Origin of the sequence: Thiocystis minor, assembly GCF_016653465.1 — a bacterium.
Lineage (GTDB): Bacteria > Pseudomonadota > Gammaproteobacteria > Chromatiales > Chromatiaceae > Chromatium > Chromatium minus.
Genome location: NZ_NHSQ01000107.1, coordinates 1 through 57,671 on the forward strand (window position 1 = coordinate 1; position 57,671 = coordinate 57,671).

Below are 57,671 nucleotides of genomic sequence, written 5' to 3' on the forward strand. Positions count from 1 at the left end.
AATTAAATCAGCTCGAAGGCGAATAAAACGTGACGCAGGCGGCATTCGCCGCGGCCCTGAAAACGGGGAATGAAAAGCGTGATGCGCATCGCGAAAGCGAGCGGGGAAACGGGCAAACGCGAACGGCCAGGGACCGTGGAGAGGCGTGCGAACAGGGGGAGAGCGGGCGCGGCGGCGGCGCCGGGGGAGACGGAACGCGGGTCAAGACCGCGGGCGACGCGGGAATGAGAACGCAACGGCCATCGGAAAATTAAAGGATGAAATCCAATTTCACGCCCCCAGAATACTTTGCTCTTGAAAAGGCTCTCCCGAGCGAAGCCGAAGTGCTTAAGACGAACAGCGAAGCGGTGACGTCTTTCCCAGAACGTGCCTTAAAGCCCGCACCGCCAATGACTAGGTTGGCGGCAACCGAACGATTGGCGGAGAGAACGCTGGTTCAGAATCCATGTATCAACGACTGACGCTTGCAAATCCCCTGCGAATCGGCAGCCGGTTCGCGCTGTTCGCCGGTCTCTGGATGGTGCTGGTCGGATGGGATCCGGCCTCCTGGATCATCGGGTTGCCGGCGGCGATCCTCGCGACCTGGGCCTCGCTCCGGTTGTCGACGCTGTCGCTGCAAACCCTCGATTTCCGCCAGTTTCTACTGTTCGTTCCCTATTTCGTGGTTGGATCGTTGCGTGGCGGGGCCGATGTCGCGGCTCGCGTGCTCCGGCCGCGCATGCGCATCGATCCTGGGGTTCAATACTACCGGACCGGACTGGCAAGCCCGGCATCGCGGGTGCTGTTTCTCAATGGCATCAGTCTGCTGCCGGGCACGTTGAGCGCGGATCTGCATCAAGGTCTGATCAGTGTCCATGCGCTCGATGCGTCGCAGGATCTGGCGCCTGAACTGGCCGCGCTGGAACGACGGGTCGCGGCGCTGTTTGGCGAGACATTGCCAGGGGATGCCGATGACTGAGGTATTCATGGCCGCGGCCCTGGTCCTGCTGCTCGCGATGGCGGCCGGTTTGGTGCGCGTCATTGTCGGCCCCTCCGCCGCCGATCGCATGATGGGCGCGCAACTGCTCGGGACCATGGGGATCGGCGTGCTGCTGCTACTGGCATTCGCCTTCGAACGCGATGCCTTGACGGATGTCGCATTGATCTTCGGATTGCTGGCATCCGTTGCCGCGGTCGCCTTGACCCGCAGGCGTATCGGGCAGGATCAGGACTGAATTCGTTCCCCGAACAGGATATCCCGCCATGGACCACTTGCTCATGTTCAGTCCGCTTCAGTGGATGTCAGTCTCGCTGATTCTGCTCGGTGTCTTTTTCTTTATCGCCGGTACCGTCGGTCTACTGCGGCTCCCCGATCTCTTCAGTCGACTCCATGCCCTGACCAAGGCGGACAACCTCGGGCTTGGTCTGGTTATCCTGGGCCTGCTGCCCTGGGCGCCGGATGTCTTCCAGGCGCTGAAACTGCTGTTGATCTGGCTGCTGGTGCTCATGGCCGGCGCGACCGGCGCCCATCTGATCGCCAAGCGCGCCCTGCGCGGCGATGGCGAGGATCTCCATTCGTCATGACGGTGCTTCTGCTGCTGTTCGATCTGGTGCTCGTGAGCACCCTGCTGGTACTGGCCATCGCCGCGCTCACCAGCCCGGAGCCGCGCCGGGCCGTGATGTTTTTCATCGCCTTCGGACTCTGGCTCGCCCTGGTCTGGGCGCGCCTCGGGGCACCCGATGTCGCCTTGGCCGAGGCGGCGATCGGTGCCGGACTCGGCGGCGCGCTGATGCTGGCAGCGGCCCGGCGGGCCGCGCGCCGGCAGCGGGAGGGCAAGGTCGATCGGGATGGTGAAGCGACATGAACCGCCCCGCGAAGCTGATGATCGGACTCCTGCTGTGTCTGTTCGCCCTAGTGCTCCTCTGGGTGTTTCACGCCGCCCTGATGCAGTCGCCGGGCGCCCGGCTGGCGGATCTCGCCATGGACTCGCTGCCGCTCAGCGGGGTCAAGAATCCGGTGACTGCGGTGCTCTTGAGCTACCGCGCCTACGACACCCTGCTGGAACTGGCGGTGCTGCTTGCGGCGCTGCTGGGCATCTGGTCGCTGGGCGCGGCGACGCCCGGCTTCCAGCCGGCCGGCGCGGCATTGGCCGCGATGGTGAGCTGGGTCGTTCCCCTGCTGATCCTGACCGGCGGTTATCTGCTCTGGGTCGGCGGCTATGCCCCCGGCGGCGCCTTTCAGGCGGGCGCCCTGCTGGGCTCCGCGGGGGTGCTCTTGCGGCTCGCCGGCGACGAACGCGCCGGCCTGCCATCGGAACGCGCGCAGCGCCGACTCGTCGTGGCGGGCATCGCCGTGTTCGCGCTGGTCGGGCTGGGGACCATGGTCGCCGGGATCGGCTTTCTGACCTATCCGCCAGGGTGGTCGAAATGGCTGATCCTGCTCATCGAGACCGCCGCGACGGTCTCCATCGGCGTGACACTGGCCGCGGCCTATGCCGGCGGCAAACCAAGGTCGCGCGCGTCGGATGGCGCGACGCCATGACCGCGCATCTGCTCTACGGCGGTGCTGGCATCCTGCTCTTCGTCCTGGGGGTCTGGTCCTTTCTCGTGCATGAGGCACTGCTGCGCAAGGTCATTGCGCTAAATGTCATGGGCAGCGGCGTCTTTCATCTGCTGATCGCCATCGCCGAACGTGGCAGCCTGCCGCCAGATCCGGTACCGCATGCCCTGGTCCTGACCGGCATCGTGGTGGCCGTCAGCGCGACCGCGCTGGCGCTGGCGATGGGGCGCCGCCTGGAAGACGAAGACGATGCTCGATAGTCTCGCGCTCGCGGTCACGGTCCCCCTGCTGGCCGCCCTGTTGGTGACGGCCCTGCCGGGTCGCGTCCAGACGCTCGGAGTCATCGGGGCCATCGCGACCGCGCTCGTGTCGCTGCAGGTCACGGTGCAGGTCTGGCAGCACGGCAGTCTGCGCTCCGATCCGGGCGGATGGGGCGCGCCGCTGGGTCTGGCATTAGAGGCCGACGGACTCTCGGCCGCGCTGCTGGCGATGGCGGCCCTGGTCGCACTGGCGATCAGCATCTACGCCACCGGCTACTTTCGCGAGGGCGAGCGGCGTCTGCATTTCTGGCCACTGTGGTTCCTGCTGTGGTCAGCCCTGAACGCCCTGCTGCTGGCCGCGGATCTCTTCAACCTCTATGTCACGCTGGAATTATTGGGACTGACGGCCGTCGCGCTCGGCGCGCTGACCGGTCAGCGGGAGGCGGTGGCCGCCAATCTGCGCTATCTGCTGGTGGGTCTGCTCGGCTCCATGACCTATCTGCTCGGCGTGGTCCTGCTCTATGCCGCTTATGGCACGCTCGACATCGCCCTGACCGGCGCGGCCATCCGTCCCGGCCCCGTCGCCAGCGCCGCGCTGGTGCTGATGACCGGCGGACTGGCATTGAAGGCGGCGATCTTCCCGCTGCATTTCTGGTTGCCGCCCGCCCATGCCAACGCGCCGGCACCGGTCAGCGCGGTGCTGTCGGCCCTGGTGGTCAAGGCAGCCTTTTATCTCATCCTGAGACTCTGGCTGGATGTCTTCGGCACGATCGTGACGCCGGCCGCGGCGGGTCTGCTCGGGCTGCTTGGCGCCGCAGCGGTGATCTGGGGCTCCTGGCGCGCCTTGCGCGCCGAACGACTCAAACTGCTCGCGGCCTATTCGACCCTGGCCCAGATCGGCTATCTCTGTCTCTTCTTTCCCCTGTTGCAGGCAACGCCCGAGGGTCCGGCGCGCGATGATCTGCTCGCGGCCCTGGTGTTGATGGCGATCAGTCATGGCTTTGCCAAGGCGGGTCTGTTCCTGGCCGCCGGGCTGGTGCAGCACAGCGCGGGACATGACCGGATCGACGAACTCGGCGGCACCGCGCAGCATCTGCCCGCGGCCACCTTCAGCATCGCGCTGGCCGGGACCGCCCTGATCGGCTTGCCGCCGAGCGGCAGCTTCATCGGCAAATGGATCCTGATGACCGGCGCCATCGAGACCGGACAATGGTGGTGGATCCTGGTGATCCTGATCGGCACCCTGCTGGCGGCGGCCTATATGTTCCGGGTACTCAGCCGCGCCTTCAATGAGGCGCCGACACCACGCCGCTTCGTCACCCAGGCGAGCACGGAAGTGCCGGCCCTGCTGCTGGCGCTGACCTCCGCTGTCGTGCTCGGTCTGGGCGCGCAACTGCTCTGGCGACTCATGGGTTTCGGAGTGGTCGCATGAACTTCGATACGCTACTGCCGGTCGGTATCGTCCTCACGTCACTCCTGGCGGGCGGCTTCATCTTCCTGGTCAAGGAAGAAAGCCATGTGCTGCGGGGCGTGCTCAACCTGAGCGGGGCCATCGTCAAACTGCTGCTGGTGGGGGTCATGATCTGGGGCGTCTATCATGGCCATGTCTACGAGGCCCGCTGGATGCTGGCACCCGGACTGGAACTGGTGCTGCACGCCGACGCGCTCTCGGTGCTCTTCGTGACCCTGTCGAGCGTGCTCTGGCTGGTCACGACCATTTACGCCATCGGGTATCTGGAGGAATCACCCAACCGCAGCCGCTTCTTCGGCTTTTTCAGTCTCTGCGTCTCGGCCACGGTGGGGATCGCCCTGGCCGGGAATCTGCTGAGCTTCGTCATCTTCTATGAACTGCTGACGCTGGCGACCTATCCGCTGGTGGCCCATCGCGGAACCGCGGAGGCCACGCGCGGGGCCAAGATCTATCTGGCCTATACCATGGGCGGCGGGGTGCTGCTGCTGACCGGGGCCATCTGGCTGCAAGTGCTGACGGGGCCGGTGGATTTCGTCCAGGGGGGCGTGCTGTCGGGATCGGCGCCCGCGCTCGAAGGTCAGTTGATCGCCATCTTCGTTCTGCTGCTCGCCGGTCTTGGGGTCAAGTCGGCGCTGATCCCCCTGCATGGCTGGCTGCCGCAATCCATGGTCGCGCCGGCACCGGTGAGCGCGCTGCTGCACGCCGTGGCCGTGGTCAAGGCGGGTGCGTTCGGCATCCTGCGGGTGGTCTACGATGTCTATGGCGTCGCCTATGCGAGTTCGCTCGGGCTCTTGACCCTGCTCGGCATCCTCGCCTCGATGACCATCCTTTACGGGTCCATCAAGGCGCTCTCGCAGGACGGGCTCAAGAAGCGGTTGGCCTACTCGACCGTGAGTCAGGTGTCCTATATCGCGCTCGGGGCCTCGATTCTTGGCCCCATCGCCACGGTTGGCGGCATGGTGCATCTGGTGCATCAGGGGATCATGAAGATCACGCTCTTCTTTTGCGCCGGCAACTATGCCGAGACGCTCGGCATCCATCATGTCAGCCAGATGGACGGCGTCGGCCGGCGCATGCCCTGGACGACCCTGGCCTTCAGCGTGGGCGCGCTGGGGATGATCGGCATCCCGCCGATCGCCGGTTTCGTGACCAAATGGTATCTGGGCCTGGGCGCGGTCGAGGCCAACGCGCACTGGGTGCTGCTGATCCTGGCGGCGAGCAGTCTGCTCAATGCCGGCTATTTCCTGCCGATCCTCTATCGTGCCTGGTTCCGGCCGCCCCCGGAGGTCTGGCCTGCCGAGCACATTCACGCCGGCCGCTTTGAGACCATCGGTGCGCTCCTCTGGCCGCCCGTGATCACCGCAGCCTTCTGCTTGATCGCGGGACTCTTTGCCGCGGCGCCCTTCAGTCCGCTCGAATGGGTCGAGTTGATCGCGCGCCGGGAGCACGGCCTGTGAACCCCTGGCTGCTGCTTCTGGTCTGGGTGTGGCCGCTGGCGCTGGCGGCGCTGGTGGGCGCGCGGACGCTGTCCGGGATCTCGCGGCGACCCTTGGACGCAATCGCCGCGCCGCTCTGGTGGCTACCCGCCATCGGCGCACTGCCGGGACTGGCCGCCGCGCTGCTGGTCCCGCTGGACAGCCGGCTGGAACTGCCCTGGCTGTTTCTCGGCACCACCCTGGGGCTCGATGCCACCGGCCGCGTCTATCTGCTCTTCACCGCCATCCTCTGGCTGGCGGCGGGCGTCTATGCCGCCTTCAGTCTACGCGGGCAGGCGCACGGCGGGCGGTTCGGCACCTTTTTCCTGCTGGCGATGTCCGGCAATCTCTGGCTCATCGTGGGCCAGGATCTGCTGAGTTTCTATGCCGGCTTTGCCATGATGGGACTCGCGTCCTATGGTCTGGTCATTCACAACGGCGACCCTGGCGCCTTGCGCGCCGGCAAGGTCTATCTGGTCATGGCCCTGTTCGGCGAGGTGACCCTCTTTGCCGCGCTGGTCATGATCGCGAGTCACGCGGGCACCCTCGTGCCGACCGCCGCGCAACTGGTCGGCCTCGATGGCCTGGCGATCGGGTTCCTGCTGGTCGGACTGGGCGTCAAGGCGGGGATGGTCCCGCTGCATCTCTGGCTGCCGCTCGCGCACCCGGCCGCGCCGATTGCCGCGAGCGCCGTGCTCAGCGGCACCATGATCAAAGTCGCCATCCTGGGCTGGCTGCGCTTCCTGCCGGTCGGCGCGGTGGCGCTCGCCGATTGGGGCGCATGGCTGAGCGCGGCCGGTCTGCTGACCCTGTTCTTCGCTCTGCCGATCGGCATGACGCAGTCGGATCCGAAGGTCATCCTGGCCTATTCGAGTATCAGTAAGATGGGTCTGCTGATGCTGCTGCTGGGTTTGATCCTGAGCGACCCGGCATTGGCCCCGGTTGGCGTTGTCGCCATCACCCTCTATGCGGCGCATCATGCACTGGTCAAGGGCGGTCTATTTCTCGGCGTGGGGTTGCGCAAGTCCGCCGCGATCGCGCAACCGCTGGTGCTTGGCGGACTGGTCATCCTCGCGCTGTCACTCGCCGGAGCGCCGCTGACCAGTGGCGCCGTGACCAAGTATGGCATCAAGCCGCTGCTCGATGCCGCCAACTGGACATGGCTGGCGGCGGCGGTCGCCCTGTCCGCGGTCGCAACCACCCTGTTGATGACGCGCTTCCTCTGGGTCAGTGTCCGCACCGAACCGCATCCGCAGCCGGGCTATGCCTGGCCCAGCGCCGCCTGGGCGGTGCTGATCACGCTGGTTCTGCTCTTTCCCTTCCTGCTGGGCAACCCGGCGGCCTGGCTCACCAATGCGGCAACCCTTGGGGCCGGGATCGGCATCGCCGTCGTCATCGGCGCACTGGTACTGCGCTATCCGGTCGGATTCAAGCGACTGGTCGGTCGGATTCCCCCCGGCGATCTGCTGGTGCTGGCCGCACCGCTGCTGCGCGTCCTGGTGTGGCTCGGGCGGATGCTCTGGCGTCCCTGGCACCGGCTCTATGGCAGGCTAGAGGGCGCTGCGATCGATGTCTACAGTCTGATTTTCGACCAGCCGGTGGGCGACGCCGAGCAGCGTCTGCGCGAGTGGCCGGTGGCGGGCACGCTCTGGTTGGGGCTGACGGCGATGCTCTTCCTGTTCGTGATCACGGGGACACCCGGTCCATCGGGAACCGTCAGCCCACCGAGTCTGGCGGCGGAAACGGCCGCTCAAACCGAGTCCGCGGCGCCAGTCGATCCGCTTGTCATGCCGGGTGAGTCGAGCGCCGACAGTGCGGAGCAACCGGACTCAGCGCCCGCGCGAGAAACGGACGGCGCGGACATGGCGTCCGCGACCGATGCCAGCGAGGTCGAACGCATGGGCGCGGTGAGTGACGGCGGCGAATCCCTCGACAGGCCCGATGCGGCCGTGACCAAGTTAGATCCAGCGCGCTCCGGCGACATCCCGCTAAGCGACGCGGATGCCGGAGAGTCGGGCAGGATAGCCGCCGTGGCCCCGCTCTGCGATCCGGCGGTTCCCTTCGTCTTTGCCAGTCACACCAACCCCGCCGATGCCATCGCCCTGGATCGCTGCATCAAAGACACCGAGACCGGAGCACTGAGTCTGCTGGAGTCGCCGCCGCTCACCAATCGGCTGGTCCAACTGGTGCAGCGGAATCTCAAATGGCTGGGCTTCGACCCAGGCCCCATCGATGGCATGATTGGCCCCAACACCCGCCGCGCCATTCGCGCCTTCCAGCAGGCCGAAGGCATGCGACCGACAGGAGGGATCGGCTTCGAGCTGCTCGAACGCCTTAAACCGCGTCCGGACTGAACCGCGCATCATACAAGGGGCGAATTCATTCGCCCCTTGGCGCTGCGCGCCGGAGATATTTGTTGAGCTTGTCGTCGAAGGTGAAAACCGATTCGCTTTCCACGAGGTGATAGGCCAAAAGCAAGGCATCCACGAAATCAAGTCCGCTTTCGCTGTAGCATTCCAGCCCTTTCAAGAACACCGCCGGCTTCTCCATGCTGACCTGGGTTTCATCCAGCAAGCTCCCGAGTTGACGCTGAATTTCCTTTCGCTCGACCGCATAGACCTTCTGCAACACGTACACCACTTCGCAGGCGACCTCCATGGGCAAGGTTGCTGACTGCCGCTCGATCATCTCCGCCGCCTTGGCGGAGAGATCCGCGTGGTCGTCCAGCAGATAACGCAGTACCACATTGGCATCAACGAGGCTCATGTTTTTCGCTCGCTGCCTCTTGCCAGGCGTCTTGCTCTTGGGCAATCAGGTCAGGCTTGGCATAGTGCTTCAGGCAGCCACGCAAGCTTCTTTGGGTCGCGACCTGTTGCGAGCCTTCTTGCGACGCGCCCAGCACGATGATTTCCACCGCTTGGCCCCAGAACTGCTCGGGCAACCGGAGATGGACCTCGCCATTCTCCACGGTTTGAATAGTGCGCATGGCTTCCATCGCTTACACCTCTCATTACCCTTAATTCAGTATCAATCATCAAACGCTGACATAGGCGGCGCGGACCTGCCCGCCCTGCTCGTACTCGACGAGATGCTGCCGATCCGCCAATAGGTTTGCACCTGAATGGTATCGACACGGCGTCATTGATCATGCTCGGCGATACAGAGAGTTGGCTTGACGGACGTCAGTCCTTGGCTAGACACCTGTAGAGTATCCCAAATTCACGATAGTCTCATGCACGGATACGCGCCTTGGCGCGGTCGCTGTGAAGTGGTCTGGCCACATGACGCCTGCTGTTACCCGATGCGGAAAGCGGTTTAAATAACGGACCCTCCGCCGTTCTCGCGCCGACGCGACAGCCGGCTATAAGTCTTATCCAACTGTTTGCGCAACTGGGCGCTTTCTTCGTCGAGAAAGGTCAGAAAGGCGTTGGCGACAACCGAGAGTTCCTTGCCCTTGGCATAGGCGACAGACCATTGGCGCTCCAGCGGAAACCCCTGGACATCAAGGATCGTCAACTGCGAGTGCGCGGTTTCCTGGATCAGGGTGTGGAGCGAGAGAATGGAGATTCCGAGCTGGCCATAGATCGCATGCTTGATGGCCTCGTTGCTGCCGAGTTCCATGCGCACCCGCGGTCTGAGTCCGGCCTCATTGAAGGTCTTTAGGACATAGTCGCGGATGCCGGAGCCCGGCTCGCGCATGATGAAATATTCCTCCGCCAGGCGTTCCAGGGGGATCTGTCGTTCCCGCGCGAGCGGATGGTCGCGATTGGCGATGACATAGAGCGGATTCGGTGCGAATGGTCTGGTGACCAGGTCGATGTCGCGATCTGGGTTCTGGCCCAGAATATAGAGATCGTCCTTGTTGCCGATCAGCCGCTCGATGACACTGTCCCGATTGGTAACCTTGAGCGAGACATCGACGCCGGCGTAACGCTGGCAGAAGCGTCCGAGCACCTCTGGGGCGAAATACTTGGCGGTGGTGATGACGCACAACCGCAGATAGCCCTGTTTCAGACCCTTGATGTCCGCGACCTTCATCTCGAAGCGGTCGAGAACGCCAAAGACGTCCTTGACCGCGGTTTCCAGTTCGCGGCCGGTATCCGTGAGATGCACCTGGCGGCCAATCTGCTCGAACAGTGGTAGGCCGATGACGTCGGTCAGCCGTTTGATCTGGGTCGAGACCGTGGGTTGTGTCAGATACAGCTCGTCAGCCGCCTTCGTGAAGCTCTTGAGGCGCGCGATGGCCTCGAAGACCTGGAGCTGACGAAGGCTGACATGACGGGTGAGATTCATCATTCGGTCAAACATCGTTGGCTCACAGAGGTCGCGATCATAGCAAACCTCAGTCCGGCCAGACCCGCTGCCCGGACTGATAACCTTGATCATAGGGCACGAATGCCGCCGGCTTGGGCGCCGGTCGACGCTTGGTCGGGCGTTTCGGACTGCTCTGAGTGAGTGCCGGCCGGGTCTCCGCCGTCGCGGGCGGCGGCGCGGCGGACTGGGCAGGCGCTGTCGGCTGCTCGGTTTCGGTATTCATGCGGGTTTCCTCGTCTCTGCGCTTAGGGCTGGCCCGGTGTTGGGCGCGCGCTCATCAGTTCTTCGATCCGCTCGGCAAGCGCAAGGCGTTCGGGGGCGATGTCGGCGGCATCCTGCTCGGCATGGATGGAGATGTTCGCATAGGTCCGCCCGAAGCTGATGTCGGGGTAATAGCCTCCCGGCTCGCAGATCACGGCCACCGCGTCTAAAAAATCCCGCGTCTGTTCGTAGTCGTCGAACTCCAGTCGGCGTTCAAGACGTGGCGGGCGCTCGCGTCGTTTCCAGCCTTGCTGAGTGGCAGTCATCCGTTTATCGCTCCGGTGCGCAGTTGTTCGATCCAGGCTTCGAGTTCGCGGACGTGCCCGAACTCCTCGTCATGCAGGGTGCCGAAGAGCGCCCGGTTTTCCATGTCATTGATCAGGGCGCAGTAGTCAGCGGCCTCGCGATAGAGCGTCACCGCACGCCGTTCCAGTTCCAGATCGGCAGCGAGCAGATCGATGAGCGAGGGACCGGCCCTGACCGGCGTGATCTGAGACGCGTTCGGCATGGCGCCCAAGCGTAGCATCCGCGCCGTCAGGCGTTCCGCATGCTCCTGTTCCTCCAGCGCTTCCTTGCGAAAATGGTCGGCGACCTCCGCCAGTCCCCACAAATGGGCGAGCCCGGCGTGGGTGAGATACTGTTGAACGGCGCTGAACTCGTGGCTCAGGGCGCGGCCCAGATAGCCCAGCACTCTCGGGTTTGCCATCATGTTTCTTGACCCTTGGTTCCAGGCGCGGAGAGACCATGGCGGTCGCTGTGGCGACGCATCGTCTCAACCGCGCGAGCCTGCACCATCCGTCAGGACCGACCGTGTCCGCCGTCCGTGTCGCCGGGCTTCTCCGGCAGGACCGGCTCCACCTCGCGGTGCGGGCGGGCGATGATGTGGGCGGCGACCAAGCCGTCGCCCACTCGTTCGCAGGCGTCGGCGCCGGCCCGCACGGCGGCGTTGACCGCGCCGGTCTCGCCGCGTACCAGCACCGTGACGTAGCCGCCGCCCACGAATTCACGTCCGATCAGCCGCACTTCGGCGGCCTTGGTCATGGCATCCGCTGCCTCGATGGCGGGCACCAGGCCGCGCGTCTCAATCATTCCTAATGCGATTCCGTAGCTGTCAGAGGCCATGGTGAAATACTCCGAGTGTCGATCTGAAAACAATGTCGATTGCGTTCTTTGCGGTTCATCTGTGCTTGTTAAGTCAACCTGCCTGCTTGTCGCCGAGGCCGCCGAGCGGCAGAATCGGCTCCACCTCGCGGTGCGGGCGGGCGATGATGTGGGCGGCGACCAGACCGTCGCCCACTCGCTCGCAGGCATCGGCGCCGGCCCGCACGGCGGCGTTGACCGCGCCGGTCTCGCCGCGCACCAGGACCGTGACGTAGCCGCCGCCCACGAACTCGCGTCCCACCAGACGCACTTCGGCGGCTTTGGTCATGGCGTCGGCCGCTTCGATGGCGGGCACCAGGCCGCGGGTCTCGATCATCCCCAGGGCAATTCCGTAATGTTCGTCGGCCATTTCATGTACTCCTCTGTTTCAAAAAAGCAGGTTGTGTTTAAAACCAGGTTGCGTATTAAACGCGGATTATTTTGCCAATCATCAGGTTAGGGGGGCGCGCCATGTCTAGCTGCGCCGCGATGTCTCAGCCCCGAGTCGGTGCCGCGGTGCCCTCTCCTTGATCAATGATCCAGTGATCGATGATTCCTCCAATGCTCAGGTCGGTGAGCACCGCTTTGCCGACCGCCAGCCGCGCCGCCGAACCACTGATGGTGAACACCCAGTTCCCGGGCCGGCTGCCGACCGTGTCGACCGCCACCGCCCGCCCGCCCTTGGCGTCTCGCAGAACCCGCAAGGAGACGGATTGGAGCCCCGCAACTCGGCGCGTGCAGACCAGCGCGTCTTCGACCTGCATGATGTCCACACTCAGTTCTCCTTCCAGTGGTCGATGATGCCGACAATGGTTAGATCGCTCGGATAATCCTTATGGCCGGCGGCCTCGCGAGCCGCTGAACTGCCCACGCAGATGACCCAGTCGCCCGGCGTGCAGCCGACCGCGTCGACCGCCACCACCCGGCTGCTACCGTCTCTCACGACCTGCAGATGGCGGTGCTCCAGCCCCGGAATGCGGTTGGTCGCCACCAGTGGTTTTTCCACCTGACAGATCTTCATGCCGCTTTCTCCAGTGCCGTGAGCGAGCCGCCGACCGGCTCCGCCGGCGCGGCGCGGCTGCTGTCGCGCACCGTCCAAAAGGTCTGGATCAACCCGCGCTCGGCCAGGTCCGGATAGCGCTGGCCGATGGCCTCGGCGATACGCGCGCAGCGCTGGATCGCCCGTTCGCGCGCCCCCGGCACCTGTCCCGAATAGTCGAAGCGCAGCACGATGGGGATCGGCAGACCATGGGCGACGTTGAGACGCCGAAAGATCTTGATCCCAACGTCCAGGTTCGGCGCGCCTTCCTCCAGGGTGCGCATGAAGGCGAAATAGGTCAGGTTCCGAAGCTGGATCTCTTCGAAATCGCTGCCCACGCCGATGAAGCGTTCCTCATGTCCGATATCCGCATAGTGTCCGCCCTCGTAATGCCGCACATAGTCGATCTGCGCGATGTTGTTCTCGATCAGCCGCGCCATCAGGCGCTGCATCCCCGGCTCGGGCGGTCGGCCGCCATCGCGCGGTGCCGCGATCCGCTCGCGGATCAGGTTGCGCGCCGATGCCGCATCCAGCCGGGCGGTGGCGCCGTAGAGTTCGCCCGCGTCGATGAAACGATCCAGATCGGCATCCCCGGTCGCGCCGGGAAGGTGGATCCGCACCCGATCGGTGTCCGTATCGATGCCGAGCAGCAGCACCTCGATCGACGCCCCGCAGCAGTAACTGTTCTCCACTGCTTCGCGGAAGGCCCGCAACTGTTCCAGGCCGGCCATCGCGGCGCGACGGGTGTCACTGCCATGCGCCGCGCATCCGTGGTGCGTCGGGTCGCGGCTGCTGTAGTGATAGCTCACGACCTTGAGATAACGTGTCGGAGCGTCCGCAAGGTTTGGCACGCCCTCGCGGAAGCGGCTGAGTTCCACGCTGGCCCAACGCTCGACCGCTTCCTCGACATCGAAGAGCGTCCCGGCGTAGGACTTGCGACGCACGGCGCCCATCGGCAGGCGCAGCACATAACTGATGGCGTGCGCCAGACGCCCGTCCGCGCAGGGCGTCACATTCATGGCATGAAACCCGCAATCGAGCAGGAACGCCTGAAAGGCCTCGGACCGGTCGCGAGTCGCCAGCGGATCCTGCCCGACGTAGTCGCCGCTCATGATGCGCAGGGTCTCGAAGGTGGCATGCGCGAAGAGTTGGCGCATATCCAGATCATTGACCCAGGCATCCTCAAGCACCGTGCCTGGAAGCTCGAATCCAAGCTGCCGCCGGGATTCCTCTTGCGCCCAGGTCACAAAATCCGCCTCGTGCTGGCGGGCCGCCAGCGATTTGAGTGTCGGCACGATCCGCGCGAAGGCGCCCTTCACTCGCTGTTCATAGGCGCGCAACCGTTCGTTGTCCGCCCGCGGCGTGAGCGGATGTCCCGCGCTGGCGCCGAATCCCACGGCAACCGGGGCGCCGACCAGATCATCCACCGGCGTTCGGGTGCCGGCGGCCTCGGTTGAGGCGACTATCCGGCCGGCCGGCGTGCCGCTCCATAGCGGGGTGCGGGTGCGTCGGCGCGGTTGGGGTCTGATTCTCATCTCAGGTACTCCATGATTCCGGTCGCGGCCGTCAACGCACAGTCATCAGCCCACGGCGATCCACAAGCTGTTCCGCACAGCCCCCGATGGGGTGCTGGCTCGGCCCCGACCGGACGGCGGTCGCCGCCGAAGGTCGTGCCCGCTTGGCAACAGCCCCCGGAACTGGTTTGCCGATGACTGGCGTTGAACGTCTCCATCGTGCCGCCCCCTAGCCCCGCGCGCCGCCGGACAGCGTCACCAGCGCACCGCGTTCGGTGCTGCCGCTGCTGCCGCTGACCCGGATCTCGGGCACCTGACGCTCTTGCGCCTCGCGAAAGGTACGCGCGCCGGCAAATGGCCCCATCGGCGCGCCCCGTCGGGTCGGATTGCGCCCGACCGCGGATTTCCCCTCGGTCCCGGTGACCCGCTCGTTGCGCCCCCAGTCGTTCCCGGTGATCCGCGTGCCACCTTCCCGGCCTTCACCGGTGATGCGTGGGCGCGCGTCCGCCACTGGCCCAGCAGGCTCGCGTGGCGTGGGCGGTGCGAGCGGCACGGGATTGATGCTGACCCCGCGCGGTTGGGCACGACCGGGGCGGCGCTGCCGAAAGTCCTCGGTCCCCGTCACGACGCCGCTGGCCATGTTGAAAGGGCCGGTCACGCGGTCCTGCGGCTGGTCGTAACGGATGCCGGTGATCATCCGACTGGCCGGTTCCGACTGGGCCGCCTGAGCCGGTGACTCGACGCTGAAGGCACCCCAGTTGCCGCCGCTCAGCGGTTGCGGAAAATCCGCGCTCCCCGGCGTCGCCTCGACACCCTGGCCGCAGGTCGAAAAGAACTGGTCCTCCCCGATGTAGGGTGTGCCAGTGACCTCCTGGCAGACGCCCTTGGCGGCACCCGTCATACCCCCATCGATTCCGGGCTGAATGCCGGTGAGTCCAGCGCCCGGCGTACCGCGCGGGGATGGTGTGCGCTGGGCCATGGCCTGTAGCGTCTCGGGCGCGCAGTGCGACCGGAACTGCTCCTGTCCCAGATAGGCGGTTCCGGTGACGATCTCGCAGGTTCCAGGCTCGTTGCCGGTGACCTGACGCGAGCGCCCGACCAGACTGCCGGTGACCTGCTGACCGTGCCAGGTGGCATCGGCACCCACCTTCTTGATGCCCTGCGGTTCCGGTTCGGACCCGCTCCGGCAGTAGCCCTGATAGTGCTCGAAGCCCAGGTACTCGTTGCCGGTCACGCGCTGACAGCTTCCCGGCTCGTTGCCGGTCATGCGCTCGCTGCGTCCGATCATGGAGCCGGTCACCGAACCCCCGCCATAGGTCTGGGTCGACCGCACCTTGGGTGGCGCGCCTTCCGGGCCGGGGGAGGTATAGGGGGTGCCGGTCAGGGTGCGGCCCGCCCCCGTCTCGTCGCCCGTCACCCTGGGACTACGACCCACCTGGGCGCCGGTGACGGTCTGTCCTCGGTCGGTCATGATCGCCTCCTTGATGCGGTTCGGCGCGGGCATTGATTCGACTCCGCAGAACTCCTGGAAAAGTTCCGCGCCCATGTACTCGGTCCCCGTCACCTGACGGCAGCTGCCCGGTTCGTCGCCGGTCGTGCGCGCGCTGCGTCCGACCCGCGTGCCCGTGACCGTCTGACCCAGGGCGGTCGCGCTCACGCCGACCTTGGGCGGTCCCTCGGCGGGGCGGGGCGAGGCTGAGTGGCGTATCCGTCCACTCGGACGCGGACCGACGTCACCGCATTTGCCGTGCTCGCAGCGTTCCTCGCGCACCCGCCGTGCGATGTCGCGCGAGCTGACACCCGCGTTCCTGAGCAACGCCGTGGTCGCGGCGCTGCGCGACCGGCCGCTGACCGAGTCCGCGCCGGCCTTGCCGCGGTCGGACGTGGCCGCGCGGCGCGCCATCGACAGCATGCGACCGCGCGGCGGCTTTGGCGCCTTGCTGGCGGCGCTCCGGGAGCGGGTGGGACGCGCGCGGTTCTTGCCCGTGTCCTCGCTGACCCGCGGTTTAACCTCGACCTGCTCGGCAGACCGCCGGGCCCGGCGCGCGGCCACGTCCGGCCGCGTTTCCGCTTGTGGTGCGGGCCTGATCCGCGCGGTACTCGACGCGATCGCACGCCGGCGCGCGATCGCGGCATCGCGTCCCACCAAACCCTGTGTACTGGAACGCAGGGTCTCGGTCGGTGAGGTCCGAGTCAGGTGCCGCCGCCCATGGGTGATCTGCTCGCGCCGTTTGATCGAGCGCTGACGACCGTCGGCCACCTTGGGTGGCTGGCGCTTGCGCCTGGGCTCGTTCCGAACGGGTTCGATCTGAATCGAGCGCGGTGCCGGGCTCAATTCCTGGGGGGTCAGGGTGTGACCTGGTGTCTCGCGTGTAGCCGCCGGATCGCGGGCCGCCCGTGCGGGCGGCTCCGGGCTTGGCAGGCATGCCTTGCCGCCGGCGGCCATGGCGCGGCGTTTGGCGATGGACGCATCGCGCCCAGTCAGCCGTCGTTCGCTTCCAGCCTTGTCCATGATTGCCTCTCTTTAAACCGCTGCAACTCAGAGCGCCCGGTACACCAGGAAGGAATGTCCCTTGCTCTGGGCGTAGTTGTCATAGCCCACCAGGCGGACATGGTGGTCAGGGTAGGCGCGTCGGCAGGCCTCGATCTCGGCCAGGATGACGTTGGGATCCTGCTCGCCGAAGAAGGGCAGCTTCCACATCGGCCAGTAATAATCGAACGCGGTGCTCGGATGTTCGTGCTCAAGCGAGGCGTTCCAGCCGTTGTCCAGGATGTAGAGGATCTGCTCCAGGATCTCCTCCCGGTTGAGCGGAGGCAGGTAGGAAAAGGTCTCGTAGCGGCCGATGGTGGCGTGATCGCCAATGCTGCTTGCAATGCTCATTTGCGTGCTCTCTCAAGTCGTTCGTTAAGGAGTCCGGGGATGCCCGAGGCGTCTCGTGTCAGCCGACGTCCAGCTTGTCCACCACATCGAACTCGAACTTGATTTCTTTCCAGGTTTCCATCGCCGAGGCGAGTTCCGGACTGTGGCGCGCGGCTTCGGTGAGGATCTCGCGGGCATTCTTCTCGATCTCGACACCCTCGTTGCGCGCCTTGACGCAAGCCTCGGTCGCGACCCGGTTGGCCGCCGCGCCCGCCGCGTTGCCCCAGGGATGACCTTGAGTCCCGCCGCCGAACTGGAGCACCGAGTCGTCGCCGAAGATGGTCACCAGCGCCGGGATGTGCCACACATGGATACCGCCGGAGGCCACCGCCATCACGCCCGGCATGCCGCCCCAGTCCTGATCGAAGAAGAGTCCGCGTGCGCGGTCTTCCGGGATGAAGGACTCACGGATGGCGTCCACGAAGCCCAGGGTCGACTGACGGTCGCCTTCGAGCTTGCCCACCACGGTCCCGGTATGCAGATGGTCGCCGCCCGAGAGACGCAGACACTTGGCCAGCACCCGGAAGTGGATGCCGTGCTTGGGATGCCGGTCGATGACCGCGTGCATGGCGCGGTGAATATGCAGCAGCATGCCGTTGTCGCGGCACCAGTTGGCCAGACTGGTATTGGCCGTGAAGCCACCGGTCAGGAAGTCGTGCATGATGATGGGCGCGCCGCACGCCTTGGCGAACTCGGCCCGCTTGAACATCTCCTCGCAGGTCGGCGCGGTCACGTTCAGATAGTGTCCCTTGCGCTCGCCGGTCTCGCGCTGGGCCTTACTGACGGCCTCCGACACGAACTCGAAGCGGTTCTGCCAGCGCATGAAGGGCTGGGAGTTGACGTTCTCGTCGTCCTTGGTGAAATCCAGACCGCCGCGCAGCATCTCGTAGACGGCACGGCCATAATTCTTGGCGGACAGACCCAGTTTGGGCTTGACCGTGGCGCCCAGGAAGGGTCGGCCATATTTGTCCATGCGGTCGCGTTCGACCTGGATACCGCTGGGCGGGCCGCCGCAGGTCTTGACGTAGTGCAGCGGGAAGCGGATGTCTTCCAGGCGCAGATGGCGCACCGCCTTGAAGCCGAAGACGTTCCCGACCAGCGAGGTCAGCACGTTCACGATCGAGCCTTCCTCGAACAGATCGATGGGATAGGCGATGAAGGCGTAGAAACTCTCCTTGTCGCCGGGCACATCCTCGATGCGATAGGCGCGACCCTTGTAATAATCCAGGTCGGTGAGCAGGTCGGACCAGACATTGGTCCAGGTTCCGGTCGAGGACTCCGCCGCCACGGCGGCCGCGGCCTCCTCACGCGGAACATTGGCTTGCGCCGTGATCTTGAAACAGGCCAGCAGATCGGAATCCAATGGCACATAGTCCGGGGTCCAATAGGTCAGGGCATAGTCTTTCACGCCCGCGTCGTACGTTTTGATGCTCATGATTTACTCCGTTCAATGGGTGCGGCCTGAATTGAAGCGAAAGATAAATATGTCGAGCAGCGAGATCCAATCAATATAAGGAATATGTTTCATCGACGATTGTCGATGATTGATGCGTGGGAGGTGACGAGCGGGCGAGGCATGGCGATCAGAGCAGTCAGCCGCCAGCGATCAGCTTCCAGCCATTGTGTTGCGGAGGTTTGCGCTTCTTGCGTCACCCGGCGGGTGAGCCTCGGCAGACCTCGCTCAGTCGCCAAGTCGCTGATTCCCAAAAGCTGGCGACTGGAGGCTGGAGGCTGGAGGCTGGAGGCTGACCGCTCTTTTTGATGAAAGCGACGAGGGTCAGGCGACGTTGGCGGGATTGCGCAGCCGGCGGGTCTTCTCGACCATCCGATGGGTAGACAGATTGTTGTTGAAGCGCGAGACCTGGGTCAGCGGCACCCAGAGGATCTCATGGGATTCGTCGTTGCCGGGAATCTCCAGGTCGTCGTCCATCTCCACCAGGAAGCGGATATCGACGTGTTCGTGCCGCGGGCCGCGTTCGCTGACTGGAATGACGTGGATATCCACATCAAACACCGCGCTGTTCACGAGTCGCACATGCGAGGGATCCAGGCCGGTCTCCTCCGACGTCTCGCGCAGTGCCACCCGCAGGATGTCCGCGTCGCCGTCGGCATGGCCGCCAGGCTGAAACCACTGGTCGTGTTTGCGGTGGTGCAGCAGCAGGATCCGCTCCCGATCCGGGCTGACGACCCAGGCCGAGCCGGTGACATGACCGGGCCAGAGGTCACAATCGAAGCAGTTCTCGTGGCGCTCGATGAAGTCCAGCGCACGGTTCACATGGGCCGCCTCCTCCATGAACGGAGTTCGGTGGCGGTGCAGCAGGCTCAACAAATCGCGGCGATGCATGGGCTGTTGGTCGGTGATGATTGGGATGAGGGTAGTACAGCGGCGCTTCAGTTTTGGCAACCTCGTGCTTCGCTGCTCAAGTTCCGAGACCGAAGCCTCCTCGTTGTCGTTGTCGTAATCGAATATTCGCCATATCGAGACCGCGATCACGACAACGACAACGACCTGAGACGGTTACGATGAATGTCTTAACTGAAGATGGCGCCGGACGCAGGCAAATCAAAGCCGATGCACTCAGGCCGCCAGGCATCAGACGCCGGACAGGCTCTCGACGGCGGCAACGGCGGCCGCTGCGGCCTCGTTCACATCGCCCTCGGTGCCCGAGAGCGTGAGCCGCCCGAAGGCGCCGACGGCGCGCACGTCGATGATGGTGATATTCGCGGCCTTCTCGGCCTGATTGGCGGCATAGATGACATAGCCCGCCGGCTCGGTTTCCAGGATGAACATGCTCTGACCGGGCAGGATCATGGAGCCGCGGCGGCTCTGGCGATTGATCAGGACCGTGTGGTCCGGCGTGATGGCGCGAATGATCTCCTTCCAGGCGACCTGGCACTTCTGGCGGTCCTCCACGCGGGCGTTCATGTGCGACAGCAGGATGCGGCCCGCTTCCAGCACATTGCTCTGGTCGCGCTGATGGATCACCATCGACCCGAAATTGCGCTCGACCACCTGCTGCGCCAGATGCACGCGCGCCGCTTTCAGCGCCGTGTCCGTGAGGCGGTGCACCGCCATGCCGGGGGCGACTTCCACCCAGAGGCAGGCATCGCCCGGAATCGGCAGGAAGCCCTGGGAGACCGTGGCCATGTACTCGGCCAGTTGCGGCTGAAGCGAGTCAATGAAGACGTAAGTCCTGAGTTTGATCATAAAGTGACAGCGCCGAGACGGGTGGCTCCGCGGTGCGGGCGGAGGACGGGGATGACCAAGCGATTGTACAGGGAGGAAATCGCGGTTGTCGCAAGCTGGCTTCCCGATTCCGAGACCACCGTCCAGGATCCCTCCCGGACGGACACGGCCTGGCGGCGCTGTGCCTGTCATCAACTGGTCAAGATTCGACCGGCATGCGCGGATGTCAGCGATGGCGGGGCGAGCAGGCTACTCTACAGAGGTTATCCACAGATCTGATCACAGAAATTGTGCATATTTCAACCGCCTCGGCAGCGTGACTTCGTTGATCCCAAAGAGCACAGTCAGCCGTCAGCGACCAGCCTCCAGCCTCCAGCCGTTGTTTTGCAAAGGTTTTCGCTGATCGAAGCCTTCCCCCGCTGTGCGGATCCCAGCAAGCGAGGCACGATGGCCAAGTGTTTGATTCAAAAAGCTGGCCGCTGAAGGCTGGAAGCTGACAGCTCTTTCATTAATGCGGGCGGTGCACGGTCACGGAGAGCTTACTGTGCCAACCGACATTCTCGACATTGAGACGGATGTGATGATCGGCATGCGCGCGTCGGCAGCTTTCGATCGAGTCGTAGACCGCGTCCAGGTTACCGTTGTAGCAACTGGGTTGTTCCCAGAGCCTCCAGGCACTAAATCTGGGCGCGATCGCGGCGGCGTGCTCGATACAGATGAAACATCCCTGATGGAGACACTGGCCGAGTTGCATGAGGATCCGCTCTTCCGCCGGAAAGGGGCGGTTGGCGAGCGTCCGTTTCGTGGTCTGAGCTAAAGCCTGCATTTGGTTGCCTCACGGGTTTGGTGATTAGGGCCAGGAAGCCAGATCGAATCGAGCGCAACTGCTCGTGGGCTCCCGTCGTCGAGGCCAGAATAGTTCTTGAGCCTTTAACTGGGAAATTGGGATTGACCGCAGGCGGCATCGATCAGGGTCGATAGGGGGAGATCGGCGGCATGACGCTCGCGGAGTTCCCCGCCGAATCACGGGACGATGGCGAGGCCAATCAGGCCTCCGCAACGTGCGCCACGAGAGAATCACGCCCGTCGTCTCTCAACAGGGCTTCCGCCTGATCGAGCGCCTCCTGCTTGGTCGCGACCAACCGCCCGGCGGGGAGCGCGGCCGTGATCCCGAGCCGCTCCAGCCGCTTGAGAACATCCCCCTCCGCGCCCGCGATCCACACCTCCCGGCCGGCGGCGAGGTCTTCCAGGATGATCTTTTCCAGCGCCAGCGAGGACGAGACGCCCAAAACCGGCACATCCGTAAAGTCCATGATCAGCACCGCGTGGTCTGCCAGGACCGCATGCTGGCGCGAGATCGCCTTGGCGAGCCCGAAGATGAGCGGCCCGCCCAGCGAAAACAGCAGAATCCGTCCGTTGGAACGCTCCAATACCGACTGCTCGTCGAGCGTCAGGCCATCCGCCGTACCAGGTTCCCGAATCGCCCGCACCGCTTGACTCTGGAGCTTGCAGAGACGATCGATGGTGAGGACGTTGGCCACGAAGACCCCGAGTGCCACGGCCCAGATGAGATCCACGAAGACCGTGAGTCCGATCACCCCGTACATGATCATGGCGGCACGCAGCGAGACCCGATGCGCCCGCTTGAGGAACGACCAGTCGACGATATCCAGACCGACCTTGAGCGCGATGCCCGCCAGGACCGCGAGCGGGATCTGGGCCGTGAGACCGGCCGCCCAGAGCACCACGACCAGCAGGATCGATGCACGCACCAGCCCCGACAGCGCGCTGCGCGCGCCCGATTGAATATTGACCACGGTCCCCATGGTGGCGCCAGCGCCCGGAATCCCGCCGAAGAGTCCCGAGGCGATGTTGCCGATACCTTGCCCGACCAGCTCCTTGTTGGAGTCGATCTCCTTGCGCGTGAGGCTCTCCGCGATCACCGCGGTGAGCAGGGCGTCGATGCTGCCCACCACCGCAAGGACCAGAGCCTCGGTCACCATGAGACGCCACTGATCCAGGCTGAAAACCGGAATCTGCAGCGAAGGCAGGCCGGCGGCAATCTCTCCGATACGCCGGATCTCCAGGTGGCTGAAGAAGAAAATAGATACCAGGGTTCCCAGGATCAGGGCGAGCAACTGAGGCGGAAAATAGTGTTTGAGACGGCTCGGAAAAAACAGGATCAGCGCCATGGTCATGACCGCGAGTCCCACCTCGGCCGGGGCGATCGCGGCGAGCAACTCGGGCAGGGATTGGAGCGTGCCCAAGACCCCACCGGGCGGGGTGGCATGCCCGAGGAAGGGGCCGATCTGGAGGATCACGAGGATGAGACCGATACCGGTCATGAAGCCCGAGATGACCGTATAGGGCATGAGCGTCACGTATTTTCCCAGTTTCAGCGCGCCGAGCAGAATCTGGAAGACGCCCGCCAGCATGACGACGGTGAAGGCCATCGCCATGCCATTCTCAGGGTTCGCCGCGATCAGGTGTGCGATGATGGCCGTCATCACCACCGTCATGGGACCGGTGGGCTCGGAGATCAGGGTTGGCGTTCCGCCGAACAGGGCGGCGAACAGACCGACCAGCACGGCCCCGTAGAGACCGGCCGCGGGCCCCGCGCCGGAGGCGACACCGAAGGCCAGGGCCATCGGCAGGGCGACGACGGCGGCGGTCACGCCGCCGAAGACGTCGCCTCGCAGATTGTCGAAGCGGATTTCGTTGAGTATGCGCATGGCCATGGCCCTTTTGGCGAATTGACGACGCCTTATTTAAGGGACTCCAGTCCATCGATACAAAATGATATTTATGATCGATTCAATCGATCAGAGTCGATGGATGGGACTTCGAGCGGGCAGCGCTGCGAGCGGCATTGACCCGAGCCCGGCGCCAATGGCAGGGTGTGTGGAACGATGGCCCGCTCAAACATCCAGCACCCTCGTCGCGACCTACGTCAGCCCAGGGCAACGCCCTGGGATGGGATCACATTCCCCATCCATTTCACGCCATGAAGGGGTGATTCAAACCAGGATTCTGGAAACCTTGACCAAGCCTTCGCCCGCCATCCTTCACTTCACCCGCTTCACCCACCCGCTTCCAGCGCCTCACCCAGCGTCCGCGCCGCCACGATCTCCAGCCCCTCCACCCCTTCCTTCGGAGCATTGCCCTTGGGGACGATGGCGCGGCGGATGCCGTGCTTGACCGCCTCGCGCAGCCGGTCCGGACCATTGGGCACGGGCCGCACCTCGCCCGAGAGACCGACCTCGCCGAATACCGCCAGATCCAGCGGCAGCGGACGGTCGCGATAGCTCGACAGCACCGCCATGATCACCGGCAGGTCGGCGGCGGTTTCGGCGATGCGCACGCCGCCCACCACGTTGACGTAGACATCCTGATTGAACAGCCCCACCCCGCCGTGACGGTGCAGCACCGCCAGCAGCATCGACAGGCGATTCTGATCCAGACCCAGCGCGACCCGGCGCGGATTGGCCAGCGGGCTTTCGTCGACCAGCGCCTGGACCTCGACTAAGAGCGGGCGGGTGCCCTCGCGGGTGACCATCACCAGACTGCCGGAGACGGGCTGATCGTGGCGCGAGAGGAAAATCGCCGAGGGGTTCTTGACCTCGCGCAGACCGTGATCGCCCATCGCAAAGACGCCCAGTTCGTTGACCGCGCCGAAGCGGTTCTTGATCGAGCGCACGATCCGGAAGGGACCGCCATGCTCGCCCTCAAAATAGAGCACGGTGTCGACCATGTGCTCCAGCACGCGCGGGCCGGCGAGCGAGCCGTCTTTGGTCACATGCCCGACCAGAAACACCACCGTGTCCTGCTGCTTGGCGAAGCGCACCAGTTGCGCCGCCGCGTCGCGCACCTGTGAGACCGAGCCCGTCGCCGATTGCAGGGGTGATGGATTGTTCCTGATCAAGAAGGTACCTTTCCGCGTCGCTTGTACGGATCAATCAGTGCATCCAAAAGGAACGTGCCATGAAAGGCTTCAATGTCTCCATCCTGAACGAGATCGCCAACAACCTGCGGGAGCGGTACGAGTACGACAACGGCTTTCCCATTCTCAAGGAATTGATTCAGAACGCGGATGACGCAGTCGCCAGCGCCCTGGTCTTCGGTCGGCACGCGGGTTTTGCGGACGCCGGTCATCCCCTGCTGATCGGGGCGGGGCTGTGGGTGTGGAACGATGGCCCGCTCAAACCGGGCGACCTGGATAATCTGGCCTCGTTCGGCATCAACAGCAAAGCCGGTGACGCCACGACCATCGGCAAGTTCGGCCTCGGCATGAAGAGCGTCTTCCATCTGTGCGAGGCGTTTTTCTATCTGGCCTGGGACGGCGAAATCCTGAATCGCGACAGTCTGTCGCCCTGGACGCTGGAGTTTCACCCGGATTGGGATGTCGTCGATGCCGCCGACTGGCAACGACTGCAAGATCTGGCGCAGCAGATTGCCACCGGTCGCGCGAGCGGCGAGCGCCACTGGTTTCTGCTCTGGCTGCCGCTGCGCCGTCAAGCCCATCTGCAAAACGAGCGAGGCGCCACGGGCGCCATCATGCAACGCTTTCCGGGCGATCCGCCACATCCCGATCTGGACTTTCTGGAACAGGGCGATCTGCCGTTACAGTGCGCCGACATCCTGCCCCTGTTGCGGCATCTGGAACGGATCGAATACTGCCAGCAGACACCGACGCAACCGACGTTTACGGTCGTGCTCGACGCGGGTGACCGTCTGGCGCATGACCAGCCAGCCGGCAAGACCGGCGAGACACAGGGCCGCGTCACTGTGTCGCCTGACCGTGCCTTGACCTTTACGGGTTTCCAGCAGCAGCGGACAGATTCTGAATTCGGTCAACTCAAGGAGCATAGAATCTGGCCGCGCAGCTTTTATCGGGATGAATCATGCCACGAACGACCCACCGAGGATAAAGCTCGCCCCGAAGCCGCCGTGTTATTCGCCCGAGCAACGGACGACAGCCGGTTCAGTCTGCGCTGGGCGGTCTTTCTGCCGCTCTACAAGGGCGAGGAACAGAGTCGCATCGATGGCGGTTGGCATTACCGCATCACGTTGCATGGTCAATTCTTCGTGGATTCAGGCCGACGCGGCGTTCATGGCTTCGATTCGCTGCACAAAACTCCGCCCCCGATTGACGCGGAGCTTGATGACGCCACCCTGCGCCTTGCCTGGAATGCGCATCTGGCGCAACAGGTGCTGGCGCCGCTGGTATTGCCCGCGCTGGCGCGGTTTGTCCAAGCCGAACCACTCGACGATGCCGCTTGCCGACACCTGACCGCCGCGCTGCAAGCCACGCAGTTTTTTCAGCGTTTCCAGAAATTCCTTTGTAAAAACGAAGCCTGGTGCCGGATTCTGAGGCCGGATGGTCCGGCATGGGAGTTGGTCAGTGGAGCGGATCGAGCGCATCTGCGGCCATTTCCTGCGCCGTCAAAAGCCGATCCTCAATGGCCCTGGCAGGTCTTTCCCCGGTTGTCGGGTCACCGCTGGCTGCTGTTCGATCAAGCCGCTCCCGCTTTGCTCGACCAGACCCGGCAATGGCTGGCACCTGAACTGGAACAACTGCTCGCCGAGGTCCCCGGGATTTTTTCCGATGGCCCCCGGATGGAGTATCTGGCCGAGTTTCTGGAGTCCAGCGCACGGCCGTTTCTGAACATGGAGTCGTTGCAACGGCGTCTGGTCGAACTGTTACGCGCTGGTTTCATAGCCGCTGATGCATCAGTCAGAACGACGCCAGAATTGGCCGATAAAGTGCGTCGGCTAATCGCTCTCCTTGAGCCTCGGCACCGCCTCGATCTCACGACGGAATTGCCAGAAACCACTTGGCACGCCCTTTGGTTCATCGGCGCGCCCATTCTCTTGGTACCGAAGCTCGTCTCCAAGAAAGGATCGGCACGATCACTCGACTCTGGGGTTGCTGTCCCCACGGATGACACCCTTCGGGAATGGTTGAGCGTCATCGATCAGCATTTATCGGACTTTCCTGATCAGACCCAGGATAAGTTGCTCGGCGCATCAAAAATCTTATTGAAAACGCTAGATCCTTCACGTCGCGGACAATTCTTTCAGAAGAATCTGACACTTCGGGTCATCGCCATGCGGGATGCTCGCACCAAGCGCACTCGTCCGGCGTCACCCGTCGAGATCTTCAAGATTCACGATGCGGGATGTCTTTTTGGCTTGTTGATGGATTCCGCAACCGCACAACTGGGACTCACGCCCTTGCTGGCCGCTGTCCTACCGGAACATTCGATTGGGTTGGTGGACGCCGAGACCTATAAGGAGCTTTTCCCAGGGAAGCCAGTGCCCGCCAAGGCGAATGATGCCCAGGCTTGCCTGATGGCCATCGCACGGGATCAAACCGGGCGCCTGGGCGGCATCCCGGAACGCCGCGCCCTGCTGGAGAAGGCGAGCGATCCCGGAACGGATACCAGTGCCCGGCGCGGATTGCGCTATTTGCTACACGGTAACGCCAGTCATCGCCACGATGATCAGGCGACGCTCTGGATTCCCGGACAAAAGCAGCACCCTGCATGGCCGAAGCTATGGCGAGACCTCCATGGAGAAGATCAATGGAACGTCCTCGACAGGGATCTCGTGGGCTGTCTTCCAAGTAGTCGCTGGCCCCATCTTGGTATCGAGGAAATCGAAGCCGATAACCTGATTCGGAAGTTACAGCCATCCAATCAAGGCATTCGCAATATCGCTGCCTTCGATCCCGAGGATTGCGAGGAAATTCTCTCCAAAATTCACGATCAAGATCTCTGGCAACGTCTGCCGCTGCATACCACGGTCGGAGACAACAGCAAGCCTGTTTCGGTCTGTAGCAAGCGCGTCTATCTCGCACCAAAGGATTTCGACCCAAGCGATCCGCTCATCCGCGAGGCAACGCTGATCCGCCGCAGCGACCATCCGTCGGTCGCCGACAAGCAGCGGAAATGGCTCAGGCCGCTCGATGACCGCGCCCGCCTCGACCTTGCACTCGGCACGACAGAACCGTCACGGCACTGGCGGACGATCATGGATGCGCTGGCCAACCTGCAATCGGGCACGAATTCCGATCCCGATCTCTTGGATCGCTTGCGCGAGCGCCCCTGGTTGCCGACTCGTCACGGCTGGCCGGTGAAGCCGCAGGATGTCATCGAACTGGCGGGCGGTTTAGACGATGAGGTTCGGCGGCTGGTGACTGAACATCGGCAAGCGACCAAGGAAAGCTGCTTTGCGACGTCAGCCGACCTGGATAGGAGCTTGGCCGATCATCCCGCGTGGGATTGGTTGCGCGAGAACACCTTTTCTACCGGAGAAGCGGGGCTTGATCGACTGGCTCGGCTGCTCAAAGACGTGCCGGACTACCGCATTGGCAACTGGTCAGCGCAACCGAAGCCTGACGCGCTGACGCTACTCGCCCGCTGCGATCTGCTCCCCGGTTGGCGGCTGCTGCAACAGGCGGCACGCGATCCGTTCGATCTGGCAACGGCCTGGCGACACCTCCACGACGGACTTGCTCAGCCGCTCGCGCCAGAATGCCTCTTGAAGGTGCTGAAATGGATCACTGCCGAAACGACCGATTGGGAGGCGCGCAAGACGGTTTGCGATGCCTATTTGCGCCAGTTGACGCAAACTCCCGACGGCTTCGGCGCCCACCTCGCCGATCTGCGTTTCGCCTCCCGCGCTCGGGAATGGCGATCACCGGCTGAATTGTGCGCGGGTGCGCCGGGAATTGATGCGAATTGGCTGCTGGATGATCGTCAGTCGCAGATCCTGGATGGTGTGATTCATCGGGCGGATCGCCGCCCAGCAAAAACAGCCAACGATGCCTCAATTCCAGTCGCAAGCGCAGGCTTTGTTCAGGCTAGACAGGCTGCTTTAGAAAATCTACGCAACTATTTTCAGCGCTGGGAAGGCGGTTTGGTGCCAACATCTATGATTGGCGTCATCCTCGCTCTACTTGGCCCGAATGTCAGAGCGTTGGCGGAAAACTATCTCGATCGGCGTAGCTTCGATCCCTGGCTGCTGGCGCAACTGCCTGACCCAAGGGGCGAGGCGATGCGCGGGTCTACAGAGACGAAGAAATACGTCAAAGGGCTGATTGATCGGATCGAACCGGCCATCGGGATGACACAGGGTGATCGGATCGACGCACCCAATCTCCTCGGTCGCCCCATTTCGGTACCGCTGGAGCAGGATTTTCAAACATTACTGGCCGGGTTGCGTTGGGAAGGTGCCAACGGCGCATTCTTGACATTGCGGCAAATCGAACCGAACAAGTATCCGCAAGACCGCCTCAGCAGGCTCCTACAAGCGACTGCCGAAGAGCTTTACTCCCGCTTCTGCAATCAGCCCAATATTGATTTTAGTGGCCTATGGAAAGAACTCGACCGCAGCGATCAGCTTGAGATCGGCGCCGCCAAGAATCTGATTCGGGAGTCTTTGCCTTTTTATCTGCGGCAACTGTCTCTTGATGATTCCTCATTAAAGAAAAAGCTAAATCAGTGGGATACACAAAGAAGCCGGGTTGAGGAAGCCAAAGACAGCGGTCTTGATGTCGCCAAACAAAAGGCACTACTGGAGCAATCACTCGCAGAGTTGGCAGACTGTCTGGTGCAGAATGCGGGCATCCAGCAGTCCGTCCTTGCCGGCGTCAAGGATAAACTCAATCGGCTTGCATACGACACAAGCAGCATCCCCTTCGAGATCTTCCAGAACGCCGACGATGCCGCCGTGGAACTGGGACAGATGGAAGCGCATACCCTGAAGGGTTGCGACATTCCCGCCGGGTCACGACGGATGGTCGTGGAGGCCGATCCGCACAGCATCCGCTTTCTCCATTGGGGACGCCTCATCAATGCACGCGGGCCGGTGGGGTTTGACGGCGAGGAGCGCGGCTATGGGCGTGACCTCGAAAAGATGCTCATCCTGTCCGTCTCCGATAAGCAAGCGAACCAGGCGGTCACCGGCGAACATGGTCTGGGCTTCAAGAGCGTCCTGCTTGCCTGCAACCGACCTCGAATCCTCAGTGGCGGTTTGGCGGTCGAAGTGGTGGCGGGGCTGTTGCCCGAACCCTGGACAGAGACGGAAGCGGCCCGCGACTGCCTGTCACGCTATGCAGAAGGCGCGTCGCAACGGGGCACCACCCTGATCGAATTACCCAGCGTTTCGCCGGATCCGCGGATTCTGCTGGAGCGATTCACTCCGCTCGCCGGATTGCTCTGCGTCTTTGGCCGGGCGATTCGGACGATTGCCATCCATCAGGCGCCGGTCACGGCGACGGGACAATCGACCAAGGCGCTTCAAACGGCTGTCGATCCGCAACGTTTTTGCTGGGAGCCGAAGACGATTTGCTCAAAGGTGGAATGCGGCAGGCTCGACCTCAAGGTCGAGCGGGGAGCAGAGACACGGGCATTGTGTGTGCGCACCGACAGCGGCGCTCTCCTCATCGCCTTAGAACCAAACGGCTTTCGTCGACTACCAAGCGAGGTTCCGTCGATCTGGGTGACGGCGCCAACGCGGGAGAAAGGCGCGCTCGGCTTTGCCGTCAACGGGCGGTTCGATTTGAATGTCGGTCGCGTTCAACTCACCAGCAAGGACGAAAATCTGACTCTTGCACGACAGATCGGCAGCGAGGCGGGCGAGGCCCTGGGCGAATTGTTCCAGCGCAGCCGGGACGACTGGAGCGAAGTGCGCCAATCATTAGGAGTGACGGCGGACGTGAGCCTTCACGATTTCTGGCATGGCATCTGGGTTGGTCTGACCAAGGGCTGCGGCAGGCGATCCCCAGCGGAAACGGAAGCGGATGCGGTAACGATCGGACGGGAGGTGGCATTTGCGCTGTTGAAGCGCCTTTGCGATTGCCCGCAGGCGGTTCCCAATGGTCTGACTGATCCCTTTCAGTCGCTGATTTCGGTTCAGGATGCTCGTTATGAATTGGCGGACATCCTCAGCCCATCCAAGGTGATCGATGTTTTAGCCGGTTGGGGCCGCTTCACGGCGAAATACCCCGCAACCGCGCTGGTCGCACCGGACATCGGCGCGATCCTCAATGAAATCAAAGTCCCGAGACTGAGCCCGCTATCGCTTTCCGGACTAATTGGCTTGCTCGATCAGCAACAGGTTCAGCCGGAGGACGCACGGGTCTTGGGACAGATCCTGCGTTTGAGCAAAGAGAATGCAGCCTGGAAACAGGACGATGTCAAGGAACGCATCAAGGAATTGCAATTCCTCACCCAAGCGGATCGCTGGACAAAAGCGGAAATCTTACTCGTCGATCACGGCAAGACAGCCGATCACCCCGAGGAATCGCTACGTCATCGCATCGCCCCGCTCAATCATCGTTTACACGCCGATTACAGCGCGTCAACGGACGACCAGACGCCCGCGCTCGATTTCTTCAGGTATTGCCGCGAACACATGAAGGCTCAGGCGGAGACGCTGGAGAAGTGGATACTCGCCGCCAAAGATGACGCTGAACGGTTGGCTGCGCTAGTTTATCTGGCGAATGGAGAACTTGGCGAAAAGGTTGCCGAACGGGTACGAGGAAAGGATTGGCTTCAGAACATGAATCCGGCGCTGATGGCACAACTGACCTCGGAGCAGCGGGACAGACTTCAGCGCCGCCTGATCTCACAAACCCAGATTGCATCAGTTTGGTATGGCAGTACCGATGATGAAATCGAGAGCACCCCGCACATTGATCTGGGCGATGCTCTCAAGGCGATTCATCGGTGGTGGCAGGAAGAAAGGACTCACCTTGCTCCCGATTATCGCAAACGCTTGTATCCTGACGGCGCATTGAATCTTGCCAAAGATCCCGAAACAGGACGTTATGACCGCTCATCCTGGCTGATCCTATTCGCGCTTGGATCCTTCCAAAGCATGGGGAAGACCCGCGAGGAGCATCATCGAGAATTTATCCGACTGTGCCAGAATTCGACTTCAGATGGGAAAAGTTGGTGGGAAATCTTCTCTGATTTGGATCCAAAGCAACATCCAGAACGCTGGATGGATGTGATCGAGAGCTATGCAGAAAATCAGATCCAGGATGAGAAATGGACCCAGTGGATTGCACAATTCCCCAAGCTCTACAAATTCCGGCGCTGGATGGACGATTACGTGGAACTCTTCCTGTCCATCGAACGTTTCAAGGAACCCTTTGCCCTTGATAGTCTGCTGACTCCAAAAGCGAATTCGCATTTTGGAGGCGGCGGTATCGAACCATCGGCACTAAACCGAACCCTGCGGGTTGGCGGTCCACTGGTCATCCGCGAACTGCTCCACTACGGCATCATCAAAAATCCGATGGCAATTCCTCACGCCTACGCGCCGATTGAACGGATACAACGCTTTCTCGGTCAGTTCGACGGTGTTCAGATCGACACCTCAAAAGACATCCACGACTGTCTGATAAAAAATCTCGACGAGGGTCAGGAAACCTTCAACGGCGACTACGACATCCCGTTGCGGATCGTAGCGGCAGATGAGGGGTTGCAATGGCAATTATTCCAGGGTCAAGTCACATGAAAACCACCACGCTTGCCTATGCTGAATCTCATCTGGCGTCGCTTGTCAGTGCCGTCGAGTCGGGCGAAGAGATCCTCATTACCCGTCAGGGGCGTCCTATCGCACGCATCGTGCCGGAAGTCGAACGCGCCGGCAGCCCCTCTGTTTGGTCCGACCTGCATCGCTGGGTAACATCCGGCCCGCCCTTATCCGGCCCGACCGTCGCCGAACTGCGCGAACAGGATTTGCTTTGATCTATCTCGACACCTCGATTCTGGGCGCAATCTTCTTTCGCGAGCCAAACGCCGCCACGGTGCTTGACCATGTCAAGACGGCGAGTGCCTCCGGGCTCGCCATCTCGGCCTGGACGCTCACCGAGATGGCCAGCGTCGGGGCGATCAAGGAACGCACGGGCGCCATCGACCACCCGACCCGGCGGCAGGCGCTGGCCAAATTCGGTCGCTTCGTGTCATCGAGTTTGCTCGTGACGGAAATCGAACCGACTGATTTTCGCGTCGCGGCCACGATGATCGCGGGACCGGGAGCCTTGCGGGCCGGCGATGCCCTGCATCTCGCGGTCGCGCGCCGTCTTGACACCGATCTGGCGACGCTGGATCGACGCTTGGCCAAGGCCGCCCCGCTGTACGGTATCGACCTGATGCCCTTCGATTGAGCGTGGCAATGCGCTCGGAGTCCCCATGTTCGAAAAAGACCAACAGGTCCGGCATCCGGGTTTCGGCACCGGCAGTGTCATCCTCGATCAGGGCGGGACGGTTATCGTCCGCTTCGGCGATCGGATCGAGTCCTGCGAGGCGGCGATTCTTACGCGCCGGATGGCGCTCGCCGACGCCGTGCGGCTGGGCCATTGGTCGCCGGCGCTGGAGGTGACGCTCAAGACGCAGGCGGCGGCGATCCGGTCGCTCAACGATGCCTGGGGGGTGTTCTCGCGCTCACGGATCGATCTGCTGCCGCATCAGCTTTGGGTTTGTCATCGCGCCTTGCAACAGTGGCCGATCCGGCTCTTGATCGCCGATGACGTGGGTTTGGGCAAGACCATCGAGGCTGGGCTGATCCTCTGGCCCCTGCTCTCCAGCGGCAAGGTCCGGCGACTGCTGATCCTCACCCCGGCGGCCTTGGTGGAACAGTGGCAGGAACGGCTGCGTACCCTGTTCGATATCCGTCTGTCCATGTACCGGCCAGACGTGGACACCCCCAAGGCTGATTTCTGGAGCACTCACCATCAGGTGGTCGCCTCGCTGCCAACCCTGCGGGCCGACCGCAAGGGGCGTCACGAACGGCTGCTGGACGCCCCGCGCTGGGACATGCTGATCGTCGACGAGGCCCATCACCTCAATGCCGACGAGGACACCGGCAAGACCCTGGGCTATCGGTTCGTGGAACGGCTGGTCACCGAGGAGCGCGTGGACTCCTGCCTGTTTTTCACGGGGACGCCCCATCGCGGCAAACCCTATGGCTTCTGGTCCCTGATGGGCCTGCTACAACCGGACGTGTTTAGCCCCCAGCGCCCGGAGTCGGAGCAATTGCCATTGTTGCGCCCGGTGCTGATCCGCAATTTCAAACAGAAGGTGACGGATATGGCGGGCAGGCGCCTCTTCCAACCCGTGACCAATCATCCGGAAACCTATGCCTATCGCGAGGCGGAAGCGGACTTCTACCAGCTTCTGACCCGCTTCATCATGGCCGGTCACGCCTATGCGTCCGGGTTGGACCAAAGCGGGCGTCGCCAGGTGACCCTGGTGCTGATCGCGATGCAGAAGATCGCCTCCAGTTCAGTGGCCGCCATTCGTTCGGCCCTGCGCCGGCGTCTCGCCAACCTGGAACGACAAGTGGCGCAATTTCGGGAAGAACAGGCGCTGCTCGAACGTCAGGACGATGACGCGGATGCCGAGGTCTTCGATGCGTTCTTGCGTTGGGAGAACGAGGCGAGGTTTCAGCTCATGGCCGACGAACTGCCGCACCTGCGCGCACTGATCGAGGCGGCCGAGCCGATCACGGAGGAAAGCAAGATTGTGCGGATTGGGGAACTGATCGAGCGTCGTTTTGGCGAGCGGTCGGTCCTGCTCTTCACCGAATACAAGGCCACTCAGGCACTCGTGGTCTCGACCCTGATGGCGCGCTTCGGTCAGGATGCGGTGGGCTTTATCAATGGCGATGACCGTCTCGTCGGGGTGCGTCTGCCGTCCGGCCAGGAGACCCAGTTGACCGGAAACCGCGAGACCACCGCGGACGCTTTCAATCAGGGGCGGATTCGCTTCCTGGTCTCGACCGAGGCCGGCGGCGAAGGCATCGATCTCCAGGCGCGCTGTCATACCCTGATCCATGTCGATCTGCCGTGGAACCCGATGCGTCTGCATCAACGGGTCGGACGGCTCAATCGCTATGGTCAGACCCAGCCGGTGGAGGTCGTCACCCTGCGCAACCCAAGCACGGTGGAAGCGCGGATCTGGGGCAAGCTCGAACAAAAACTCAGGCACATCATGGATGCGCTGGGGCATGCCATGGACGAGCCGGAGGATCTGATGCAGATGGTGCTCGGCATGGCAGGGCCAGGCTTCTTCAACGATCTGTTTAGCGAGGGACAGGGCGTACGACCCGAGCGGCTGGACGACTGGTTCGACGCCAAAACGCGGAGCCTCGGCGGGCGGGCGGCGATCTCCACCGTGCTGGACCTCGTCGGGCATTGTCAGAGCTTCGACCTATCCCAACTCGCCGATGTGCCGCGCAAGGATTTGCCCGATCTGATGCCCTTTTTCCACGGCATGCTGGTCTGCAACCGTCGCCGACCGGAGCGTGACGATGGTGTCTTCAGCTTCAAGACCCCGGAGGTCTGGCTCACCTCGCCCGGTATCCGCACGCGCTACGAGGGGCTGATCTTTCATCGTCATCCGCAAGACAACGAGGAGGCGAAGCGGATCCTGGGGGTGGGACACCAAGTCTTCGATCAGGCGCTGGCTCAGGCGGATGACTGGGAGGCGTCGCTGGCCTTGGTGAACGGGCTGCCCGAACCATTGGCGGTGTTCCGCTTCATGGATGCGGTCACGAGCCAAAGCGGGCAGGTGCGTCAGGTGATTGCTGGCGTCACGGTCGATGCCGCCGGTGAGTTGGTGCTCATCCGTGACGAGGAGGTGTTGGAAATCCTCAATCGATGCCGGGTCGCGCACCGAGAGCTGGGGCCAGACGCCTGCGAACGATCCCCGGAGGCGCTATCCCTTTGGCTGGACACTGCACGGCGACATGCCATGACGGCCATCGACAGTCTGCGACTGCCCTTCCGTCAACCATTGATGGCCGACTTGACCTTATGCTGGCCCGAGAAGATGGGGGACATGAGTATCCGGTGACGGCGGATCGCGCGCTTTGGGAGTCAGACCGTCCGTGTCGGGTGTCAGTCACTCATCAGGCTCCCGCCTCCAGCGCCTCTCCCAGCGTCCGCACCGCCACGATCTCCAATCCCTCGACACCTTCCTTAGGCGCGTTGCCCTTGGGCACGATAGCGCGGCGGATGCCGTGCTTGACCGCCTCGCGGAGACGGTCGGGGCCGTTGGGCACGGGGCGGATCTCGCCCGACAGTCCGACCTCGCCGAACGCCGCCAACTCCAGCGGCAGCGGGCGGTCGCGATAGCTCGACAGCACCGCCATGATGACCGGCAGGTCGGCGGCGGTCTCGGCGATGCGCACGCCGCCCACCACGTTGACATAGACATCCTGATTGAACAGCCCCACCCCGCCGTGACGGTGCAGCACCGCGAGCAGCATCGACAGGCGATTCTGATCCAGGCCAAGAGCGACCCGGCGCGGATTGGCCAGCGGGCTTTCGTCGACCAGCGCCTGGACCTCGACCAGCAAGGGGCGAGTGCCCTCGCGGGTGACCATCACCAAACTGCCGGAGACGGGCTGATCGTGGCGCGAGAGAAAGATGGCCGAGGGGTTCTTGACCTCGCGCAGTCCGTGATCGCCCATGGCGAAGACGCCCAGTTCGTTGACCGCGCCGAAGCGATTCTTGATCGAGCGCACGATGCGGAAGGGACCGCCATGCTCGCCCTCGAAATAGAGCACGGTGTCGACCATGTGCTCCAGCACGCGCGGGCCGGCGAGCGAGCCATCTTTCGTCACATGCCCGACCAGAAACACCACCGTGTCCTGCTGCTTGGCGAAGCGCACCAGTTGCGCCGCCGCGTCGCGCACCTGCGAGACCGAGCCCGGCGCCGATTGCAGGGTTTCGGTAAAGAGCGTCTGGATCGAATCCACCACCATGATGCGCGGATGCTCCGCGGCGGCATGCTCCAGGATGCGTTCCACGCAGGTCTCGGCGAGCAGCCGGATACCGTCGCCGGCCAGACCCAGCCGGCGCGCGCGCAGACCGATCTGCTGGGGCGATTCCTCGCCGCTGACATAGAGCACCGGCAGGTCGGTCGCGAGCGCGGCGCATGCCTGCAACAGCAGGGTCGATTTGCCGATGCCGGGATCGCCGCCGATCAACACCACCGAGCCGGCCACCAGACCGCCGCCGAGCACCCGATCCAGTTCGCCGATCCCGCTCAGGATGCGCGAACGTTCCTCGGGGCTGATCTCCGACAGGGTTTCGATGCGGGTTGCGTCCGCCGCGCCGGTATAGCCGCCGCGCACCACGGGTTTGCGGGGTTCGGCCACTTCGGCCAAGCTGTTCCAGGCGCCGCAGTCGGCGCACTGACCGGCCCATTTGGGGTGGCGCGCGCCGCAGGCGTTGCAGACATAGGCGGTGCGGGGCTTGCTAACGGCCATCGGGGGGTTCGCTGGCGGGCGGCGTCAGCTCCTCCTCGATAAGCCATTTCAGGTTGCTCATCATCCGGTCCCCGGTGTTCTGGGCGGCTTGTTGCACCATCTGTTCAAAGGGTCGCAGGGTGGGCGCGATCTCAAGCTCCAGGACGAAGGACACCTGGGTCCGGGTCTCGATAGGCTCGAACCGATAGTCGATCCGATAGGTGTCGGTGATCCCCTCCAGGGTCAGTTGACGGCCCGGCTCGAAGACGCTCACGCGAAACTGACTGTCGCTCCATCGATCATGGTCGAAGCGCACCTGCCGCCCGATCCAGCCAACCTGAAAAGGGCCATCGGTCAGCGCCTCCAGGTCGCGCACCTCGGGCGACCAGCGTGGATAGTTCAGGACGAAATTCTCGGCCACGAACCTGAATACCTCTTCCAGCGGGCACTCGATCAGTGCCTCCGATGCGGTCTTGATCATGCGTGTTCACTCCCCAAGCAATGTACGTTTCGCGGCGTTGATCTGGGCGGCCAGATAGTCGGAGCCGCCACGGTCCGGATGCAGCCGCTGCATCAGTCGACGGTGCGCGGCGCGAATGGCCTCGGCGTTCGCGTTCGCGTCGACCCCCAGGATCGAGCGGGCCTCGGCGTCGCTCAACCGGCCACTGCTCGGCGGTGCCTGACCAGCTTGAGCGTGGTTCGACACCCGGTCGCGCCAGTCGTCGCCATGCTCGCGGTCCAGATAGGACTCCAGCACGGCGGCGGACTGGGCGTCGCTGTCGCGATACAGTTCCAGCATTCGCAGCAGATCGTCAAGGTCGAGTTCACCCAGTTGACGACCCTTGAAGGGGCCATCGAGCACGCTGCCATCGAGCGCCCCGGTGGCGTGATCAAGACGCATGGATAGATAGCGGGTGCGAATCGCCGATGCCTGTTGACCGGCGTGCGCGGCCCCCGCCAGTCCGCCGAGACCGAGCGCGCGGATGAGTTGCTGGAGCGCCGGCGCCAGACGCAGCAGATGCGCGACCCGCAGGACGATCGGAATCAAGGCGCCCAGGGCGGCGAACAGCGGATTCAGGCGTCCGGTCAGCACTGCCAGCAGCACCAGCCCGATGACGCCCCAGAGCGCGACCTTGCGCAGAACCCGGCTGACCTGTTCCGGCGGTGTCACGCGAAACCAGTGGAGAAACCAGAGCACGGCCAGGACGATGCCGATCAGAATCAGTAAACGGCCCATGCGGCTTTCAACCTCCTTTCCGAGCGATTTGATGGGTCAGTTGCAGAACGGCCCCTCCCCGCGTTTTTCCGTAGCGTTCGAGCGCCTTGCGCCCGCCAGCGGCATAGACGGCCACCGCGCTCAACAGATCGCGTAGCAGATGCGGGCTGTTGGCGTCGAACGGACACCAGGCGCCGCCGCTCAGTCGGGCGATGTCGCGCAGACAGGGCTCCGCCGTCGGATCGCGTCCTTCCTGGAAGACGAAGACCGGCACCCCGAGCAACCCGAGTTGTCCGGCCAGATCGGCCAGCCGCTCTCGGTTCTCTTCCATGCAATCGCCGACGAACACCAGCGCGTTCACCTTACCCTTCGCGGCCTCGTCGATGGCGTGTTCGAGCACCCGGCCGATCTGGGTCAACCCGGCCGCGCAGAACACCCGATTCATGCGTGTCAGCAGGGCATCGGAATCCCGGTACCAGTCGGATGACTCGAATTCCTGGAAACCGCGATAGAAGCAGAGCTGAATCTCCAGTCCGCCGAGATTCTGGGTCTCCAGAAACATATTCGACTGGATGTGGGTCGCCTGATCCCAGGTCGGCTCCCGGCTGGCCGTGGCGTCGAGCGCGAAGATCAGACGCCCGCGCGCGCCGCTCGGACCAGCGCGCGGCGTCTCCGCGACCCGGCGCAGAAAGTCGCTCACCGCGCCTTCAGTGGATGACGTGTCCAGATCTTTTCGCGGAGCGGCCATGGCAACCTCGTCTGTACTCAGCGTGTCTTTTGCGCCAAACCCGCAACCCGTTGGGGCGCCTCGGGGATCAGCGACGACGTGGCGCGAACGCCTTCGCGATCCTGAATCAAGCCAGCTTCTCGGCGATCTGCTGAAACACGGATCGCCCCGCCTCATCCTCGGCGACGGCCAATAGAAACAGGCAACGCCCGTCGCTGGAGGTTTCCCATTGATGCCCGACTTGGTTTTTTTCGCGCGAATCGTCGTTGGTTTTGTAGGGCTCGCCCTTGTATTCGACCTTAAAAATGCGCCCATCCGTCAGTTCGGCCACGAAATCGGGGTAAAAATAATCGGTCGCGGTCGGTAGCCAGAATGAAAACCGTTCCTGGCGTTCGATGTTCCGTACCCAATGCCTGACCCTGGGATGCGCGTCGATCGCCTGCGCGCAGAGAAACTCTTCGCCCGGCTTGCCGGCGGCGGTGGTTTCGCGCAGATCATGGATCAAAGGATAGAAGTGCTTGCTGAACTCGTAGCGGCCCTGATAACACAATCGGGCCGGATACTGACCTGGCTGAAACTGAAAACTGTACTGGGCCAGGTCTTCGAGCGATGGCGTCGCCATGTCAAACAGCCGCTGCTGAAAGCCCTTTGAGATGGCGATCCGCCGCAACCGTTCAATCTCGCTGGCGATGGCCCGCGCTAACTGGAAGCGCGCGCGCACCAGCGCCGTCAGCGTGAAACCCCGCTCATGGATCAGATGCGCCAGCAACTTGAGCAGATAACGCTGCAATTGCCGTTGCGACAAAAACGGCTGGCGCAACTCCCGGTCCAGTTCCACCAGCAACCCCGTCTCGGTGACATGGCTGGCGACCTCGTTCAACTGCAACTGCTGGGCATCGACGTGACGATAGCTAACCCGCTGTCCGTTGACATCGATCTCGAACGAATGGATCGTCTCGGCGAGCGAAAAACCCGCGAGCTGCACCGGCTGGTCCAGCAAGTCCCAGTCCCCGAGATCGGCCAGCGTTTCCTTCTCGACGACTTCGAGACGGTCATCCAGCCGTAGGCAAAGCTGGGGAATCGGCGCGAAGCTCAAACCGAACTGGACCGGCGCGCGCAGCGCCTGACGCAGGGCGCGGTGCGCGTCGAATTGCTCCTTGACCGCTGCCCGCGCCTGCTCGGGAAGCGCGTTGCCGATGAACGCCTCGGCCTGTGCCAGCGTGTCGGCATCGACATCGCCCTTGAGCAGCAGCGTCGCGCCCTGGGTGGTGGCCCGGACCTGCACCGACGCCCGGAGCGCGGCGGGCCAGTGTTGCGTATCGGGCACCGCCGGCACCTCGATCTGGCACTCCGGGATCAGCGGCGCGATGGTCCCGTGCCCCGCGCTACCCGCCCCGCCAACCAGCGGCAGGGATTGCTGCGGGACGATCAGCGCCGCCGTTTCCAGCCGCTCGAAGCCCATGTTCTGCACCATGCGATCCTTGAGCGTGGAGGCGGCCTGCGCGAAATTCTCCGCGACGATATGGGCGTAGGCCCGATTCAGGGTCTCCTGCTGGCGCGTTCTGGCATAGGGCATCCGCAGCACCCGCCCCAGCAACTGCTCGACATCCTTGGCCGAATGGACCGATTGCAGCGAAGCCAGCACATAGGCGAACGAACAATCCCAGCCTTCCTTCAAGGCTTCGACGGTGATGACCACGCGCACCGGACAGGCGCGATCGAACAGATCGATCCCGTCCAATTCCTTCTGTGATCCCGTCGCGATCGCGATCTGGCGTTCCGGGATGTTCTCCTGCTCGATCAGGTGCTGGCGCACGACCTCGACGGTCGCCTCGTTGCCTTTCGGCGCCGCCTGCACCAGCAGGATCGGACGGATGTAATCGGTTTCCTTCTGGGCCGCCAGTTCCAGCCGGTCACGGGTAAGCACCGCATCGCGCAGACAGGCGCGCCAGCCGTCGGGGTGCTCGGCCAGCACGATCGGCAGCTTGATCATCTGCTCGGTCTTCAACTCCTGGGCCGACACATGGTAGAGCACATTGTTTCCGGCCACCGGCGTGGCCGTCAGCTCGATCACGCAGCTTGGGTTGAGCCGCCCCAGCGTCTTGAAAAAGCGGTCGGTGCGGTTGTTGTGCGCCTCGTCGACGATCACCAGCGGCTGTTGCAGATGCAGCCAGTTCGCCACCGAATGTTTGACCCGGCCCAGATCGGCCACCGTCAGGAAGGGTTGCGTTTGCAGATCCGCCTCGGTCACGCGCTCCAGATCGTCGGATACGTTGGCGGGTAGGTTGTCGAAATGCGGCGCCAGTTCCTCGAAGAAGGAATAGACCGTGCGCTGCGCCGTGTTCGTCACGTTGAACGACTGAATGGTCGCCACCACCAGGATACAGTTCTTGCCCACATCGTGCGGGCCGATGGTTTGCAGGCTGTCGAGATCGCACACCCGCATCCGATCCCCGAAATAGCCCGCCAGGGCCTGCCGGTAGGGATGACGCGCATTGGTCAGCGCCGCCAGGGTTTGCGAGCGGATCGTGTCCGATGGCGTCAGCCAGAGCGCCACCGGCGCATCGCTATCGCGGAACGTCTTGCCCGCCAGCGCCACAGCATGCGCCGCCAGCACCGTTTTTCCGCCCCCCGTGGGAATGCGCAGACAGACGCATGGCGCGGTGTCGAAGATCGGATGATACCGCTCGTCGTCGCGCTGCTGTCCGGCCAGCATCGCGTGAAAGGCATCCGCTATCGGCATGGAGCGGCAGGCTTGAAGGAACTGGACCAGCGCGTCCAGTGCGTTCCGTTGGTAGATTTTGAGTTCAAACATAGCTCTTAAACCGCGTCTCGCATGACATGCATTGTTCGTGTATCGATCCGGCTTCGCGCCAATCGACAAGCGTCGCAGCAGACGCGGTTTAAGGTGATCTCCGGGAAAGACTTGACCGATTTTCCGTTCGTCCTGAGCCCTTCGGCTTCGCTCAGGAGAGCCTTGTCGAAGGATGAGCGGAAAATCCTACATCGCTGAAATTTTAGGGAAATCACCTAACGCATCTTCACATCGTAAGGAATCTGCTTGAACGCAATGTTCTCGGCAGCCAGACGGACCGCGCCCACGCGGGAGGTTTCGCCATAGATGACGCGCGGTCCGGCATGGAGCGATAACGACGTCAGCAGATCGAGGACGGCGTGCGTCAACACATTGCCGCCCGCTGGCCGACGATCCCCCAGGATGCCGTTATAGAGCAGGTAATAGGCGGTGCCGTTGTGGATGCCCAACAGCGGATGGTCGAACGTCCGTTGACCCGGCTCGCCGGTCTCGAAATGCCAGATGTAGGCCGCCAGCGTCGCGAAGCGCACGGCGGGATGGATGTGACCCCGCGCATCGAAGGCCACCTCGCCCAGCGTGCAGAAGCGGAAGCCGCCGCCGCCCGTCCAGCCCACGGCGTCGCTGACCCCGCCCTGCTCGCCGTCGATGACTTTTTGCAGGCGCGGAAGGCAGTGGGTGCGGGCGTGCTCGCCCATTTCGATGCCGATCCAACGGCGGTTCATTTTGTGGGCGACGGCGGCGGTGGTGCCGGAGCCGAGGAAGGAGTCTAGGACGATGTCGTTGGGGACAGTTGATATTTCGAGGATTCTATAAATTAACTTCTCTGGCTTAGGCGTTTGAAATACTTCATTGGCATCGGAGAATAACGATTTTAAATCTATACTGGCTTCTTTATTGCTCCCGAAGTTTTCATGATTCCACCATGTGTTTGGTGTAAGTCCAGATGTCATTTCATGAAGGAACTTCTTTAGCATAGGTCGTCCTGTTTTGCTAAGGCCGAAAGTAATCCGGCCATCCTCAAGCCATGATTTATATTGGGTTTCGTTGCATCGCCAATAACGCCCCTTGGGTGGAGAAAAGGTTTTCCCTGTTGGCCCTATGATTAAGAATTGACCCGCCGAATAAAATTTTCCGGCAGATAAATTTTCCGCTTTCCAAGGTCCTCGTTGATCATTGTCGGGATTTTTAAACTTGGCAACCTGCTCGTCTGTCCTTGATATTTTTCCAAAGTACGCGCTATTGAAGTTTTTTGTGTATATAAGGATGTGATCGTGAGTGTCTGATATGTATTGCGCAGTTTGATTTGATGTATATGCTTTCTGCCAAACGACGTTTGCAATGAAATTCTTCCGCCCAAACACCTCATCCATCAACACTTTCAAATAGTGCGCCTCGCGGTCATCGATCGACACCCAAAGACTCCCATCCTCGGCCAGCAAATCGCGCAGCAGCACCAGCCGGGGATACATCATCGACAGCCACTGGCTATGTTCGAGCTTATCGTCGTAGTGCTCGAAGGCGCTTTGCGTGTTGTAAGGCGGATCGATGAAGATGCACTTCACCCGCCCGGCGTAGAACGGAATTAGCGCCTTGAGCGCCAGCAAATTATCGCCCTGGATCAGCAGATTATCCCCGTCCGCACCGTGGATGGATTCCGGTGTGAGCAGGTGATAAGGCACCTCTCGAATGGCTTCCTTGGCCTGATGTTTATTGACCCAATCGAGAAATGGCATCTGCTCGTTTTCCTGGTGGCGACAGGCCCAAGTCTACCGTACTTGGCGGTACCAGCCTTGTTCGTCGTTTTAGCCACCGTCGCTCGGTCCGCGCAGCGGACCATCGGCCAATCGATTCAGGACGGAACGACGATCGACGCCGCTGTACCATACTGATGACAACCAACTGCCAACCGATGACCGCCATGCACCGCCGCAAACTTCCGATCGGGATCCAGAACTTCCGCGAGATTCGCGAGGAGGACCATTACTATGTCGACAAAACCGGCTTTATCCGGCAACTGATCGACGAAGGAAAATACTATTTCCTCTCGCGTCCGCGCCGCTTCGGCAAATCGTTGTTGCTCGACACCCTCGGCGAACTCTTCGCCGGCAACGAGGCGCTGTTTCGCGGGTTGTCGATCCATCCGCAGTGGGATTGGAGCATCGCGTATCCGGTCATCCGGCTGAGTTTTGGCGGCGGGGTGCTGCATGATTCGGTCACCCTGGAGCGCAAGATCGGCGAACAACTGCGCATCAATCAGGCGGCGCTTGGCGTGACCTGCACCGAAACCGGCGCGTCCGGATATTTTGGCGAGCTGATCCGGCTCGCCCACGCCGCCACCGGCCAGCGGGTGGTGATCCTGATCGACGAATACGACAAACCGATCCTCGACAATCTCACCACGCCGAACATCGCCCGCGAGCTGCGCGACGGCCTGCGCAATCTCTATTCGGTCATCAAGGATCAAGACGCGCACATCCGCTTCGCCTTCATCACCGGCGTAAGCAAATTCAGCAAGGTCAGCATCTTTTCCGGGCTGAATAACCTCAACGACATCACCGTGGATGCCGACTATTCGGCGCTCTGCGGCTACACCCAGACCGATGTCGAAACCGTCTTCGCGCCCGAACTCGACGGACTGGACCGCGACGAGATCCGCCGCTGGTACAACGGCTATAACTGGCTCGGCACGGCGGTCTACAACCCCTTCGATCTGCTGCTGCTGTTTCGTAAACGTGAGTTCCAACCCTTCTGGTTCGAGACCGGTACCCCGACCTTTCTAGTCGATCTGCTCACCGAACGCGGCTGTTTCACGCCCGAACTGGCCGAACTCCACGCCTCCGAAGCCTTGCTCTCGACCTTCGACGTCGACCATCTGGCGACCGAGGCGCTGTTGTGGCAGACCGGCTATCTCACCTTCGCCGGTTCGCGGCGCATCGGCGCGCGGCGCGAATATCGCCTGGGCTATCCGAATCTGGAAGTCACCAGCGCGCTCAACGACGCCCTGCTCAAGGGGTTGATGGGCGATCCGTCGCAGGCCGAGCGCGCCGTGAGCCGGCTCTACGATGTGCTGATCAGCGGCGACTTCGCGGCCCTGCGCGCGCATCTGGAGAGCCTGTTCGCCGCCATTCCGCACCAGTGGCACGACGGTCACCCGATCGCCCGCTACGAAGGCTTCTACGCCAGCGTCTTCTACAGCCATCTGGCCGCACTGGGACTGGATCTGACGCCGGAAGACGCGAGCAACCGGGGGCGGGTGGATCTGACGCTCAAGTTCAATGCGCAAGTCTGGCTGTTCGAGTTCAAAGTGGTCGAACTGGCGCCCGAGGGACAGGCGTTGCAGCAGATCAAGGAGCGTGGCTATGCCGACAAACATCGCGCGCTGGGTCAGCCAATCCATCTGATCGGCATCGAATTCAGTCGCGAGCGGCGCACCCTCGTCGGGTTTGAGGTGGAGACGTTATGACCTTGCTGCCATGCGGGCGAGTGTAACGCGACTCAGACCGCCATCACCATTGCACCATAAGCCGCCAAGGTCGCATCGCGCGACAGCAGGTGCAGTGGTTGCGTACTCCAGCGCTTCACGTTCCGCCATCCCGGCGATCAGGCGCGGGCACCGGAGTCGCACCCGCCGCCATCCGCCCCCACGCCAAAAAACGCGCGCACATCCTCGATATGCCGCGTGCGCGCCATCGCCGGCAGACTGTCGAGAAAGGTATAGCCATAAGACCGCGACAGCAGACGCGGGTCGCAGACCACCAGCACACCGCGATCCTCGCTGCCGCGGATCAGACGCCCGGCGCCCTGCTTGAGCGCGATCACGGCCTGCGGTAACTGATAATCGCGGAAGGGATTGCCGCCGCGCTGACGCAGCGTGTCGATGCGCGCGGCCAGCACCGGATCGCCCGGCGAGGCGAACGGCAGACGGTCGATCAGCACGCAGGAGAGCGCCTCGCCGCGCACGTCGACGCCCTCCCAGAAACTGGAGGTGCCGAGCAGGACCGCGTTGCCGAGTTCGCGAAAGCGTTCCAGCAGTTCGGCGCGCGGTGCGCTGCCCTGGATCAGCAGCGGATAGTCGATCCGGCCCTCCAGCCCGGCGGCCAGTTCGCGCAGCGCGCGATGACTGGTGAAGAGCAGAAAGGCGCGGCCGCGACTGTAGCCGATGACCTCGCAAGCCAGTTCGAGCACCTGCCGGTTATAGTCGGGATCGGACGGCGGCGGCAGACCGCGCGGGACGAACCAGAGTGCTTGATTGGGGTAGTCGAAGGGGCTTTCCCAGCGTTCGGTCTGGGCTTTCTCGATGCCGAGCTGGCGGGCGAAATGCTCGAAGCCGTGGCCGACCGCAAGGGTGGCGGAAGTGAAGATCCAGGCGGTGCGCTCGTGGCCGATCTGCTCGCGAAAGACATCGGCGACCTCCAGCGGGGTCTGATGCAGCCGGAAACCGCGCCCCAGGGTCTCGAACCAGCGCACCGCGTCCTCGGGCTCGCTGGCCACGAGGGTGTGCAGACGCTCCCGCTGATCCGCGGCGCGCGCCAAGCAGGCGTCCAGCCCCTTGCCCCGGCCCGACATCGCCTTGAGCACCTCGGCCAATGAAGACAGGCGGCGTTCGAGCGTTTCCAGCGCCCGCTGAAAGCCCGGATCGCCGACGAATTCGCGCCAGGGACCGCGGCGATCCGCATCGCCCAACCCGAGCCGCGCATCCTGCACCGCGCGGCGTAGTTTACCGGCGCGTTCGGGGAGTTCTGGGACATCGCCCGCCTCGCGGCGCGCTTCAAGTTCGGTATCGCGCGCCAGGTCCAACAGTTGACGGCTACTGAGCGAAATACCGAAGAAGTTCGACGCGGTGTCGGGAAGCTGGTGCGCCTCGTCGATTACGAAGCAGTCGGCGCCCGGTAGAATCTCGCCGAACCCCTCGTCCTTGAGCGCCAGATCGGCGCACAGCAGATGATGATTGACGACCACTACATCGGCCGCCTGGGCCTCGCGGCGGGCGGCGACCAGATGGCAGCCCTGCCAGTCCGGGCAGTCCTGACCGAGACAGTTGTCGCTGGTCGAGGTGACCTCGGGCCAGATCGGGGCATCCTCGGGGAGCGGCAGCTCGGCGATGTCGCCGCGCCGGGTGGACGTGGACCAGTCGCGCACCTGCTGGAGATGGTGACGCAGTTCGGGCGAGAGGTGGCCGGGGTCATCCAGCAGCAGTTGGAGCCGATGACGGCAGAGATAATTGGCGCGGCCTTTCAGCAGCGCGCTCGACACCGGCAGACCGAGCGCCTTTCGGATCAATGGCAGATCGCGATGAAACAACTGGTCCTGAAGATTGCGCGTGCCGGTGGAGATCAGCACCTTGCGTCGGGACAGCAACGCCGGGGCCAGATACGCGAAGGTCTTGCCGGTGCCGGTGCCGGCCTCGCAGATCAGGACGCCGCCTGCGTCCATGATGGCGGCGATCCGCTCGGCCATCGCCTGCTGCTGCGCCCGGTAGCGGAAGCCGGGCACCCGTTCGGCGAGCACCCCGGCGGGGCCGAAAATCGGTGACAGATCAGACACGGGGCGCAAACATCGGGGGCCAAGCCGTCGCGGAGCCGCTCAATCCACGCCCGCGCGGCGGTCCGCCTCGGCGGCACCCGAGGTATCGCCGGCGCGGCGCTTGGATTCGGCGATGATGCGCCAGTTATCCTTCTTGACGACGGCGTTCGCGCCAGCCAGATCGTTGGAACGCGCCGCGAGATTCCCCGCCTGACCGCCCTGCCCCTGCTCCATGCGCACCCTCGCAAGACGATTCCAGAGATAGGCTTCGCGCGGGGCGATCCGCAGCGAGCGCTCCAGCGAGGCGGCGGCGCCGGCGTAGTCGCCGGACTGACGCTGCTGTTCCGCCTGACTGGCCAGTGCTTGCGCGGCCGGCGGCAGACTCGGCGCGGCGATGGGCGGAGCCGCAGGCGCGGGCGGAGCCGCAGGCGCGGGCGGAGCCGCCTTGACCGTCGGTTGCTCCGGCGCTGCTGGGGCGACTCTCGGCGGCGCGGGCTCAGCCTTCGCGACTGTCGGCGCGGGCGTCGGCCTGGGCGCGGGCGTGGCCTTCGCCACGGTCGGCGCGGGGGCTGGCGTCGCTGGCGGAGTCGGAATGGGTTTTCTGGGTGCGGACGGCGCGGCTTCGGGTGGTTTTGGCGCGGTTCGCGCAACCGATGGGGTCGCCGGTTTGGCTGGCGTGGCGGGTTTGACCGGTGCGGGCTTCGCGTCTGGCGTCGGCGTTGGCGTACCCTGGACCGTCCTGGGTGCGGCGGGCTTGACGGGCGCAGGTTCAGAGGCTGGCGGCGGCGGCGCCGGCTCGGGCTCGGGTGGCGCGCTGGGATCCCGATAGGCGTACAGCGTGGTTTTAGCTTTGGCCGGCGCGGCGGGTTTTGGTGTCGGTGCGGTCTTGCGGATGGTCTCGGGCGCGGGTGCGGCAACCGGTTCTTCTGCCGGCAAACGCGGCGCCACCTGAACCACCGGCGCGGGAGGTCCCTCGCGTGGTTCCATGGCGCAGGCGGTCAAGCCAACCACGGCCATCAGAATCGTCGGCAGTCTGGTCGATATGTCCATCATGGTTCTTGATCGCAAAGTGAATGTCATGTTGCCTTAAGGAAACTCCCGGCAAATAACATGCCGGACGGGGCATGCGCCCTGTCAGGACGTTTCAACCAAGTTCGCGGGAATGACGAATTCCCAATATTCAGAAAACGTTGCGACGGATCGCTCTTGCTTTCGTTGTCGTTCTTACTTTCGTTGTCGTTGTCGTTGTCGTTGTCGAATCGAATAACGACAACGACAACGATCATCGCGGATGCCCCGTTCCAAACCGCATCGTCTACCGCCCTGGACGCGGCTTAATTGTAAAAATCGCTCATGAACAGGTTTTCGCCGCCCGCCGGCTGCCGCGGTTTCGGTGTTGGCGTGGGGGGCGGCGACTCGCGCTCGGCGACCGGCTCCTCGATGGTTTGAGCGGCCGTCTTCGTGCCAGCGCCACCCGCCTGACCGGATCGCTTAGCGCCGGCGTTCCCGCCGCCGCCGCTGCCGCAGCGGGATGCACTGTCACCGATGTAGGGCACATTCGAGCGCCCGCAGGCATTCGCAATCACGACGCCATCGGGCGGAAACTCGGACAGCGGCTCATTGGGCAGCGCCAGCATGAAATCGCCCCACACCCGCAGCGCGCCGGTGCCGCCAGCGAGCCCCATGGGCTGGTAGTCGTCGCGGCCGACCCAGACCACGGCGACCTTGTCGCCCGAGAAGCCGGCGAACCAACTGTCGCGCATGTCGTCGGTGGTGCCGGTCTTGCCCGCCATGGTCATGCCTTCCGGCAATTTTTCCCCCAGCCAGCGGGCGGTCCCATGGGTCACCACCCGCTGCATGGCCCAGGTCGTGAGATAGGCGGCCTTGGGGTCGACGACCGCCTCGACGGCCAGTGGATAGCGGTTCAGCGGCCGCCCTTGGGCATCCACCACCTCGCGAATCGCCCGCAGCGGCGCGCGATAGCCGCTCGCCGCGATGGTTTGATACATCTGCGCCACTTCGAGCGGCGACATGGAGACCGATCCCAGCAGCAGCGAGGGCACGACCCGGATCTTGCGCTGGACTCCGAGCTGATAGAGCGTCTCGGCGACCTTTTTCACACCGACACTGAGCCCAAGATTCACCGTCGCCAGATTCAGCGAACGGGCCAGCGCGTCGGAGAGTTGTACCGAGCCATTGACCCGACGGTCGTAGTTTTTCGGCTCCCAGCGTTTGTTGCCGTCGGGCAGGCTGACCGGGGTATCCTGGATGCTGGTGGTCAAAGTGAAACGCTGAGGTTGCGACAAAGCGGTCAAATAGACCGCCGGCTTGACCAGCGAGCCGATCGAGCGGACGGTATCCAGCGCCCGATTGAAGCCCGCGTAGCCCGGCTTGCGGCCCCCGGCCACGGCCAGCACCTCGCCCTGATCCACCGAGGTCACCACCGCCGCGGTCTCCAGGGTTCCGGATTTCATGCCGCGGGATTTTTCCAGCGCGGCCAATTGGACGGGAAGCGAACGCTCGACCGTCGACTGCACCAGCGGATCCAGGGTCGTGAAGATATTCAAACCTTCCGAGCGCAGATCCTCGTCGCGATAATCGCGTTGCAGTTGGCGCCTGACCAGCGAGATGAAATCGGGATACTCGCCGACCGGACGCCCGCCGCCTTCCGCCAGCCCCAGGGGGGCCTGCTTGGCCTGCGCGGCGTCCTCAGCCACGATCACGCCATCGCGGACCATGAGATCCAGCACCAGATCGCGGCGCGTTTTGGCGGCTTGCGGATGACGTCGCGGATCCAGGCTGGAGGGCGCCTGAACCAGGCCGATCAGCAGCGCGGTTTCCGGGATCCCAATCTCGCTCAGCGATTTGTTGAAGAAAAAGGTACTCGCGAGCGCGAATCCGTGAATCGCGCGGCTGCCATCCTGACCGAGATAAATCTCGTTGGCGTAGGCTTCCAGGATTTCTTCCTTGCTGTAGCGACGCTCCAGCAGGAGCGCCATATAGGCTTCCTTGAGCTTGCGCTCGAAGGTGCGGTCGGCGTTCAGATAGAAGTTCTTGACCAACTGTTGGGTCAGGGTGCTGGCGCCCTCGACCACCGAACCGGCCTGCAGGTTGCTGTAGGCGGCGCGCAGGATGCCCTTGGGATCGACGCCGAAGTGACGATCGAAATTGCGATCTTCGACCGCCATCAGGGTCTTGACCAGAAGTGGGGGGAGATCCTTGCCGCGCACCAGCAAGCGATCCTCGTTATGCGTCGGATAAATGCTGGCGATCAGCATGGCATCGAGCCGGACCAGCGCCGGATCGGGGCCGCCAGCGGCATCCTTCAGGCCCGCGACCCGCTGGTCGGCAAGCTGGATATCGAGTTGTCGCCCCGGCTCCTGGCCATCCCAAAAGCGGAAAGGTCGGGTATGCACTCGAAAGTGCTCGCCCTCGCGACGATAGGTGCCCGGATTGGAAGGTTCGGCGGCCTGGCGATAATTGAGACGATCCAGTTCGGCCTGGAACTGTTCCGGATTCAGCGGGCGACCGGCATAGAGTTCGAGTGGGCGCGCGAAGACGCGCGCCGGCAGCGCCCAGCGCTGGCCCTCGAATTTACCCCGGACCACGCGGTCGAGGTGGACGCCATAGAGCAGACCGGCCACACCGATCCCCGCCGCGAGCAGGAACGTCCAGAACAACAGAACTCGGCCGAGACGAAAACGCTTGCGGGGAGATGGGCGCTTGCTCGCACGGGAAGCGGATTGACGACTTGCTGGGGCCACGGGTCAACACCATCCGCGCACGGGCGGGCGGCAGGGTTTGACAGGCGGCGAATGAGGGCTGGGATTTGAATACATCGGGAAGGTAGTCGGTCTTTTATCGGCGTTTCAGTTGCTTATCCTCCCATTTGCAGCCTTCCGATACAACCTTTCGCGGTGGCGGAATGGGATTGGGCCGATCATCCAAGCGATATGCCGCAGTGTTCCAGCACGCAGCCTGCTTAAACATCTTCGATAAATTCCAATGCGTTGCCGTCTGGATCGCGACAAAAAAGCGCGCGCCGTCCCGAGCGGCTCAGAGTGTAGGGAAGTCCCTCGGCATCGAGACGCGCGATCAGCTCGTTCAGCGACGACACCAACAGCGCCGCATGCCGATCGCGGCCGCCATGGGCGGGACGGCCATCGACCGGGTCCGGATTCGGCAGTTCCAACAGATGAATCTGTCGCGCCCCGACCCCGAGCCAGGCGCCTGGGAAGGGCAGCGCTGGCCGCTCCGGGAGAATCCTCAGACCCAGTACACCTTGATAGAAGCTTAGCGCTTTGGCGGTATCGGAAACAATCAGACTGACATGGTGGATGTCTCGCACGAGCGACATGAGGTTCTCCTTGGCATGGAGCCGGCTAGAGCCTTGCACTATACTGGCTTTTCACATTCGAGCGGCACCGCTAAACCATGCGGTGACGGCACAAGATAGGCCATGCACTTCAGATGAACCCGGACCTGGGACGCCTCCAACCCTACCCTTTCGAAAAGCTCGCCGCGCTCAAGCAGGGGCTCCAGCCACCCCGTGGGCAGGAGCCGATCGCCCTGCAGATTGGCGAGCCCAAGCACCCGACGCCATCCCTGATCACCGACGCACTGATCGCGCATCTCCACCAACTGTCCGTCTACCCGACGACCCGTGGAACGCCCGAACTACGCGAGGCGATTGCCCGCTGGCTGACCGCCCGCTTCCAGCTCACCGACGGCGACGCCAACCGCCTGGGCATCGACCCGGAGCGTCAGATCCTGCCGGTGAATGGTACCCGCGAGGCGCTGTTCGCCGTTGCCCAGGCGGTCGTCGACCGCTCCCTCGCGCCGCTGGTGCTGATGCCGAATCCCTTTTATCAGATCTACGAGGGCGCGGCACTGCTCGCCGGAGCGGAACCCCGTTATCTGGCCTGCCGGGCGGACCACGGCTTCGTTCCCGATTTCGACGCCGTGGACGAGGCGACCTGGCAGCGCTGTCATCTCCTCTATCTCTGCTCGCCGGGCAATCCCACCGGAGCCGTCTTCGACCAGTCCACCTTCGTCCGTCTGATCGAACTCGCACACCGCCATGATTTCGTTATTGCCTCGGACGAATGCTATTCCGAACTCTATCTGGACGAGAACGCCCCGCCGCTCGGGTTGCTCCAGGTCGCGGCGGCCATGGGCAACGCGAGCTTCAGCCGCTGTCTGGTCTTTCACAGCTTGTCCAAACGCTCCAACGCACCCGGACTGCGCTCGGGTTTCGTCGCGGGAGACGCGGAGCTGATCGAGCGCTTTTTCGCCTATCGGACCTATCACGGCTGCGCCATGTCGCTGCCCATCCAGAGCGCCAGCCGCGCCGCCTGGAGCGACGAGTCGCATGTGCGCGAAAATCGCCGGCTGTATCGCGACAAGTTCGCCGCGGTCATGGAGATTCTAGGTGACGTTCTGCCCATGGACCGACCCGCCGCCGGATTTTATCTGTGGCCGGCAACGCCGATCCCGGATACCGAATTCGCGCGCAGGCTCTATGCCGAGGAAAACCTCAGCGTGCTGCCGGGCCGCTTTCTGTCGCGCGAGGTCGCGGGCGAGAACCCCGGAGAGAATCGCGTCCGTCTGGCGCTGGTCCCGCCGCTGGACGAATGCGTGGACGCCGCGCGGCGGATCCGGCGCTGTGTCGAGCGAATCCAGCGCGAGCAAGGTGATTGAGTGAAATCTGAAACGAGCAGCCCGCTTCCCCTGACAACTGACAACTGACAACTGACAACTGACAACTTTTGACTTCCATGCAAATCCAGATACGTCAGTCCGACAACGCCGAGACGCCAGCCATTTGCGATCTGATCAAGGCCGCGTTTGGCGGCGAGCAGGGATCGGAGGTCGCTCAATTGACGCGCGATCTGCTGGCCGACCCGAGCGCGCAACCCCTCCTGTCGCTGGTTGCCACGGCCCAGCGAACGGAGATCGGCGATCCCCCGCTCGGGCATATCCTCTTTACCCACGCCAAGATCCACACCAGCAGCGCGCCATCCGACCCCATCCCGTCCGCCGCGATTCTGGCGCCGCTGGCCGTCCGCCCCGATGTCCAGTCCCAGGGGATCGGCGGTCGGCTGATCGCGAAAGGACTCGCGCGACTGACGACAGCGGGCGTGGATCTGGTGTTTGTCCTTGGTCACCCCGGCTACTATTCCAAGCACGGCTTTGTCCCGGCCGGAAACCTCGGGCTTGACGCCCCCTACCCCATTCCGCAGGAACACGCCGATGCCTGGATGGTCCAGGCGCTGCGGCCCGAACTCCTTGGGCGTGTGCAGGGGCAAGTGGCGTGTGCCGAGACGCTCGACGATCCCCGGCACTGGCGCGAATAAACCTTCACTCTCAACCGATACGGAAAAAACATGACCGATCAACAGACCATCATCGTCGAAGCCTTCGAGCGCCGCGCCGAGATCACCCCGCGCAACGTCGAGACCCATGTCCGCGACGCCGTGCAAGACGCCATCGAGCGGCTGGATCGGGGCGACATCCGCGTCGCCGAGAAACGCGACGGCGACTGGATGGTCAACGAATGGATCAAGAAGGCGGTACTGCTGTCGTTCCGCATCGAGGACAACTGGTTCATCAAGGGCGGCTTCACCAACTATTACGACAAGGTCGCCTCCAAGTACGCCGACACCAACTCGCGCGAGTTCCGCGAGTCCGGCGTGCGCGTGGTGCCGCCGGCGACCGCTCGCAAGGGTTCCTACATCGCGCCGGGCTGCGTGCTCATGCCCTCCTACGTGAACATCGGCGCCTATGTCGACTCCGGTACCATGGTCGACACCTGGGCCACGGTCGGTTCCTGCGCCCAGATCGGCAAGAATGTACATCTGTCCGGCGGCGTCGGCATCGGCGGCGTGCTGGAGCCGGTGCAAGCCGCGCCGACCATCATCGAGGACAACTGTTTCATCGGTGCCCGCTCCGAGGTTGTCGAAGGCGTCATCGTCGGCGAGGGTGCGGTGATTTCGATGGGGGTCTACATCGGTCAAAGCACCAAGATCTACAACCGCGAAACGGGCGAAATCCTCTACGGCCGAGTGCCGCCGGGCGCGGTCGTGGTCCCCGGCAATCTGCCGTCCAAGGATGGAACCTACAGCCTCTACTGCGCGGTCATCATCAAGCAGGTGGACGCGAAAACCCGGAGCAAGGTGGGCATCAATGAACTGTTACGGGACATCTGAAGGCCGGACGGCGAGCCTCGCGCCATGCTGACGCTGTACGGGATCCCGAACTGCGACACGGTCAAACAGGCGCGCCGCTGGCTCGACGGGCGGGGCATCGACCATGTCTTCCATGACTACAAAAAGCAGGGACTCGACGAAGTCCAACTGCGCGCCTGGGTGGCCGAACTCGGCTGGGGAACCCTGCTGAATCGTCGTGGCACGACCTGGCGCAAGCTGCCGGAAACCGTGCGCGACGGGATCGACGAGGAACGCGCGATCCAGGTCATGCTGGACGCCCCATCGATCATCCGCCGCCCGCTGCTCGACACCGGCACGACCCGCCATGTCGGTTTTTCCGAGCCCCAATATCAGGAGCTGTTCCGCTGATGTCGCCCACGCTCGCGCTGGCCCGCGATCTGATCGCGCGCCCTTCCGTCACGCCCGATGACCGGGGTTGTCAGGATCTGATGGCCGCGCGCCTGGACGCGCTCGGTTTTCGCATCGAGCCCATGCCCTTCGGCGAGGTCACCAACCTCTGGGCGCGGCGCGGCGACACCGGGCCGGTCTTCTGTTTTGCCGGGCATACCGATGTGGTGCCGACCGGCCCGCTCGACCGCTGGACCTCGGACCCTTTCGTTCCGACCATCCGTGACGGCCGGCTTTACGGTCGCGGAGCCGCCGACATGAAAGGCTCGCTGGCGGCCATGATCACGGCGGTGGAATCGTTCGTAGCCGATCATCCCGACCACACCGGCTCCATCGCCTTTCTGATCACGAGCGACGAGGAAGGCCCTTCGGTCAACGGCACCGTCAAGGTCGTGGAGCGACTCGAACAGCGCGGGGAAAAGATCGACTATGCGCTGGTGGGCGAGCCATCCAGCCGCGAGCGTCTGGGCGACACCATCAAGAACGGCCGACGCGGCAGCTTGAACGGTGTGCTCAAGGTGCATGGCAAACAGGGCCATGTCGCCTATCCGCAACTCGCCGTGAATCCCTTCCATGCCTGCGCCACGACGTTGGCCGCGCTCTGCGCAGAGATCTGGGATCAGGGCAACGATCACTTCCCGCCGACCAGTTTCCAGATCGCCAATCTGAACATGGGCACGGGCGCGGAGAATGTGATTCCGGGCCAGTTGGAGGCCCAATTCAACCTGCGTTTCTCGACCGAACTGACGCCCGAGATCATCCAGACGCGGGTTCGGCGGATTCTCGACGCTGGCGGTTTCGACTATGACCTGACCTGGCGCCTGTCGGGCAATCCCTTTCTGACCCCCGCCGGCGAGCTGGTGGCCGCCTCGCGCGCGGCCATCCGGACGGTCGCCGGGCTGGACACCCTGCTCTCGACCACCGGCGGCACCTCCGACGGACGTTTCATCGCGCCCACTGGCGCCCAGGTCGTGGAGTTGGGACCGCTCAACGCCACCATCCATCAGATCGACGAATGCGTTGGCGTGGAGGAACTCGACCAGCTCTCCGCCATCTATCGGTTGATCCTGGAGCGATTGCTGCCCGAGCAGTAGGCGGTTGGCAGTTGGCAGTTGGCAGTTGGCAGTTGGCAGTGATCAGCATGGCCTCTCGAAGATTTCCACGCCCAGAGCCTTTGCCCATCGAACGAAATGAACCCACAGGCGGATCACCCGCTGGGGAAGCGGTCCACCGCTCAGTACGCATTGAAAATCCCTGGTGTCTTGGCAAGAACTGCTTTTTCAGGATTACTGATCGGTGACAAGCTGATAACTGACAACTGACAACCGATCACTGTTCCTTTCACAGCCCGGTTTGCAAAACGCCGCCATTGCGACGGACTGCATGCAGCTCTTCCAAGGACAGCGGCTGACTGAACAGGTATCCCTGAAACGACGGACAGGCGTGCGCCTCCAGGAACCGCCGTTGCGCCTCGGTTTCCACGCCCACGGCGGTGACCTCGAATCCAAGCGCCTCGCCAAGCGCAATCACGCTTTTCGTAATGGCGGCCGCCTTTGGGTCGCTCAGCAGATACCGCACGAGGGACTGATCGAGCTTCAAGCGATCGAGCGGGAGGTTTTTCAGCGCGCCCAGCGACGCGCGTTCGCTGCCAAAACAATCCAGCGTCAACCGCACCCCCCGCGCTTTCAGGGCATCCATGCGAGCGACGGTTCCCTTAGGGTTCTGCAACAGCAGGCTTTCATTCAACTCCAGGTCGAGCAGGCCAGGATCGATGCCAGTGCGTTCCAGAACCGCCAGAATTCGCTCCACGAAATTGGCGTCGCGAAATTGCCGATCGCTGATATTGACCGCCAGCGTCAGTCGCGCCCAATCCGGGTGGCGCGACCATGCCTGCAGTTGCGCGCAGGCGGACTCCAGCACCCAGTCTCCCAACGCCAGGATCAAGCCGGACTCCTCGGCTAACGGAATGAATTCGCTTGGTATTAACATCCCGCGTTCGGGATGCATCCAGCGCAACAGTGCCTCGGCGCCGAAAAGACGACCGACGCGATCCATCCGCGGCTGAAAACGCAGGACGAATTCGCCATGAGCGATGCCGGCGCTGAGATCGTCCTTGAGCGCCCGGCGTGCATCGACCGACGCCTGCATGGACGGATCGAAAAAACAGACCCGATTGCGTCCGGATTGTTTGGCCCGGTACATGGCCAGATCGGCCCGGCTGAGCAGTTCGTCCACGCTCGCCAGGCGCCCCTGAAACAGGATGACGCCAATGCTGGGCGTACTCAGATGGCGGTGCTCGGCCAGTTGGTAAGGCTCGCCCAGCGCCGCCAGGATCTTGGCGCCAATCTCGGCGGCGACATTCCTGACATCGTCGGCGTCTTCGCCGAGATCCTCCAGCATGACCACGAACTCGTCGCCGCCCAACCGCGCCACGGTATCCACATCGCGCACGGACCCTTGCAGACGACGCGCGACGTCCTGCAACAGCAGATCGCCGGTGGCATGACCGTAGGTGTCGTTGAGTTCCTTGAAACGGTCCAGATCGAGAAAGAGCAGCGCGCCAACGTGTTGCGTACGCTCGCTCACGATCATGGCATGCTCCAGACGATCGAGGAGGAGTCGTCGATTGGGCAGCGCGGTCAGTGCATCGTAGAAAGCAAGGTGCTGGATGGCATCCTCGGCGGCTTTGCGCTCGGTGATATCGTGCAGCGTGGCCACATAATGAGTGACCTGGCCATCGTCGCCTTTCAAGGCGGTAATGCCGAGCCACTCCGGATAGACCTCGCCATTTTTGCGCCGGTTCCAGATTTCGCCTTTCCATGAGCCCGTCGCATCAATGCTCGACCACATGGTGGCGTAAAAGTCGCGACCATGGCGCCCGGACTTGAGCAGGCGCGGGGTCTGCCCGATCGCCTCCTCGCTCGCAAAACCGGTGGTCTTGATAAAGGCCTGATTGACCCGCAGGATCACCTGATTGGCATCGGTGATGAGGATGCCCTCCTGAGCATTGAAGACCGTGGCGGCAATCCGCAGTTCGATTTCGGCCTGCTTGCGCTCGGTGACATCGATATGCACGCCGATCATCCGCCGCGGCATTCCCTGAGACGTCTGTTCGATAACCTGCCCCCGATCCAGGATCCATTTATACCCGCCATTCTGACAGCGAACCCGATGTTCGGTCTCGTAGAATGGCGACTCGCCGTCGATATGGCGCTTCAGCGCCCCGCCCACTGTCGCTAAATCCTCCGGATGTACACGGCTTTTCCATTCCGCCAGCGTCGAACCGATCTGATCCTCGGCATATCCCAGCATCGATTTCCAGCGCGGCGAGTAGAAAACCCGGTCGGTGTCCCGATCCCAATCCTCAATCTCCCAATCCCACAGC

General features: G+C 63.3%; 49 protein-coding genes and 2 pseudogenes (1 of these 51 running past the window's edge). 21 read left to right on the plus strand and 30 right to left on the minus strand.

Annotated features, from left to right (window positions below; all coding sequences use genetic code 11):
* Positions 1-445 precede the first annotated feature (445 nt).
* From CCR95_RS15045 to CCR95_RS15085, 9 genes are read left to right on the plus strand one after another with little or no spacing between them, the layout of a single operon-like run.
* The gene (locus CCR95_RS15045) at positions 446-958 is read left to right on the plus strand and encodes a Na+/H+ antiporter subunit E (protein ID WP_201095947.1); all 513 of its coding nucleotides are present in this window, start codon (positions 446-448) and stop codon (positions 956-958) included.
* Positions 951-1,214, plus strand: a complete 264-nt coding sequence (locus CCR95_RS15050) for an MrpF/PhaF family protein (protein ID WP_201095948.1) — start codon at positions 951-953, stop codon at positions 1,212-1,214. The genes CCR95_RS15045 and CCR95_RS15050 overlap by 8 nt, the downstream gene beginning before the upstream one ends.
* A 28-nt stretch (positions 1,215-1,242) precedes the next feature.
* A complete protein-coding gene (mnhG, locus tag CCR95_RS15055; RefSeq protein ID WP_242523270.1) occupies positions 1,243-1,563 on the plus strand; it encodes a monovalent cation/H(+) antiporter subunit G in 321 nt (106 codons plus the stop codon).
* Positions 1,560-1,844 carry a Na(+)/H(+) antiporter subunit B gene (locus CCR95_RS15060; protein ID WP_201095949.1) on the plus strand — a complete coding sequence of 95 codons (285 nt, stop codon included), beginning with the start codon at positions 1,560-1,562 and terminating at the stop codon, positions 1,842-1,844. The genes mnhG and CCR95_RS15060 overlap by 4 nt, the downstream gene beginning before the upstream one ends.
* Positions 1,841-2,521, plus strand: coding sequence for an MnhB domain-containing protein (locus CCR95_RS15065; protein WP_201095950.1), 681 nt, complete (start codon positions 1,841-1,843; stop codon positions 2,519-2,521). Before CCR95_RS15060 ends, CCR95_RS15065 begins: the two co-directional genes overlap by 4 nt.
* Positions 2,518-2,799 (plus strand): NADH-quinone oxidoreductase subunit K, encoded by a 282-nt coding sequence (locus CCR95_RS15070; RefSeq protein ID WP_201095951.1) that lies wholly within the window; start codon positions 2,518-2,520, stop codon positions 2,797-2,799. The genes CCR95_RS15065 and CCR95_RS15070 overlap by 4 nt, the downstream gene beginning before the upstream one ends.
* Positions 2,789-4,231 (plus strand): complex I subunit 5 family protein, encoded by a 1,443-nt coding sequence (locus CCR95_RS15075; protein ID WP_201095952.1) that lies wholly within the window; start codon positions 2,789-2,791, stop codon positions 4,229-4,231. The genes CCR95_RS15070 and CCR95_RS15075 overlap by 11 nt, the downstream gene beginning before the upstream one ends.
* Positions 4,228-5,727 carry a complex I subunit 5 family protein gene (locus CCR95_RS15080; RefSeq protein WP_201095953.1) on the plus strand — a complete coding sequence of 500 codons (1,500 nt, stop codon included), beginning with the start codon at positions 4,228-4,230 and terminating at the stop codon, positions 5,725-5,727. Before CCR95_RS15075 ends, CCR95_RS15080 begins: the two co-directional genes overlap by 4 nt.
* Positions 5,724-8,099: a proton-conducting transporter transmembrane domain-containing protein gene (locus CCR95_RS15085; RefSeq protein ID WP_201095954.1), complete on the plus strand. Its 2,376-nt coding sequence runs from the start codon at positions 5,724-5,726 to the stop codon at positions 8,097-8,099. The genes CCR95_RS15080 and CCR95_RS15085 overlap by 4 nt, the downstream gene beginning before the upstream one ends.
* Before the next feature lie 25 nt (positions 8,100-8,124).
* On the opposite strand, the gene CCR95_RS15090 is transcribed toward CCR95_RS15085, so the two are convergent.
* The 16 genes from CCR95_RS15090 to CCR95_RS15165 all read right to left on the minus strand — a co-directional run bounded on the left by CCR95_RS15090 (position 8,125) and on the right by CCR95_RS15165 (position 20,141).
* On the minus strand, positions 8,125-8,511 hold the full coding sequence (locus tag CCR95_RS15090; RefSeq protein ID WP_201095955.1) for a PIN domain-containing protein: 387 nt from the start codon (positions 8,509-8,511) through the stop codon (positions 8,125-8,127).
* On the minus strand, positions 8,498-8,740 hold the full coding sequence (locus tag CCR95_RS15095) for a hypothetical protein (protein WP_201095956.1): 243 nt from the start codon (positions 8,738-8,740) through the stop codon (positions 8,498-8,500). Before CCR95_RS15095 ends, CCR95_RS15090 begins: the two co-directional genes overlap by 14 nt.
* Before the next feature lie 320 nt (positions 8,741-9,060).
* A complete protein-coding gene (locus tag CCR95_RS15100) occupies positions 9,061-10,053 on the minus strand; it encodes a LysR family transcriptional regulator (RefSeq protein ID WP_201095957.1) in 993 nt (330 codons plus the stop codon).
* A 34-nt stretch (positions 10,054-10,087) separates the two neighbouring features.
* Positions 10,088-10,282, minus strand: coding sequence for a hypothetical protein (locus CCR95_RS15105; RefSeq protein ID WP_201095958.1), 195 nt, complete (start codon positions 10,280-10,282; stop codon positions 10,088-10,090).
* A gap of 22 nt (positions 10,283-10,304) precedes the next feature.
* Positions 10,305-10,586 (minus strand): 4a-hydroxytetrahydrobiopterin dehydratase, encoded by a 282-nt coding sequence (locus tag CCR95_RS15110; RefSeq protein WP_201095959.1) that lies wholly within the window; start codon positions 10,584-10,586, stop codon positions 10,305-10,307.
* Positions 10,583-11,026 (minus strand): ferritin-like domain-containing protein, encoded by a 444-nt coding sequence (locus CCR95_RS15115; protein ID WP_338115408.1) that lies wholly within the window; start codon positions 11,024-11,026, stop codon positions 10,583-10,585. The genes CCR95_RS15110 and CCR95_RS15115 overlap by 4 nt, the downstream gene beginning before the upstream one ends.
* 92 nt (positions 11,027-11,118) lie before the next feature.
* On the minus strand, positions 11,119-11,442 hold the full coding sequence (locus tag CCR95_RS15120; protein WP_201095961.1) for an alpha-carboxysome major shell protein CsoS1: 324 nt from the start codon (positions 11,440-11,442) through the stop codon (positions 11,119-11,121).
* 73 nt (positions 11,443-11,515) lie between these two features.
* Positions 11,516-11,830, minus strand: coding sequence for an alpha-carboxysome major shell protein CsoS1 (locus CCR95_RS15125; RefSeq protein WP_201095962.1), 315 nt, complete (start codon positions 11,828-11,830; stop codon positions 11,516-11,518).
* Between the two features lie 124 nt (positions 11,831-11,954).
* Positions 11,955-12,233, minus strand: a complete 279-nt coding sequence (locus CCR95_RS15130) for a carboxysome peptide B (protein WP_201095963.1) — start codon at positions 12,231-12,233, stop codon at positions 11,955-11,957.
* Between the two features lie 2 nt (positions 12,234-12,235).
* The gene (locus CCR95_RS15135) at positions 12,236-12,481 is read right to left on the minus strand and encodes an alpha-carboxysome shell vertex protein CsoS4 (protein WP_201095964.1); all 246 of its coding nucleotides are present in this window, start codon (positions 12,479-12,481) and stop codon (positions 12,236-12,238) included.
* Positions 12,478-14,034, minus strand: a complete 1,557-nt coding sequence (locus CCR95_RS15140; protein WP_201095965.1) for a carboxysome shell carbonic anhydrase — start codon at positions 14,032-14,034, stop codon at positions 12,478-12,480. The genes CCR95_RS15135 and CCR95_RS15140 overlap by 4 nt, the downstream gene beginning before the upstream one ends.
* Positions 14,035-14,242: 208 nt before the next feature.
* Positions 14,243-16,525 (minus strand): alpha-carboxysome scaffolding protein CsoS2, encoded by a 2,283-nt coding sequence (locus CCR95_RS15145; protein ID WP_201095966.1) that lies wholly within the window; start codon positions 16,523-16,525, stop codon positions 14,243-14,245.
* Positions 16,526-16,552: 27 nt separating this feature from the next.
* Complete coding sequence (locus CCR95_RS15150) at positions 16,553-16,894, minus strand: ribulose bisphosphate carboxylase small subunit (RefSeq protein WP_201095967.1); 342 nt, start codon at positions 16,892-16,894, stop codon at positions 16,553-16,555.
* A 58-nt stretch (positions 16,895-16,952) separates the two neighbouring features.
* Positions 16,953-18,368: a form I ribulose bisphosphate carboxylase large subunit gene (locus CCR95_RS15155; RefSeq protein ID WP_201095968.1), complete on the minus strand. Its 1,416-nt coding sequence runs from the start codon at positions 18,366-18,368 to the stop codon at positions 16,953-16,955.
* A 342-nt stretch (positions 18,369-18,710) separates the two neighbouring features.
* Positions 18,711-19,277, minus strand: a complete 567-nt coding sequence (locus CCR95_RS15160; protein WP_201095969.1) for an NUDIX hydrolase — start codon at positions 19,275-19,277, stop codon at positions 18,711-18,713.
* A 249-nt stretch (positions 19,278-19,526) separates the two neighbouring features.
* Positions 19,527-20,141: a BMC domain-containing protein gene (locus tag CCR95_RS15165; protein WP_201095970.1), complete on the minus strand. Its 615-nt coding sequence runs from the start codon at positions 20,139-20,141 to the stop codon at positions 19,527-19,529.
* A 51-nt stretch (positions 20,142-20,192) separates the two neighbouring features.
* Here CCR95_RS15165 and CCR95_RS15170 point away from each other — a divergent pair, with 51 nt between their 5' ends.
* Positions 20,193-20,399 (plus strand): hypothetical protein, encoded by a 207-nt coding sequence (locus CCR95_RS15170; protein WP_201095971.1) that lies wholly within the window; start codon positions 20,193-20,195, stop codon positions 20,397-20,399.
* Between the two features lie 229 nt (positions 20,400-20,628).
* Here CCR95_RS15170 and CCR95_RS15175 read toward each other — a convergent pair whose 3' ends face one another.
* From CCR95_RS15175 to radA (CCR95_RS15185), 3 genes and pseudogenes are all read right to left on the minus strand, one after another.
* The gene (locus CCR95_RS15175; RefSeq protein ID WP_201095972.1) at positions 20,629-20,946 is read right to left on the minus strand and encodes a RuBisCO small subunit-like domain-containing protein; all 318 of its coding nucleotides are present in this window, start codon (positions 20,944-20,946) and stop codon (positions 20,629-20,631) included.
* Positions 20,947-21,166: 220 nt separating this feature from the next.
* Positions 21,167-22,852, minus strand: coding sequence for a SulP family inorganic anion transporter (locus CCR95_RS15180; protein ID WP_201095973.1), 1,686 nt, complete (start codon positions 22,850-22,852; stop codon positions 21,167-21,169).
* Positions 22,853-23,199: 347 nt separating this feature from the next.
* Positions 23,200-24,018, minus strand: a pseudogene (gene radA, locus CCR95_RS15185) (DNA repair protein RadA); the annotation flags it as partial.
* A gap of 83 nt (positions 24,019-24,101) precedes the next feature.
* Between radA (CCR95_RS15185) and CCR95_RS26395 the strand changes: the two are divergent.
* The 5 genes and pseudogenes from CCR95_RS26395 to CCR95_RS15210 all read left to right on the plus strand — a co-directional run.
* Positions 24,102-24,386, plus strand: a pseudogene (locus tag CCR95_RS26395) (hypothetical protein); the annotation flags it as partial.
* A gap of 381 nt (positions 24,387-24,767) precedes the next feature.
* Positions 24,768-31,649, plus strand: coding sequence for a hypothetical protein (locus CCR95_RS15195; protein ID WP_201095975.1), 6,882 nt, complete (start codon positions 24,768-24,770; stop codon positions 31,647-31,649).
* Positions 31,646-31,882 (plus strand): type II toxin-antitoxin system Phd/YefM family antitoxin, encoded by a 237-nt coding sequence (locus CCR95_RS15200; protein ID WP_201095976.1) that lies wholly within the window; start codon positions 31,646-31,648, stop codon positions 31,880-31,882. Before CCR95_RS15195 ends, CCR95_RS15200 begins: the two co-directional genes overlap by 4 nt.
* Complete coding sequence (locus CCR95_RS15205; RefSeq protein ID WP_201095977.1) at positions 31,879-32,301, plus strand: type II toxin-antitoxin system VapC family toxin; 423 nt, start codon at positions 31,879-31,881, stop codon at positions 32,299-32,301. The genes CCR95_RS15200 and CCR95_RS15205 overlap by 4 nt, the downstream gene beginning before the upstream one ends.
* Before the next feature lie 25 nt (positions 32,302-32,326).
* Positions 32,327-34,990, plus strand: coding sequence for a DEAD/DEAH box helicase (locus CCR95_RS15210; RefSeq protein WP_201095978.1), 2,664 nt, complete (start codon positions 32,327-32,329; stop codon positions 34,988-34,990).
* A 55-nt stretch (positions 34,991-35,045) separates the two neighbouring features.
* Here CCR95_RS15210 and radA (CCR95_RS15215) read toward each other — a convergent pair whose 3' ends face one another.
* The 6 genes from radA (CCR95_RS15215) to CCR95_RS15240 all read right to left on the minus strand — a co-directional run bounded on the left by radA (CCR95_RS15215) (position 35,046) and on the right by CCR95_RS15240 (position 42,880).
* A complete protein-coding gene (radA, locus tag CCR95_RS15215; RefSeq protein WP_201095979.1) occupies positions 35,046-36,410 on the minus strand; it encodes a DNA repair protein RadA in 1,365 nt (454 codons plus the stop codon).
* Positions 36,400-36,870, minus strand: coding sequence for an SRPBCC family protein (locus tag CCR95_RS15220; protein WP_201095980.1), 471 nt, complete (start codon positions 36,868-36,870; stop codon positions 36,400-36,402). The genes radA (CCR95_RS15215) and CCR95_RS15220 overlap by 11 nt, the downstream gene beginning before the upstream one ends.
* 6 nt (positions 36,871-36,876) lie before the next feature.
* A complete protein-coding gene (locus CCR95_RS15225) occupies positions 36,877-37,626 on the minus strand; it encodes a J domain-containing protein (RefSeq protein ID WP_201095981.1) in 750 nt (249 codons plus the stop codon).
* Positions 37,627-37,633: 7 nt separating this feature from the next.
* The gene (locus CCR95_RS15230; RefSeq protein WP_201095982.1) at positions 37,634-38,353 is read right to left on the minus strand and encodes a vWA domain-containing protein; all 720 of its coding nucleotides are present in this window, start codon (positions 38,351-38,353) and stop codon (positions 37,634-37,636) included.
* 106 nt (positions 38,354-38,459) lie between these two features.
* Positions 38,460-41,147 carry a DEAD/DEAH box helicase gene (locus CCR95_RS15235; RefSeq protein ID WP_201095983.1) on the minus strand — a complete coding sequence of 896 codons (2,688 nt, stop codon included), beginning with the start codon at positions 41,145-41,147 and terminating at the stop codon, positions 38,460-38,462.
* A 215-nt stretch (positions 41,148-41,362) separates the two neighbouring features.
* Complete coding sequence (locus CCR95_RS15240) at positions 41,363-42,880, minus strand: site-specific DNA-methyltransferase (protein WP_201095984.1); 1,518 nt, start codon at positions 42,878-42,880, stop codon at positions 41,363-41,365.
* A 185-nt stretch (positions 42,881-43,065) separates the two neighbouring features.
* Between CCR95_RS15240 and CCR95_RS15245 the strand changes: the two genes are divergently transcribed.
* Complete coding sequence (locus tag CCR95_RS15245; RefSeq protein ID WP_201095985.1) at positions 43,066-44,610, plus strand: ATP-binding protein; 1,545 nt, start codon at positions 43,066-43,068, stop codon at positions 44,608-44,610.
* Positions 44,611-44,747: 137 nt separating this feature from the next.
* Here CCR95_RS15245 and CCR95_RS15250 read toward each other — a convergent pair whose 3' ends face one another.
* The 4 genes from CCR95_RS15250 to CCR95_RS15265 all read right to left on the minus strand — a co-directional run bounded on the left by CCR95_RS15250 (position 44,748) and on the right by CCR95_RS15265 (position 51,027).
* Positions 44,748-46,691 carry a DNA repair helicase YoaA gene (locus CCR95_RS15250; protein WP_201095986.1) on the minus strand — a complete coding sequence of 648 codons (1,944 nt, stop codon included), beginning with the start codon at positions 46,689-46,691 and terminating at the stop codon, positions 44,748-44,750.
* A 39-nt stretch (positions 46,692-46,730) separates the two neighbouring features.
* Entirely contained in the window at positions 46,731-47,723 is a 993-nt protein-coding gene (locus CCR95_RS15255) for a hypothetical protein (RefSeq protein WP_201095987.1), read from the minus strand.
* Positions 47,724-48,004: 281 nt separating this feature from the next.
* A complete protein-coding gene (mrcB, locus tag CCR95_RS15260; RefSeq protein ID WP_420825662.1) occupies positions 48,005-50,350 on the minus strand; it encodes a penicillin-binding protein 1B in 2,346 nt (781 codons plus the stop codon).
* 302 nt (positions 50,351-50,652) lie between these two features.
* Positions 50,653-51,027, minus strand: a complete 375-nt coding sequence (locus tag CCR95_RS15265) for a VOC family protein (RefSeq protein ID WP_201095989.1) — start codon at positions 51,025-51,027, stop codon at positions 50,653-50,655.
* Between the two features lie 113 nt (positions 51,028-51,140).
* Between CCR95_RS15265 and dapC the strand changes: the two genes are divergently transcribed.
* The 5 genes from dapC (at position 51,141) to dapE (ending at position 55,380) form a co-directional block, all read left to right on the plus strand.
* The gene (gene dapC, locus CCR95_RS15270; RefSeq protein ID WP_201095990.1) at positions 51,141-52,370 is read left to right on the plus strand and encodes a succinyldiaminopimelate transaminase; all 1,230 of its coding nucleotides are present in this window, start codon (positions 51,141-51,143) and stop codon (positions 52,368-52,370) included.
* Positions 52,371-52,447: 77 nt separating this feature from the next.
* Positions 52,448-53,026: a GNAT family N-acetyltransferase gene (locus CCR95_RS15275; RefSeq protein ID WP_201095991.1), complete on the plus strand. Its 579-nt coding sequence runs from the start codon at positions 52,448-52,450 to the stop codon at positions 53,024-53,026.
* Positions 53,027-53,056: 30 nt separating this feature from the next.
* Positions 53,057-53,878: a 2,3,4,5-tetrahydropyridine-2,6-dicarboxylate N-succinyltransferase gene (gene dapD, locus CCR95_RS15280; RefSeq protein ID WP_201095992.1), complete on the plus strand. Its 822-nt coding sequence runs from the start codon at positions 53,057-53,059 to the stop codon at positions 53,876-53,878.
* A gap of 24 nt (positions 53,879-53,902) precedes the next feature.
* A complete protein-coding gene (locus CCR95_RS15285) occupies positions 53,903-54,247 on the plus strand; it encodes an ArsC family reductase (RefSeq protein ID WP_201095993.1) in 345 nt (114 codons plus the stop codon).
* Positions 54,247-55,380 carry a succinyl-diaminopimelate desuccinylase gene (gene dapE / locus CCR95_RS15290; protein ID WP_201095994.1) on the plus strand — a complete coding sequence of 378 codons (1,134 nt, stop codon included), beginning with the start codon at positions 54,247-54,249 and terminating at the stop codon, positions 55,378-55,380. Before CCR95_RS15285 ends, dapE begins: the two co-directional genes overlap by 1 nt.
* A 247-nt stretch (positions 55,381-55,627) precedes the next feature.
* Here the strand turns inward: dapE and CCR95_RS15295 are convergent, their stop codons facing one another.
* Positions 55,628-57,671 carry the 3' portion of a bifunctional diguanylate cyclase/phosphodiesterase gene (locus CCR95_RS15295; protein WP_201095995.1) on the minus strand. It continues 686 nt past the right edge of the window, so the window shows 2,044 of its 2,730 coding nt (coding positions 687-2,730); its start codon lies beyond the right edge, outside the window; the stop codon is at positions 55,628-55,630.

Coding starts and splice junctions, on each gene's coding strand:
- mnhG (WP_242523270.1), top strand. CDS start 1,243: ATGGACCACTTGCTCATGTTCAGTCCGCTTCAGTGGATGTCAGTCTCG.
- CCR95_RS15080 (WP_201095953.1), top strand. CDS start 4,228: ATGAACTTCGATACGCTACTGCCGGTCGGTATCGTCCTCACGTCACTC.
- dapE (WP_201095994.1), top strand. CDS start 54,247: ATGTCGCCCACGCTCGCGCTGGCCCGCGATCTGATCGCGCGCCCTTCC.
- CCR95_RS15050 (WP_201095948.1), top strand. CDS start 951: ATGACTGAGGTATTCATGGCCGCGGCCCTGGTCCTGCTGCTCGCGATG.
- CCR95_RS15245 (WP_201095985.1), top strand. CDS start 43,066: ATGCACCGCCGCAAACTTCCGATCGGGATCCAGAACTTCCGCGAGATT.
- CCR95_RS15155 (WP_201095968.1), bottom strand. CDS start 18,368: ATGAGCATCAAAACGTACGACGCGGGCGTGAAAGACTATGCCCTGACC.
- CCR95_RS15110 (WP_201095959.1), bottom strand. CDS start 10,586: ATGACTGCCACTCAGCAAGGCTGGAAACGACGCGAGCGCCCGCCACGT.
- CCR95_RS15225 (WP_201095981.1), bottom strand. CDS start 37,626: ATGGGCCGTTTACTGATTCTGATCGGCATCGTCCTGGCCGTGCTCTGG.
- CCR95_RS15135 (WP_201095964.1), bottom strand. CDS start 12,481: ATGAAGATCTGTCAGGTGGAAAAACCACTGGTGGCGACCAACCGCATT.
- CCR95_RS15145 (WP_201095966.1), bottom strand. CDS start 16,525: ATGGACAAGGCTGGAAGCGAACGACGGCTGACTGGGCGCGATGCGTCC.
- CCR95_RS15065 (WP_201095950.1), top strand. CDS start 1,841: ATGAACCGCCCCGCGAAGCTGATGATCGGACTCCTGCTGTGTCTGTTC.
- CCR95_RS15200 (WP_201095976.1), top strand. CDS start 31,646: ATGAAAACCACCACGCTTGCCTATGCTGAATCTCATCTGGCGTCGCTT.
- CCR95_RS15100 (WP_201095957.1), bottom strand. CDS start 10,053: ATGTTTGACCGAATGATGAATCTCACCCGTCATGTCAGCCTTCGTCAG.
- CCR95_RS15180 (WP_201095973.1), bottom strand. CDS start 22,852: ATGCGCATACTCAACGAAATCCGCTTCGACAATCTGCGAGGCGACGTC.
- CCR95_RS15090 (WP_201095955.1), bottom strand. CDS start 8,511: ATGAGCCTCGTTGATGCCAATGTGGTACTGCGTTATCTGCTGGACGAC.
- CCR95_RS15140 (WP_201095965.1), bottom strand. CDS start 14,034: ATGAGAATCAGACCCCAACCGCGCCGACGCACCCGCACCCCGCTATGG.
- CCR95_RS15210 (WP_201095978.1), top strand. CDS start 32,327: ATGTTCGAAAAAGACCAACAGGTCCGGCATCCGGGTTTCGGCACCGGC.
- radA (WP_201095979.1), bottom strand. CDS start 36,410: ATGGCCGTTAGCAAGCCCCGCACCGCCTATGTCTGCAACGCCTGCGGC.
- CCR95_RS15220 (WP_201095980.1), bottom strand. CDS start 36,870: ATGATCAAGACCGCATCGGAGGCACTGATCGAGTGCCCGCTGGAAGAG.
- CCR95_RS15150 (WP_201095967.1), bottom strand. CDS start 16,894: ATGAGCATTGCAAGCAGCATTGGCGATCACGCCACCATCGGCCGCTAC.
- CCR95_RS15120 (WP_201095961.1), bottom strand. CDS start 11,442: ATGGCCTCTGACAGCTACGGAATCGCATTAGGAATGATTGAGACGCGC.
- CCR95_RS15265 (WP_201095989.1), bottom strand. CDS start 51,027: ATGTCGCTCGTGCGAGACATCCACCATGTCAGTCTGATTGTTTCCGAT.
- CCR95_RS15070 (WP_201095951.1), top strand. CDS start 2,518: ATGACCGCGCATCTGCTCTACGGCGGTGCTGGCATCCTGCTCTTCGTC.
- CCR95_RS15285 (WP_201095993.1), top strand. CDS start 53,903: ATGCTGACGCTGTACGGGATCCCGAACTGCGACACGGTCAAACAGGCG.
- CCR95_RS15125 (WP_201095962.1), bottom strand. CDS start 11,830: ATGGCCGACGAACATTACGGAATTGCCCTGGGGATGATCGAGACCCGC.
- CCR95_RS15095 (WP_201095956.1), bottom strand. CDS start 8,740: ATGGAAGCCATGCGCACTATTCAAACCGTGGAGAATGGCGAGGTCCAT.
- CCR95_RS15170 (WP_201095971.1), top strand. CDS start 20,193: ATGACCAAGCGATTGTACAGGGAGGAAATCGCGGTTGTCGCAAGCTGG.
- CCR95_RS15060 (WP_201095949.1), top strand. CDS start 1,560: ATGACGGTGCTTCTGCTGCTGTTCGATCTGGTGCTCGTGAGCACCCTG.
- CCR95_RS15165 (WP_201095970.1), bottom strand. CDS start 20,141: ATGATCAAACTCAGGACTTACGTCTTCATTGACTCGCTTCAGCCGCAA.
- dapC (WP_201095990.1), top strand. CDS start 51,141: ATGAACCCGGACCTGGGACGCCTCCAACCCTACCCTTTCGAAAAGCTC.
- CCR95_RS15160 (WP_201095969.1), bottom strand. CDS start 19,277: ATGCATCGCCGCGATTTGTTGAGCCTGCTGCACCGCCACCGAACTCCG.
- CCR95_RS15115 (WP_338115408.1), bottom strand. CDS start 11,026: ATGGCAAACCCGAGAGTGCTGGGCTATCTGGGCCGCGCCCTGAGCCAC.
- CCR95_RS15240 (WP_201095984.1), bottom strand. CDS start 42,880: ATGCCATTTCTCGATTGGGTCAATAAACATCAGGCCAAGGAAGCCATT.
- CCR95_RS15105 (WP_201095958.1), bottom strand. CDS start 10,282: ATGAATACCGAAACCGAGCAGCCGACAGCGCCTGCCCAGTCCGCCGCG.
- CCR95_RS15235 (WP_201095983.1), bottom strand. CDS start 41,147: ATGTTTGAACTCAAAATCTACCAACGGAACGCACTGGACGCGCTGGTC.
- CCR95_RS15230 (WP_201095982.1), bottom strand. CDS start 38,353: ATGGCCGCTCCGCGAAAAGATCTGGACACGTCATCCACTGAAGGCGCG.
- CCR95_RS15255 (WP_201095987.1), bottom strand. CDS start 47,723: ATGATGGACATATCGACCAGACTGCCGACGATTCTGATGGCCGTGGTT.
- CCR95_RS15175 (WP_201095972.1), bottom strand. CDS start 20,946: ATGCAGGCTTTAGCTCAGACCACGAAACGGACGCTCGCCAACCGCCCC.
- CCR95_RS15275 (WP_201095991.1), top strand. CDS start 52,448: ATGCAAATCCAGATACGTCAGTCCGACAACGCCGAGACGCCAGCCATT.
- dapD (WP_201095992.1), top strand. CDS start 53,057: ATGACCGATCAACAGACCATCATCGTCGAAGCCTTCGAGCGCCGCGCC.
- CCR95_RS15075 (WP_201095952.1), top strand. CDS start 2,789: ATGCTCGATAGTCTCGCGCTCGCGGTCACGGTCCCCCTGCTGGCCGCC.
- CCR95_RS15045 (WP_201095947.1), top strand. CDS start 446: ATGTATCAACGACTGACGCTTGCAAATCCCCTGCGAATCGGCAGCCGG.